The 55,138-nt window shown below is 63.8% G+C and carries 54 protein-coding genes (1 of these 54 cut by a window edge); 31 read left to right on the forward strand and 23 right to left on the reverse strand.

What is annotated here, in order from left to right; genetic code table 11:
- Together ACCD03_RS17425 and ACCD03_RS17430 are read left to right on the forward strand one after the other, a co-directional pair.
- The coding region (locus ACCD03_RS17425) for an ABC-type transport auxiliary lipoprotein family protein (RefSeq protein ID WP_413412404.1) at positions 1 to 559 on the forward strand (559 nt) is incomplete at its 5' end.
- Positions 560 to 663: 104 nt separating this feature from the next.
- The gene (locus ACCD03_RS17430) at positions 664 to 1,866 is read left to right on the forward strand and encodes a VanZ family protein (protein ID WP_325648671.1); all 1,203 of its coding nucleotides are present in this window, start codon (positions 664 to 666) and stop codon (positions 1,864 to 1,866) included.
- On the opposite strand, the gene ACCD03_RS17435 is transcribed toward ACCD03_RS17430, so the two are convergent.
- Positions 1,854 to 3,098 (reverse strand): rhizoferrin export MFS transporter, encoded by a 1,245-nt coding sequence (locus ACCD03_RS17435; protein ID WP_413412405.1) that lies wholly within the window; start codon positions 3,096 to 3,098, stop codon positions 1,854 to 1,856. The genes ACCD03_RS17430 and ACCD03_RS17435 overlap by 13 nt on opposite strands.
- Positions 3,095 to 5,062, reverse strand: a complete 1,968-nt coding sequence (locus ACCD03_RS17440) for an NRPS-independent rhizoferrin synthetase (RefSeq protein ID WP_413412406.1) — start codon at positions 5,060 to 5,062, stop codon at positions 3,095 to 3,097. The genes ACCD03_RS17435 and ACCD03_RS17440 overlap by 4 nt, the downstream gene beginning before the upstream one ends.
- 681 nt (positions 5,063 to 5,743) lie before the next feature.
- Here ACCD03_RS17440 and ACCD03_RS17445 point away from each other — a divergent pair.
- Positions 5,744 to 7,846 carry a phosphocholine-specific phospholipase C gene (locus ACCD03_RS17445; RefSeq protein ID WP_413412407.1) on the forward strand — a complete coding sequence of 701 codons (2,103 nt, stop codon included), beginning with the start codon at positions 5,744 to 5,746 and terminating at the stop codon, positions 7,844 to 7,846.
- A gap of 178 nt (positions 7,847 to 8,024) precedes the next feature.
- Here the strand turns inward: ACCD03_RS17445 and ACCD03_RS17450 are convergent, their stop codons facing one another.
- The 3 genes from ACCD03_RS17450 to ACCD03_RS17460 all read right to left on the reverse strand — a co-directional run bounded on the left by ACCD03_RS17450 (position 8,025) and on the right by ACCD03_RS17460 (position 11,029).
- Positions 8,025 to 8,327, reverse strand: coding sequence for a hypothetical protein (locus tag ACCD03_RS17450; RefSeq protein WP_045202427.1), 303 nt, complete (start codon positions 8,325 to 8,327; stop codon positions 8,025 to 8,027).
- Complete coding sequence (locus tag ACCD03_RS17455; RefSeq protein ID WP_045202429.1) at positions 8,324 to 9,394, reverse strand: DMT family transporter; 1,071 nt, start codon at positions 9,392 to 9,394, stop codon at positions 8,324 to 8,326. The genes ACCD03_RS17450 and ACCD03_RS17455 overlap by 4 nt, the downstream gene beginning before the upstream one ends.
- A 189-nt stretch (positions 9,395 to 9,583) precedes the next feature.
- Positions 9,584 to 11,029, reverse strand: a complete 1,446-nt coding sequence (locus tag ACCD03_RS17460; protein WP_413412408.1) for a PAS domain-containing protein — start codon at positions 11,027 to 11,029, stop codon at positions 9,584 to 9,586.
- A gap of 267 nt (positions 11,030 to 11,296) precedes the next feature.
- Here ACCD03_RS17460 and ACCD03_RS17465 point away from each other — a divergent pair, with 267 nt between their 5' ends.
- The 5 genes from ACCD03_RS17465 to ACCD03_RS17485 all read left to right on the forward strand — a co-directional run bounded on the left by ACCD03_RS17465 (position 11,297) and on the right by ACCD03_RS17485 (position 16,435).
- The gene (locus ACCD03_RS17465; RefSeq protein WP_325648489.1) at positions 11,297 to 12,820 is read left to right on the forward strand and encodes an aldehyde dehydrogenase family protein; all 1,524 of its coding nucleotides are present in this window, start codon (positions 11,297 to 11,299) and stop codon (positions 12,818 to 12,820) included.
- Positions 12,821 to 12,837: 17 nt separating this feature from the next.
- On the forward strand, positions 12,838 to 14,559 hold the full coding sequence (gene betA / locus ACCD03_RS17470) for a choline dehydrogenase (RefSeq protein WP_325648491.1): 1,722 nt from the start codon (positions 12,838 to 12,840) through the stop codon (positions 14,557 to 14,559).
- Complete coding sequence (locus ACCD03_RS17475; protein ID WP_325648493.1) at positions 14,559 to 15,359, forward strand: TorF family putative porin; 801 nt, start codon at positions 14,559 to 14,561, stop codon at positions 15,357 to 15,359. Before betA ends, ACCD03_RS17475 begins: the two co-directional genes overlap by 1 nt.
- Positions 15,360 to 15,425: 66 nt before the next feature.
- Positions 15,426 to 15,728, forward strand: a complete 303-nt coding sequence (locus ACCD03_RS17480) for a CBU_0592 family membrane protein (RefSeq protein ID WP_045202433.1) — start codon at positions 15,426 to 15,428, stop codon at positions 15,726 to 15,728.
- Between the two features lie 245 nt (positions 15,729 to 15,973).
- Entirely contained in the window at positions 15,974 to 16,435 is a 462-nt protein-coding gene (locus ACCD03_RS17485) for a hypothetical protein (RefSeq protein ID WP_325648495.1), read from the forward strand.
- A gap of 78 nt (positions 16,436 to 16,513) precedes the next feature.
- On the opposite strand, the gene lipA is transcribed toward ACCD03_RS17485, so the two are convergent.
- The 3 genes from lipA to ACCD03_RS17500 form a co-directional block, all read right to left on the reverse strand.
- Positions 16,514 to 17,515, reverse strand: coding sequence for a lipoyl synthase (gene lipA, locus ACCD03_RS17490; RefSeq protein ID WP_004633801.1), 1,002 nt, complete (start codon positions 17,513 to 17,515; stop codon positions 16,514 to 16,516).
- 42 nt (positions 17,516 to 17,557) lie between these two features.
- Positions 17,558 to 18,247, reverse strand: a complete 690-nt coding sequence (gene lipB, locus ACCD03_RS17495; RefSeq protein WP_413412409.1) for a lipoyl(octanoyl) transferase LipB — start codon at positions 18,245 to 18,247, stop codon at positions 17,558 to 17,560.
- Between the two features lie 160 nt (positions 18,248 to 18,407).
- Complete coding sequence (locus tag ACCD03_RS17500) at positions 18,408 to 18,767, reverse strand: DUF2917 domain-containing protein (protein WP_045202436.1); 360 nt, start codon at positions 18,765 to 18,767, stop codon at positions 18,408 to 18,410.
- Positions 18,768 to 18,917: 150 nt separating this feature from the next.
- On the opposite strand from ACCD03_RS17500, the gene ACCD03_RS17505 reads away from it, so the two are divergent.
- On the forward strand, positions 18,918 to 19,880 hold the full coding sequence (locus ACCD03_RS17505; RefSeq protein ID WP_413412410.1) for a transcriptional regulator GcvA: 963 nt from the start codon (positions 18,918 to 18,920) through the stop codon (positions 19,878 to 19,880).
- Positions 19,881 to 19,969: 89 nt separating this feature from the next.
- On the opposite strand, the gene ACCD03_RS17510 is transcribed toward ACCD03_RS17505, so the two are convergent.
- The 4 genes from ACCD03_RS17510 to ACCD03_RS17525 form a co-directional block, all read right to left on the reverse strand.
- On the reverse strand, positions 19,970 to 20,269 hold the full coding sequence (locus tag ACCD03_RS17510; protein WP_004633811.1) for a YbeD family protein: 300 nt from the start codon (positions 20,267 to 20,269) through the stop codon (positions 19,970 to 19,972).
- Between the two features lie 20 nt (positions 20,270 to 20,289).
- A complete protein-coding gene (locus ACCD03_RS17515; protein WP_325648501.1) occupies positions 20,290 to 21,492 on the reverse strand; it encodes a D-alanyl-D-alanine carboxypeptidase family protein in 1,203 nt (400 codons plus the stop codon).
- A gap of 92 nt (positions 21,493 to 21,584) precedes the next feature.
- Positions 21,585 to 22,232, reverse strand: coding sequence for an alpha/beta hydrolase (locus tag ACCD03_RS17520; protein ID WP_045202441.1), 648 nt, complete (start codon positions 22,230 to 22,232; stop codon positions 21,585 to 21,587).
- Positions 22,233 to 22,266: 34 nt separating this feature from the next.
- Positions 22,267 to 22,596: a (2Fe-2S) ferredoxin domain-containing protein gene (locus ACCD03_RS17525; RefSeq protein WP_045202559.1), complete on the reverse strand. Its 330-nt coding sequence runs from the start codon at positions 22,594 to 22,596 to the stop codon at positions 22,267 to 22,269.
- Positions 22,597 to 23,048: 452 nt separating this feature from the next.
- Here ACCD03_RS17525 and ACCD03_RS17530 point away from each other — a divergent pair, with 452 nt between their 5' ends.
- The 3 genes from ACCD03_RS17530 to ACCD03_RS17540 all read left to right on the forward strand — a co-directional run bounded on the left by ACCD03_RS17530 (position 23,049) and on the right by ACCD03_RS17540 (position 27,800).
- On the forward strand, positions 23,049 to 24,338 hold the full coding sequence (locus ACCD03_RS17530; protein ID WP_045202443.1) for a dicarboxylate/amino acid:cation symporter: 1,290 nt from the start codon (positions 23,049 to 23,051) through the stop codon (positions 24,336 to 24,338).
- Between the two features lie 101 nt (positions 24,339 to 24,439).
- A complete protein-coding gene (locus tag ACCD03_RS17535) occupies positions 24,440 to 26,458 on the forward strand; it encodes a sensor histidine kinase (RefSeq protein ID WP_325648505.1) in 2,019 nt (672 codons plus the stop codon).
- Positions 26,459 to 26,483: 25 nt separating this feature from the next.
- Positions 26,484 to 27,800: a sigma-54-dependent transcriptional regulator gene (locus tag ACCD03_RS17540; protein WP_045202445.1), complete on the forward strand. Its 1,317-nt coding sequence runs from the start codon at positions 26,484 to 26,486 to the stop codon at positions 27,798 to 27,800.
- A 57-nt stretch (positions 27,801 to 27,857) separates the two neighbouring features.
- On the opposite strand, the gene ACCD03_RS17545 is transcribed toward ACCD03_RS17540, so the two are convergent.
- The 3 genes from ACCD03_RS17545 to ACCD03_RS17555 form a co-directional block, all read right to left on the reverse strand.
- On the reverse strand, positions 27,858 to 28,595 hold the full coding sequence (locus ACCD03_RS17545) for a DUF2278 family protein (RefSeq protein ID WP_413412411.1): 738 nt from the start codon (positions 28,593 to 28,595) through the stop codon (positions 27,858 to 27,860).
- Positions 28,596 to 28,738: 143 nt separating this feature from the next.
- On the reverse strand, positions 28,739 to 29,299 hold the full coding sequence (locus ACCD03_RS17550; protein ID WP_325648510.1) for a TlpA disulfide reductase family protein: 561 nt from the start codon (positions 29,297 to 29,299) through the stop codon (positions 28,739 to 28,741).
- A 102-nt stretch (positions 29,300 to 29,401) separates the two neighbouring features.
- Positions 29,402 to 29,917: an O-acetyl-ADP-ribose deacetylase gene (locus ACCD03_RS17555; protein ID WP_413412412.1), complete on the reverse strand. Its 516-nt coding sequence runs from the start codon at positions 29,915 to 29,917 to the stop codon at positions 29,402 to 29,404.
- Between the two features lie 86 nt (positions 29,918 to 30,003).
- Between ACCD03_RS17555 and ACCD03_RS17560 the strand changes: the two genes are divergently transcribed.
- The gene (locus ACCD03_RS17560; protein WP_413412413.1) at positions 30,004 to 30,573 is read left to right on the forward strand and encodes a hypothetical protein; all 570 of its coding nucleotides are present in this window, start codon (positions 30,004 to 30,006) and stop codon (positions 30,571 to 30,573) included.
- A 96-nt stretch (positions 30,574 to 30,669) separates the two neighbouring features.
- A complete protein-coding gene (locus tag ACCD03_RS17565; RefSeq protein WP_325648515.1) occupies positions 30,670 to 31,311 on the forward strand; it encodes a LysE family transporter in 642 nt (213 codons plus the stop codon).
- 64 nt (positions 31,312 to 31,375) lie between these two features.
- On the opposite strand, the gene ACCD03_RS17570 is transcribed toward ACCD03_RS17565, so the two are convergent.
- From ACCD03_RS17570 to ACCD03_RS17580, 3 genes are all read right to left on the reverse strand, one after another.
- Positions 31,376 to 32,908: a YifB family Mg chelatase-like AAA ATPase gene (locus ACCD03_RS17570; protein WP_413412414.1), complete on the reverse strand. Its 1,533-nt coding sequence runs from the start codon at positions 32,906 to 32,908 to the stop codon at positions 31,376 to 31,378.
- Between the two features lie 215 nt (positions 32,909 to 33,123).
- Complete coding sequence (locus ACCD03_RS17575) at positions 33,124 to 33,636, reverse strand: hypothetical protein (RefSeq protein ID WP_045202452.1); 513 nt, start codon at positions 33,634 to 33,636, stop codon at positions 33,124 to 33,126.
- A 165-nt stretch (positions 33,637 to 33,801) separates the two neighbouring features.
- Positions 33,802 to 34,059, reverse strand: coding sequence for an accessory factor UbiK family protein (locus tag ACCD03_RS17580; protein ID WP_024976770.1), 258 nt, complete (start codon positions 34,057 to 34,059; stop codon positions 33,802 to 33,804).
- Between the two features lie 534 nt (positions 34,060 to 34,593).
- Here ACCD03_RS17580 and ACCD03_RS17585 point away from each other — a divergent pair.
- The 10 genes from ACCD03_RS17585 (at position 34,594) to bfr (ending at position 43,780) form a co-directional block, all read left to right on the forward strand.
- A complete protein-coding gene (locus tag ACCD03_RS17585) occupies positions 34,594 to 35,409 on the forward strand; it encodes a TorF family putative porin (RefSeq protein ID WP_325648537.1) in 816 nt (271 codons plus the stop codon).
- Positions 35,410 to 35,455: 46 nt separating this feature from the next.
- Entirely contained in the window at positions 35,456 to 35,794 is a 339-nt protein-coding gene (locus tag ACCD03_RS17590) for a P-II family nitrogen regulator (protein ID WP_027678364.1), read from the forward strand.
- Between the two features lie 30 nt (positions 35,795 to 35,824).
- Positions 35,825 to 37,366, forward strand: coding sequence for an ammonium transporter (locus tag ACCD03_RS17595; protein WP_325648540.1), 1,542 nt, complete (start codon positions 35,825 to 35,827; stop codon positions 37,364 to 37,366).
- A 369-nt stretch (positions 37,367 to 37,735) separates the two neighbouring features.
- Positions 37,736 to 39,031, forward strand: a complete 1,296-nt coding sequence (gene gshA / locus ACCD03_RS17600) for a glutamate--cysteine ligase (protein WP_045202456.1) — start codon at positions 37,736 to 37,738, stop codon at positions 39,029 to 39,031.
- A gap of 31 nt (positions 39,032 to 39,062) precedes the next feature.
- On the forward strand, positions 39,063 to 40,034 hold the full coding sequence (gene gshB / locus ACCD03_RS17605; RefSeq protein WP_024976766.1) for a glutathione synthase: 972 nt from the start codon (positions 39,063 to 39,065) through the stop codon (positions 40,032 to 40,034).
- A gap of 119 nt (positions 40,035 to 40,153) precedes the next feature.
- The gene (locus ACCD03_RS17610) at positions 40,154 to 40,609 is read left to right on the forward strand and encodes a PTS sugar transporter subunit IIA (RefSeq protein ID WP_325648543.1); all 456 of its coding nucleotides are present in this window, start codon (positions 40,154 to 40,156) and stop codon (positions 40,607 to 40,609) included.
- Entirely contained in the window at positions 40,578 to 40,847 is a 270-nt protein-coding gene (locus ACCD03_RS17615) for an HPr family phosphocarrier protein (RefSeq protein WP_004637085.1), read from the forward strand. The genes ACCD03_RS17610 and ACCD03_RS17615 overlap by 32 nt, the downstream gene beginning before the upstream one ends.
- Positions 40,848 to 40,891: 44 nt before the next feature.
- The gene (gene ptsP / locus ACCD03_RS17620) at positions 40,892 to 42,643 is read left to right on the forward strand and encodes a phosphoenolpyruvate--protein phosphotransferase (protein WP_045202460.1); all 1,752 of its coding nucleotides are present in this window, start codon (positions 40,892 to 40,894) and stop codon (positions 42,641 to 42,643) included.
- A 232-nt stretch (positions 42,644 to 42,875) separates the two neighbouring features.
- A complete protein-coding gene (locus tag ACCD03_RS17625) occupies positions 42,876 to 43,151 on the forward strand; it encodes a bacterioferritin-associated ferredoxin (RefSeq protein WP_024976763.1) in 276 nt (91 codons plus the stop codon).
- Positions 43,152 to 43,300: 149 nt separating this feature from the next.
- Entirely contained in the window at positions 43,301 to 43,780 is a 480-nt protein-coding gene (gene bfr / locus ACCD03_RS17630; protein ID WP_253536173.1) for a bacterioferritin, read from the forward strand.
- Positions 43,781 to 43,846: 66 nt separating this feature from the next.
- Here the strand turns inward: bfr and ACCD03_RS17635 are convergent, their stop codons facing one another.
- The 3 genes from ACCD03_RS17635 to gpmA form a co-directional block, all read right to left on the reverse strand.
- Positions 43,847 to 44,596, reverse strand: a complete 750-nt coding sequence (locus ACCD03_RS17635; RefSeq protein WP_413412415.1) for a HesA/MoeB/ThiF family protein — start codon at positions 44,594 to 44,596, stop codon at positions 43,847 to 43,849.
- 69 nt (positions 44,597 to 44,665) lie between these two features.
- Entirely contained in the window at positions 44,666 to 46,279 is a 1,614-nt protein-coding gene (locus tag ACCD03_RS17640; RefSeq protein WP_045202461.1) for a S41 family peptidase, read from the reverse strand.
- Positions 46,280 to 46,397: 118 nt separating this feature from the next.
- Positions 46,398 to 47,144 (reverse strand): 2,3-diphosphoglycerate-dependent phosphoglycerate mutase, encoded by a 747-nt coding sequence (gene gpmA / locus ACCD03_RS17645; protein ID WP_024976760.1) that lies wholly within the window; start codon positions 47,142 to 47,144, stop codon positions 46,398 to 46,400.
- 179 nt (positions 47,145 to 47,323) lie between these two features.
- On the opposite strand from gpmA, the gene ACCD03_RS17650 reads away from it, so the two are divergent.
- The 4 genes from ACCD03_RS17650 (at position 47,324) to ACCD03_RS17665 (ending at position 49,838) form a co-directional block, all read left to right on the forward strand.
- Positions 47,324 to 47,746, forward strand: coding sequence for a rhodanese-like domain-containing protein (locus ACCD03_RS17650; RefSeq protein ID WP_045202462.1), 423 nt, complete (start codon positions 47,324 to 47,326; stop codon positions 47,744 to 47,746).
- 18 nt (positions 47,747 to 47,764) lie between these two features.
- Positions 47,765 to 48,022, forward strand: a complete 258-nt coding sequence (gene grxC, locus ACCD03_RS17655) for a glutaredoxin 3 (protein WP_004633497.1) — start codon at positions 47,765 to 47,767, stop codon at positions 48,020 to 48,022.
- Positions 48,023 to 48,195: 173 nt separating this feature from the next.
- Positions 48,196 to 48,714, forward strand: coding sequence for a protein-export chaperone SecB (gene secB, locus ACCD03_RS17660; RefSeq protein WP_027678352.1), 519 nt, complete (start codon positions 48,196 to 48,198; stop codon positions 48,712 to 48,714).
- Positions 48,715 to 48,821: 107 nt separating this feature from the next.
- Positions 48,822 to 49,838 carry an NAD(P)H-dependent glycerol-3-phosphate dehydrogenase gene (locus tag ACCD03_RS17665; RefSeq protein ID WP_325648556.1) on the forward strand — a complete coding sequence of 339 codons (1,017 nt, stop codon included), beginning with the start codon at positions 48,822 to 48,824 and terminating at the stop codon, positions 49,836 to 49,838.
- 32 nt (positions 49,839 to 49,870) lie between these two features.
- Here ACCD03_RS17665 and trmL read toward each other — a convergent pair whose 3' ends face one another.
- Positions 49,871 to 50,341 (reverse strand): tRNA (uridine(34)/cytosine(34)/5-carboxymethylaminomethyluridine(34)-2'-O)-methyltransferase TrmL, encoded by a 471-nt coding sequence (gene trmL, locus ACCD03_RS17670; protein WP_027678350.1) that lies wholly within the window; start codon positions 50,339 to 50,341, stop codon positions 49,871 to 49,873.
- A 111-nt stretch (positions 50,342 to 50,452) separates the two neighbouring features.
- Positions 50,453 to 51,175, reverse strand: coding sequence for a ComF family protein (locus ACCD03_RS17675; RefSeq protein ID WP_253536180.1), 723 nt, complete (start codon positions 51,173 to 51,175; stop codon positions 50,453 to 50,455).
- Positions 51,176 to 51,283: 108 nt separating this feature from the next.
- On the opposite strand from ACCD03_RS17675, the gene ACCD03_RS17680 reads away from it, so the two are divergent.
- From ACCD03_RS17680 to ctaD, 3 genes are all read left to right on the forward strand, one after another.
- The gene (locus ACCD03_RS17680; protein ID WP_325648559.1) at positions 51,284 to 52,225 is read left to right on the forward strand and encodes a methyltransferase domain-containing protein; all 942 of its coding nucleotides are present in this window, start codon (positions 51,284 to 51,286) and stop codon (positions 52,223 to 52,225) included.
- Between the two features lie 625 nt (positions 52,226 to 52,850).
- Entirely contained in the window at positions 52,851 to 54,107 is a 1,257-nt protein-coding gene (coxB, locus tag ACCD03_RS17685) for a cytochrome c oxidase subunit II (protein ID WP_260803987.1), read from the forward strand.
- Positions 54,108 to 54,148: 41 nt separating this feature from the next.
- Positions 54,149 to 55,138 carry the 5' portion of a cytochrome c oxidase subunit I gene (gene ctaD / locus ACCD03_RS17690; protein ID WP_253536186.1) on the forward strand. Its footprint extends 615 nt past the window's final position, so 990 of the gene's 1,605 nt are visible here — the first part of the coding sequence; it begins with the start codon at positions 54,149 to 54,151; the stop codon falls past the right edge of the window.

Below are 55,138 nucleotides of genomic sequence, written 5' to 3' on the forward strand. Positions count from 1 at the left end.
GTATGACTTTGGGCTCGCGCCGGCCGCCAGCGCGGGCGCACGCCTGCCCACCGCCTTGCGCGTGGCCGACGTGGCCGGCCCCGGCTGGATGGACGGCAATGCCATCTACTACCGCCTCGCCTATGCGCAAAGCCAGCGCACCGACGCGTACGCCAACAGCCGCTGGGTGGAATCGCCCGTGAGCCTGTTCGACGCGCGTTTGCGCAATGCGGCGGCCGCGCGCGGCCATGTGGTGGGCTATCCCACGCCCGATGTGCCGAGCCTGCGTATCGAGCTGGTCGACTTTTCACAGGTGTTCGACAGGCCCGAAACCAGCCGGGGCGTGGTGCGCCTGCGGGCAACGGTGTCGCTGGCGCGGGGGGTGATCGACCAGCGCGTGGTGCAGGCCGATGCGCCTGCGCCCAGCCCTGACGCTGCGGGTGGGGTGACGGCGCTCACGCAGGCGTCCGACAAGGCCATCGGCGAGGTGCTCGACTGGGTGGCGGGTTTGCCGCTGGCGGCGTCAACCTCTGCCGTGCCTGCAACGCCCGGCGCTGCATTTGGCACGCGCCGGCGCTGATACCTCAGCCTCTCCACCGGATGGAGGAACCATCCGTGATGAGCGGCATCGGACGCTATCATGGGCGGTTTCTTCCGGGCATGTCCGCTCCTCCTTCTAGATAGCTGCTTCTTCCGGTGACGGACTTCCACTCGCAACCCGCCGTACCCACTCCGCATCGCCACTCGCCGCTTGCACGCGCCGGGCTGGGGTGGTTCGTGCTGTTGGTCGTCTACGCAAGCCTGTATCCGTTTGCCGGCTGGACAGACGCCGGCGTCTCGCCGTTTGCCTTCCTGAGCGCACCGCTGCCGCGCTACAACACCGGCTTCGACTTGCTCACCAACGTGTGGGGCTACATGCCGCTGGGCATGCTGACGGTGCTGGCGCTGCATCCGCGCATCACGGGCTGGCGTGCGGTGTTGCTGGCGTTGATGGCGGGGTTGCTGCTCTCGGGCGCCATGGAAGCGATCCAGACTTACCTGCCCACGCGCGTGTCCTCCAACGTCGATCTGGCGACGAATACGCTGGGCGCGCTCCTGGGCGGCATCGTCATGCTGCCGTTTGCGGCGCGGCTGATCGACCGCGGCGGGCTGCGCCGCCTGCGCCGCCGCTGGTTCGAGCCGCATGCGACCTTTGCGATCCTGCTGATGCTGGCGTGGCCGTTTGCACAGATTTTTCCGCAGGAATTCCTCTTCAGCATGGGCGGGGTGATCCGCAGCATCCTGCTCGATCCATCGCCGGATGCGTTTGTCGTCAATTTCCTCAACGGGTGGTTTCCGGAACTGTTCGACTGGCAGGACAAGCTGACGGCGCACCCGGAAGCGCTGCAGCGCCAGGAACTGCTGGAAGCGCTCATCACCGCTTGCAGCTGGATCGGCACGGGGCTGCTGGCCAGCGTGGCCATGCGCCGCGGGGCGCCAATGCTGCGCCTGCTGGCTGCGTTGCTGGCCGGCGCGCTGCTGGTGAAGGCGGGGGCGACAGTGCTGCAGTTTCCGTTGGGCGGCGCGTGGGATTGGCTCTCATCCGGCGCGCGTTTCGGGCTGGTCGTCGGCTCGCTGGTGCTGGTGTTGCTGGTGCGTCTTCCGCGCTGGCTGCGCGGTGCGCTGGCCATGGCCCTGCTGATCGCGCTGATCATCCTGTCCAACGTGCTGCCGCCGAGCCCCTATTCCTGGGTGTCGGCGCAAAGCTGGCGGCTGGGGCGGTTCGTCCATTTCAACAGCCTGTCGCAATGGATCGGCTGGCTGTGGCCGTTTCTCGGCCTTGGCTACCTCGCCTGGCGCGCCGAGCAGACGCAGCTGCAGCGGCGCGCCGGACGTCAGGCGCGTTGAGCACGCGCTGTCGCCGATGCCGCCTCTGGTGACGCCACGCGTCGCACCGCAATCAGCGCCGCCAGTGCCGCAAGGTATACCGCGGCCATGGCGACAAAGCCTGCACGCCACCCAAACAGACCCGTCGACAACCCCGCCACGCCCAGGCCGATGAGCGCGCCGCCCTTGGCTGCGCTGCTGCACAACCCCAAGGCAAAACCTTGACGATCTTCCGGGCTGGTTTCTGCCACCAGGCTGTTGAGGACCGGCAGCAGCCCGCCAAGGCACAGACCCCACGCCAGGCGCGCAGCGATGAACGCGGCTTCCCCTTGCGCAACGCCCTGCCACAGCGCAGTGAGGCCGCAGACGGCGGTCAACGCGCAGACGCGCCCCAGCGTGACATGCACGGGCAAGCCCGCAAAACGCTTTGCCCACCAGCGCGCAGACAACGCCAGTGTCGCGGCCGTAGCGCTGTAGGCCAGACCGGCCAGCATCACCGACCCATGCAGCGTCTCGGTGATATACGGCGCGAGGAAGCTTTGCGGCATGACGCGCGCGGCCTGCACTGCCACCATGCCAAGCAGCAGGCCGATCACCAAACCGCCCAGCGGAGCGCGACGTGCCTGGCGAGCATCGGCGTTCCGCTCGGTCTCGGATCTCGGAGCGGGCTTGATAGGGGGCAGGCAGAACATCGCCAGCGGAATGCACGCCAGGATGACCACCGCGCCCGCCGTGTTGGCCATGCGAAAGCCCATCCACCCCACGAGCCACGCGCCGACCGGCGGCGCCATAAAGCTGCCGCACGCCGTGACGGTCTGCAGATCGGCGAAGACGCGTCGGCGCATGTCGGCCGGCGCCACGCGCATGGCGTAGATTTGCGCGGCTGCCAGAAAGCCCGCCAGCCCGCCTTGCACCGTGCGCGCCAGCAGCACGCTGGCCGCCGAGTCTGCATAGACCGACCACAGCTGTGATGCCGCCAGCGCGACCAGCGCCCGCAGGATCATCGGCTTGGGCCCGACGCGGTCGGCCAGGCGGCCCCACCATGGCGCAGTGACGAGCGTGGCGGCCATCGGCGCGAAGTACGCTGCGCTCGCCACCCACGCGAACGGCACATGCGGCACCGGCGACAGCTCGCGCAGGAACAGCGGCCAGAACGGCCCCGTCATTTCCATCGCGCCCATTGAAAGGGCCTGGATGACGAGGAGCCACCGGATGGCCCCCCGCCACGGGTCCACAGTCGTTGCCGGGTTCATGCGCGAGCGGCTGCGGCCAGCGGATTGGGCAGCGCGGCATGCATGTCGTCAGACTGGTCGCGCAGACGCATGCGGACGAACGTCTTGAACGTCCATGGCGCTTCGAGCAGCGCGTGGCGCTCGCGCGTCCAGGTGTCGGCATCCAGCGCTGGGCGGTTGGCTTCGAACACGGCGTGCATGGCGTCATGCCACTGGCGTAGCCCGACGACGCTACCGTGCTCGGGAAACAGCGCCAGCGCCAGTTCACCGATATGGCACAGCAGGAAGGCGTGGATCAGCTTCTTGCGCGGGATGTCCCGATCGGGATACGTGGTGTGGCCGGCACGGAACGGCTCGATCGAGAAGCCTTGTGACTGCAGCGTCGGCAGCGCGATCTTCACGTCGCCAAAGTCGCGCACAACCAGCCGCACCGGCATGCCGGCCGCGTCGATGACGACGAAGGTGTTCTGCTGATGCGCCTCCAGAGCAATGCCGTAACGCAGATAGAGGCCGACGATGGCCGGAATGGCGACGCGCAGGTACGCGTCGAAGAAACGCGCGGCCCGCTCGGCGCGCGTGCCGTCGGCTTGGCGCGCCAACACGGTGTCGAGCAGCATGGGTGCGTCTGCGTGCGTCATGTCGGCGGTGAAGTCCGGCGTGAAGAGGGCACCGACCGGCAGCAGCCGCGCGTTGCCGGCAATGCGCGTGGTGGGGTTGTCGCGCACGATCATCGACAGATGCCGGGCGCGATCGTCATCCGTGCCAGCCACGTGTATGCCGTGGCGTTCGGGCACGATCGACAGGACGCTCGCCAATCCTGCATCGGTCGCGAGAATGCGTTCCAGCAGAGCGCTCACGCGCGGCCCCATCACTGCCGATTTTGGCGATACGGTGCGCTCAACGCTGGTCAGCCGCATGCTGACCGGCAGCTTGAGCATCGGGCCGCCCGGCGCGTCGGTCGCGGCCACAGTGCGGAATGACATTGTCGGGCGGGCGGCAATGCCGATGTCCGGCAGGTTGATCAGTTCGCCTGCGGCAAATTCAGCGGCGAAGGTCTCGCCGAGCGTCGTGTCGCGCTGCCACGGATGTACGGGCAGGGGCAGCCACGCTTCGGGCGCGAGCTGGCGTGCCAGCAAGGCTTTGCGAAACGCCGCCATGGCTTGGGGGAAGGTCGCCGCGAACCAGTTGGCGTACGGCTGCACACCGTCCATCGTGGTGACCTGCAGGCGATGCGCCGCGACGGCCACCAAACCGATGGGCACCTGAGCCTCGAACTCTGGTGAGAGCGCGATGACCTGTTCAGGAGCAAGCCCCAACCGTGTCTTGTAGGCCGGATGCCACGGATGCCCGCCGGTGCCCCACTGCTCGGTACGCGCCAGGGCGTGCGGCGTGCCATCGCCGCAGAGCAGGGCCAGCGCGTCCTGCGACGCCGCAACGCGATGCTCGGCGGCTAGACGCTCGCCCCAGACCAGTCGATAGGCCTGGCACAGCGTGTCGTTGTCCTGGCTGTTGTCCAGTTCCGTCGCGAGCCGGGCGATGGCGGCCAGGCGGTGGGCGTCGGTGGCATCGCCAATGTCCAGCATTGGCGCGAGCCAGTGGAGCAGGGCGGATGGACGTTCAATGGGCGTCGGCGGGCGGTCGTGCGCCAGCACAGCGACGTCGCCCGTCAATGTCCAGCTGCCGAGCGCGCCCGGCCGCAAGCCGGTGAAACGCAACAGCACGCGCTGCTGCCAGATCGGCAGCAACGTCACATCGGCGCGGGTATCGGCGATGAGCTGGTCTGCGTTGAGCAGCGCTTCACGAAACAGCGCCTGGAGCAGGCGCGACAGCACTCGCCGCCGTGCCAGTTGTTGTGCCGCTGACCAATGCTCGGCCTGCACGCCAACTTCGAGCAGCGCGGGAATGGATTCAAGACGGAAGTTGCCGGCCGCGGCGGCAGCGGATGCGGTTTGGGTCTTGGCGGCGGTATCGGATCGACGTTGCACGAGGGCTCCTACGGGACATGAGCGTGTGCAGGCGAGCGGGGCTCGGCCCTGCAACACAGGGGGTCCAGATGTAGGGGCCGCTTCAGAGACAGGCGGGAGTGCAACGCCCTCCCTGAGGGGCTGCAAGGGAGGCTCGTTCTTCTAGGTATGTGCGCAACGCAAACAGCCTGGTCGGCTGCGCGGTGGCGCCATTTGGTGCGCTGCAGTGTAGATGAGAATGATTCGCACTTGCAACACTATTCCATCAATGTGCGAGATCGGGTGACGGAGCCGACGCGTGCCGTCTTCACGTAACCGACATGAATCCTTTCTACCTTAGCGCGTGGTGAGTAGACGGCGCGCGCAGCACAGTCGGACTCGCCGATGTCATCTGGAGGTCATCTGTGTCTGCCAACCGAAATGCCAGCGCTTCACGCCGCGTGCCTGCGTTTGTGGCGGTGCTGCCGCGCTGTTCGCGCTCGTGTTGAACGGTTGCGATGCTTCTGACCCACATGTGCCTGCCGTGGTGCGCGCGCCGGCTTCCGCGCCGCCCGCCTCGCCGCCGCACGCGGTTGCCTCGCAAAACGGCTTGGCACCGCCTGTGATTCATACCGTCGACTGACTTTGTTCGTTGCGTTCAGTCAGTCGCTGCCCCGTGTTGTTCCCCCCACCCCCCAAATACACAGACATCAGGACGAGAACATGACCTCCAACAGTCGCCGTGGTTTTCTCCGTTCCGCCGCCCAGTTGGCTGCCGCATCCGCAGCCATGGGCGCGGTGCCCGAAGGCATTCGCAAGGCGCTGGCGATTCCCGCTCATAACGCGCACCGCAATATCGAAGACGTGCAGCACATCGTGATCCTCATGCAGGAAAACCGCTCGTTCGACCATTACTTCGGCACGCTCAAGGGCGTGCGTGGGTACGGCGATACGCGCACCGTCACGCTGCCGACGGGCAAGAGCGTGTGGCACCAGCCGCTGGCCGGAGGCGTGGGCGAAGTGCTGCCGTTCCGCCCGAGCGCGCCGGATCTGGGCTTGCAGTTCCTGCAAGACCTGCCGCACGGCTGGAACGACACGCACCTTGCCGTCAACGGCGGGCGTTACGACGGCTGGGTCCCGCACAAGGGCACCACGACGATGGCATACCTGACGCGCCAGGACATTCCGTTCCACTACGCGCTGGCCGACGCCTTCACCATCTGCGACGCCTATCACTGCGCCACGCCCACGTCGACCGATCCGAACCGTTACTACATGTGGACGGGCTACGTCGGCAACGACAACGTCGGCGGCGGTCCCGTGATCGACAACGCAGAAGCCGGCTACGGCTGGTCGACGTATCCGGAAGTGCTGGAGGCTGCCGGCATCTCGTGGAAGATCTATCAGGACATCGGCACCGGGCTGGACGCCGCCGGCTCCTGGGGCTGGACGAGCGACGCCTACATCGGTAACTACGGCGACAACTCGCTGCTGTACTTCAAGCAATACCAGGGCGCGCAGCCGGGCAACCCGCTGTACGACAAGGCGCGCACCGGCACCAACGCCTCGGCGGGCGACGGCTACTTCGACATCCTCAAGCGTGATGTGCAGAACGGCACGTTGCCGCAGGTGTCATGGATTGCCGCGCCCGAGGCTTTCTCGGAGCACCCGAACTGGCCGGCCAACTACGGCGCCTGGTATATCGATCAGGTCTTGCAGGTCCTGACTTCCAACCCCGAGGTGTGGAGCAAGACCGCGGTGTTCATCACCTACGACGAGAACGACGGTTTCTTCGACCACGTCGTCCCGCCGTTTGCATCGTCGGGCAGCAATGGGCTGTCGACAGTCGACACCACGGGCGAATACTTCCCGGGCAACAGTACATACGCAGCCGGCAGCTACGGCCTGGGCCAGCGCGTGCCGATGCTTGTGGTATCGCCGTGGTCAAAGGGCGGCTACGTGTGCTCGGAAACGTTCGACCACACGTCGATCATCCGTTTCATCGAGCAACGCTTCAAGCGCACGCACCGCGTGAAGTCGCCGAACATCTCGAAGTGGCGTCGCGCCGTGTGCGGTGATCTGACATCCGCGTTCAACTTCGCCACGCCCAACGAGGTGGTGCCTGCATTGCCGAGCACCGCCGCCTACGTGCCGAAGGACAAGCTGCGCCACGCCAGCTACGTGCCGCTGCCGCCGCTGGTGCAGGCCGTACCGAAGCAGGAAGCCGGTGTGCGCCCGTCGCGCGCCCTGCCGTACGAACTGTTCGTGCGCGGCCGCCAGGATGAAGCCGCCGGCAAGTTCCAACTGGAATTCGTGAACACCGGCGACGTGGGTGCAGCTTTCCTCGTCTACACCGCCGGCAGCTCCGACGCGCCGCGCACCTACACGGTAGAAGGGGGCAAGCGCTTGTCGGACAAGCTGGCCGTGAGCGCGGGCGGCGCCTACGACTTCACGGTGCACGGCCCGAACGGCTTCCTGCGCCGCTTTGCCGGCAAGCTCGCGCTGTCGGGCCTGCTGCGTCCGCATGGCCATGCGTTGGAAGTGAAGGAAGGCTATGACGTGGCCAACGGCAACCTGCAACTGCGCCTCATCAACCACGGCCGTGCGCCCACCGTCTTCACAATCAAAAGCGCTTACACGGGCGAGAGCGTGCAGCGCGAAGTGCGCGGCGGTGACGATGCGTCGGTGTACCTGGACCTGCGCAGCCAGCACGCCTGGTACGACTTGACCGTCACGGCCAGCACCGATGCCGGCTTCGAGCGTCGCCTTGCCGGTCACGTTGAGACAGGCCGCGTCAGCGCGTCTGATCCGGCGCTGAGCGCATAAGCGGTACCCACGCAAAAACGGCCCGCCGGCGTGGTCTGCCGGCGGGCCGCTTTTTTTCCGACGCTTCTGCGTCAGAGCTGCTTCGTGTACGTGCGTGCTTGATACAGCGCCAGCGCGCTCAGCCCGACGATCACCACGATCGCCAGCACATCGGCAAACGGATAGCCCCAATATTGCGTCATTGCGTTGTCTCCTTCGGTTCGATGTCGAGCAGGCCGGTATCGGCCATGCGTTGACGGCCAAACTCGGTGATGGCGTAGCGGAAGTGCACCTTGCCGGTGGCTTCGTCCAGCGTGTCTTCAGCCGTTTGCACCAGGCCGCCGGAGTAGAGATCCGCGAGGATGGCGCGAATGCTGCCCGTCCAGTATTCGTCTTCGGGTTTGCTGTATTCAATGCAGGTGCGATGGGCGATTTCGCTGTCCCACAGCGTGTCGTTGCTCGCGAGCAGTTGCAGAATGTAGCCCTTCATGTGCAGCTTCATGCGTGCGTCTCCGTGGTTGCAGGTGCCACGCCGCCGCGGATCACTTCCAGGTTTTCGGAGCTTTCCGACACCATCACGAAGCCGCCGAAGATCACCAGCGCCAGCCCAATCAGGAAGTACCACTCCGGAAACTGCAGCGTGAAGATGGCGGTGAAGAAGGTGGCGAACATCGCGTAGAACGCGCCCAGCGCCTGACCGCGCCCCACGCCGATCAGCGGGAATGACTTGTACCAGGCCACCGCGCAGAACGAGAAGGTGACGCCGCCCACGACCAGCCACAGCAGCGCCTTGCTGTGGACAATACCCGAGGCAATCTCCGTAACCGGCACAGGCACATGCGCAAACAGCGCGATGGCCGGCAGGATGAAGACGACCCAATAGATGGCCTCGGCGGTGTAACGGATGGAGACCCCGCAGTCAGGGTCGGTCACGTCCATGGCGCGGCCCACGATCGCGCCTTCCAGGCCCCAGCCGATCGCCGCCATGGCGCCGCCCAGGTAGCCGATCCACTGATTGCCGCCGCTGTGCGATTCGGCCATCAGTGCCGGCGCGTAGATCGCCACGCCGCCCAGGATGATGATGGCGATGCCCACCGCCGCCCGCGCGCTGATGCGCTCGTTGTACCAAAGCTTGGCGACCGTCGCGCCCACCACCGGATATAGCAGCCCGGCCACTGCCGCGAACACGGCGCCGACATAGCCCATCGCCAGATAGGAGCCGAAGTTGGCCATCAGTCCGCCGACGACTGCCGCAATGAAGTACCAGCGCGAGATCTTACGGAACTGGCCGATGGTGCGGAAGTAATCGCCCAGCTTGCCGAGGGAGCCGAGCCACACCCACTGGAAGAGCGTCACCATGACGCTATGGAACGCCGTGATGACGGCCGCGCAGACAAGGAAGACGCGCGGATCGGAAAGGTCCATCGTGGCAAACGGAGATTCATGCCAGACGGCCGTGCCCGGCACATACCAGGCGCCCCAGAGGATGGCCGCCCATAGCGCCCAGCGGTAGCCCCATTGCAGCGTGCGTCGATGATGTGCCGCGCGGGCGGCGGAGGAAGAGGCCAAAACGATCTCCTTGTTCTGTAGGCGTCAGGTGCAGAGAAAACACGTGTGACGCCTTAGTTACTGGAGGTTAAGAAATTAACTATTAGTTCTTTGGAGTCTATGCCGGCCCTCCAGGCGTGCCGGAAAAAGTCGCAATGATTGACGGGATTGTCAGAAGTTGACGTCTGGGACGTCAGGCAAGACCCAGGGCTACGACGTGCACATCTCCGGCACCGTATCCACCACAGTAATCAGGTGCAGCGGTGCGTCGGTGGCCGGGTCGCGCGCCAAGGACGTGGTCATGCGCACTGGCACTGCCGAGCCATCGCCGCGTACCAACTGCAGCGAGAGCGCATACGTGGGCACCGTACCGGCCAGCAACTCGCCGTATTGACGCAGATGACTAGCGAGGTCGTTGCGGTGGGTAAGGTCCAGCAGCGTGCGTTGCTGCAGCGCCGTTTCAGGCTGGCCCAGCAGCGTGCACAGCCACGGGTTGGCGCGCAGGCAGCGGCCTTCCAGGCTGACCTGGGCGATACCGACCGGCGCCTGCTCGAACAACGTCCGCAGCTTCGCCTCGCTGTCGCGGAAGGCCGCTTGTGCTTCCACTTCAGCGGTAATGTCCTGCGCCGCGCCGATCATCGTAGGCTTGGCTGCGGAAGGGTCCTGCGCTTCGCCTTCCTCACGAAGATGGCGACGCGAGCCGTCGGGCAGGGTGATGGTGTATTCGACGCGATACGGCTGCCGTGAGGCGACGGCCCGGTCCAGCACGGCCTGCACACGGGCACGATCCGCGGGAACGATGGCGTCCAGATAGCGCGCCATCGTCACCGGCGTGGATTGCGGCGCCCAGCCGAAGATGCGGTAGGCCTCATCCGTCCAGCGGCAGGCGTCGCTGCCAGGTTCCCAGATCCAACTGCCGAGGTGTGCGATCTGTTGCGCCTTGGCCAGCAGCGCCTCCGAATCGCGCAACGCGGCTTCGGCCGTGTGGCGCTCAGTGGTGTCCAGGCTCAGGCCGATCATCTTGAGCGGGCGGTCCTGCGCGTCGCGCACGAGCGTCGCACGCGAGACGATCCAACGCACCACGTCCGGCGCGGGGGCAATGCGGAATTCATGCTCGTAGACGCCCCCCGCACTCAGGTTCTGCGAGACCGCGGCCTGCACACCCGGCACGTCTTCGGCGAGGACGCACTGCCAAAAATCTTCCAGCGTGCGGATCGGCCGGCCAAACAGGCGCGCGACATTCGGCGAATAGGCGACCGCGTCCGTCAGCAGGTTCCACTCCCACGTGACCACGCCGGAAATCTCCTGCGCGAAGGTCATGCGTGCCTCGCTTTCCATGATTGCGGCGATGTGCTTTTGGCGGCCTTCGCGGGCGCGGGCGTCGGTCGTCAGGCTCGCTTCCAGGTCGGCCAGGGCGCGGTCGCCGTAGCGCAGCCAAAGCCAGTTCACGTTCAGGAAGCGGGCCAGCGCCAACAGATTGGCGTATTCGATCTCGCCGCCGCGCGTCCATTTGTGGACAGCGGAGGGTGACACCCCCAGCGCTGCCGCCACTTGCTTGAGCTGGATGCGGCCACGCGTCAGCACCCCTTTGAGGCGGCCGGCAAAGCTGTCGTCATCGAGCGGGCCGTCTGGCGGCGGAAGTGCTGCGGCGGTCATGGAGTGGATTTACTGGGAGTGATTCGCGACAGTATAGCGTGCTGAATATAGCAAAAATCTATCAGAATTTGATGTTGTTAAGCCATAACGATTGGCCTGAAGCAACTAATTTTTCCTAGACTAGTCGAAAATTCTCCAAAGGTAAATAAAAACACTATCAGTGAATTTCAGGGTCGCCGCACCGGATTGGCGTCTGACAACGCCACCGTGCCGGCATTTCGGGCGCCGACTTCTTTGCGCGCCCCATCATCCATAGGGGTACTGGATATGACGCAAGCTTCTCTTTCCACCGATTTCCGTGCCGCCACGCTGGCACCTCGTCTTGATCTCTACATCGACGGTCAGTGGGTGCAGCCCGAAGGCGGCGTGTACCGCGACATCGTTGATCCCGCCACCGAAAACGTCCTGACGCAGGCCGCCGATGCCTCTGTGGCAGATACGCAGCGCGCCATTGCCGCCGCCCGCCGCGCATTCGACGAAGGCCCGTGGCGCCAGACCGGCACGCGTGAGCGTGCGCGCCTGCTCAATCGCATTGCCGACGCCATCGACGCCGACGCCGAGAACCTGGCGACGCTCGAATCGCTCAACACCGGCAAGACCATCATCGAAAGCCGCTGGGACATGGATGGCATTGCCGCGACGTTCCGCTACTTCGCGGGCTTGGTCGCCACGGAATCCGGCCTGATCAACGAGGCACCGGACACCGTCATCAGCCGCACGCTGCGCGAGCCGGTGGGCGTGTGCGGCCTCATCACGCCGTGGAACTACCCGCTGCTGCAAGCCGCCTGGAAGATCGCGCCGGCGCTGGGCGCGGGCAACACCGTCATCGTCAAGCCGAGCAACCTGACGCCGCTGACCACGCATCGCTTTACCGAGCTGCTGATTGAAGCTGGCGTGCCGGCGGGCGTGTTCAACCTCGTCACGGGCGCAGGTGAAGCTGGTGCCGAGCTGTCGCGCAACCTCGATGTGGATCTCGTGTCGTTCACGGGCGGCGCTGTTGCAGGCGCGGCAGTCATGAGCGCCGCTATCGGCAACTTCAAGAAGATCGGCCTGGAGTTGGGCGGCAAGAACCCGAACATCATTTTTGACGATGCGGATTTCGATACCGCCGTCGATTACGCAGTCAACGCGGCGTTCTTCCATGCGGGCCAAGTGTGCTCGGCCGGATCGCGCCTGATGCTGCAGGATGGTATCCACGACCGCTTTGTCGATGCGCTGGTCGAGCGCGTCAAACGCATCCGCGTGGGCAATGGCTTCGCTGAAGGCACGGAGATGGGCCCAGTGCAATCCGCCTTCCAGCGCCAGAAGATCATCAACATGATTCAGGCCGGCGTGCAGGAAGGCGCGGTGCTGCGCTGTGGCGGCAAGGCACCGGAAGGCGAGGCATTCCAACGAGGCTTCTGGCTGGAGCCGACCGTGCTGACCAACGTGCGTGACGACATGAAGATCGCCACCGAAGAAATCTTTGGCCCGGCGCTGACCGTTGAGCGCTTTTCCACGGAAGAAGAAGCAGTGCGCCGCGCCAACGCCACGCCGTTCGGTTTGGCCGGCGCGGTGTGGACGGCTGATCTCAATCGGGCCAACCGCGTGACCCGCGCGTTGCGTTTCGGCACCGTGTGGGCCAACGACTATCACCCGTACTTTCCCGAGGCACCGTGGGGCGGCTACAAGGCCAGCGGCATTGGCCGTGAGCTGGGCCGCGGCGGTCTGGACGAATACACCGAACTCAAGCACAGCTACATCAACCTCGCTCCGCAGCCGATGGGCTGGTTCGGTGCGGACGCTGAGTAAGAACGGGAGGGCATGTTTTGACCACGAATACCGCACAGGAATACGACTACATCATTGTGGGCGCGGGCTCGGCTGGCTGCGTGCTGGCTGCGCGCCTGACCGAAGACCCGGACGTGACCGTGTTGCTGCTTGAAGCAGGCGGTCCCGACCACCGCTGGGATTTCCGCACGCAGATGCCGGCGGCGCTGGCGTATCCGCTGCAGGGCACCACGTATAACTGGGCCTACGAAACCGAGCCCGAGCCGCACATGAACAACCGCCGCATGTCGCAAGGCCGCGGCAAGGGGCTGGGCGGCTCATCGCTTATCAACGGCATGTGTTTCATTCGCGGCAACGCGATGGACTACGAGCGCTGGGCGAGCGATTTTCAGTTGGACGATTGGACCTATGCCGACTGCCTGCCGTACTTCCGCAAATCGGAAACGTATGACAAGGGCGCCAACGACTGGCATGGCGATTCCGGCCCCCTGCAGGTGACCACGCCCAAGCACGACAACAGCCTGCTGTTCCACGCCTTTATCGAAGCCGGCGAGCAAGCCGGTATCCCGGCCACCGACGATCTGAACGGCTATCGCCAGGAAGGTCTGGGCCCGATGGACCGCACCGTGACCGCCAAGGGCCGCCGCGCCAGCACATCGCTGTGCTATCTCGACAACGCACGCAAGCGACCCACGCTGACCGTGCTGCCGCGCGTGCTGGCCGATCGCGTGATCTTCGATGGCCCGCGTGCCGTGGGCGTCGAGGCGCTGATGGATGGCAACCGCGAAACATGGCGTGCGCGCCGCGAAGTGATCGTCACCAGTGGCGCCATCGCTTCGCCGCAGTTGCTGCAGCGCTCAGGCGTGGGCAATGCCGATGACCTGCGTGAGATGGGCATCCACTCGGTCGCGCACCTGCCGGGCGTGGGCGAGAACCTGCAGGACCACCTGGAGATGTACATCCAGTACGAGTGCCTGCGTCCGGTGTCGATCTACGAAAACACGCTCTGGTATAACAAGCCGAAGGTCGGGCTGGAGTGGTACATGCACGGCACCGGCCCTGGCGCCAGCAACCACTTCGAGGCGGGTGGCTTCATTCGCAGCGATGACAGCTTCGAGTGGCCAAACATTCAGTACCACTTCCTGCCGCTGGCCGTGAACTACGACGGCAGCAACCCGGTGAAGATGCATGGGTTCCAATGCCACGTGGGTTCGATGCGCTCGCCATCCACGGGCCACGTGAAGCTCGCTTCGCGTGATCCGCGTGACAAGCCGCGCATCCTCTTCAACTACATGGCGCACGATGTGGATTGGCGCGAGTTTCGCGCCGGCGTGCGGATCACGCGCGACATCATCGCGCAGCGTGCCTTCGATCAATATCGCGGTCGCGAAATCAGCCCCGGCCCGAGCGTGCAGACCGACGCCGAGATCGACGCCTTCGTGCGCCATCACGCCGAGACCGCCCTGCATCCGTCTTGCACCTGCAAGATGGGTTCAGCAGACGATCCGATGGCAGTGGTTGACAACGAAGGCCGCGTGCACGGCTTGGAGGGCCTGCGCGTGGTCGACGCGGCGATCATGCCGCGCATCGTTACCGGCAACCTGAATGCGCCGACGATCATGATGGCGGAGAAGATCGCCGACCGGATTCGCGGTGTGGCGCCGCTCGCGCGCTCCGACGCGGCGTTCTATGTGCATGGCAAATCGCCGCTGCAGGCGCCGGCCAAACCGCTGGTCGCCAGTGAACTGGTGGTGGCCTGATGCGCTGGCACAAGGTCGCGACGATGCTGGGCGGGGCGGCGGCCTGCGCTGCTGCGCTGGCGGATGACGTGCCGGCCAGCGAGGACAAGCGCTGGTCGGCCAATGCATCGGTTGTTTCGCAATATGTGTCGCGCGGCCTGCGCCAGACATGGGGAAAACCTGCCCTGCAAGCCGGCGTTGATTACACCGCGCCAAGCGGTTTCTATGCCGGTGTGTGGGGCTCCCAAGTCAGTGATCACGTCATCGCAGGTGCGCATGCCGAGATCGATACCTACCTCGGCTATGCCGCGACCGTTGCGCATGGCGTGGAGTTGACCACCGGGCTCTACCGCTACTGGTACCCCGGTACACGCTACGACAAGGCTGTCGGCGGCGGCCCCGCCACCGGCTACGACTACACGGAATGGATGGTCGGCGCCGGCTGGCGCGGCGTGTCGGTCAAGCTATGGACCACGCTGTCGAACTACTTCGGCTTCGATGGCAATTCGCTGGCTGACGGCATCGATCGCGGCAGCCGCGGTTCCACCTACGCCGAAGCCAACTGGGCCGTGCCCTTGCCCAACGACTTCACACTCGGCCTGCACGTCGGCCACGAGCACGTGCGCAACCACAGCGCATTCAGCTTCACGGATTACCGCATTGAACTCTCGCGGCCCATCAACAAGTTCCTGACGCTGTCTGCTGCTTTGACTGGTGCGGATGCATCTGCCTATGCGCATCAGCTCTCCGCGCGCAATGGAGCAGATCGCATGACGCTCGGCCGACGCACGGTCGCACTCAAGTTGACGGCCACGTATTGAGCGGCGGGCGACGGCTCTCTACCTGCAACCCCTTTCTCCACAACCTCTGCTTTCAAAGCACACACCATGGCCTCCCTGGGTTTTACCGACGTTGTCGGTCTGGTCGGCGTCGCCGCTTATGTTTCTGCGCACTTTGGTGTGCAGGTCCTGCATAAGCCGCCGACCGGCGCATTCGCCGTTCGCCTCAACCTGCTTGGACCGATTTGCATCCTGATTTCGCTGATGGGCTCGTTCAATCTCGCGTCGTTTCTTACCCAGTTCTTCTGGCTGGCGTTGACGCTGATGGGCTGGTGGCGCAATAAGCAGGCGGGGCGCCCGGTAGCGGAACCCGCTGGCGCGCCGCGCCCAGGGCATCCAGCGCAGCAGTAGGTTCGCCACTCACGGTCAAAACCGCGTCGACGTACGCGGTTTTCTTTGCATGACAGCTCGGAGATCGCAGTAGAAATGTGACTCATGATTCGCCAAATCAATGGCAGGCACTGAACAATTGTTGATTTATGAAGAACAGTCTTTTATTCGATCTGCCATTTATTCACCAATGGCAACGATCTATTCTGATCACAAGCGCAACGAACTGAGCGCAACCGAATATCCAGACACATCAGGAGCCCATCATGAACACCCGTCTCGCAACCGCTTTCTCCCGTAACGCTTTGCTGGCCCTAGTGGCCACGGTTTCGGCTTCCGCCGCTCTGCTGTCGGCCCAGCCGGCCGCCGCCGCCGTCCAAAGCAGTGCCGATCCGTACACGCAAGGCGCTGCCGCCAAGGCTGATCCGTACACCCAGGGCGCGGCTGCTAAGTACGACGTCTATACCCAGGGCGCGGACCGCCAGGCTGATACCTACGGCTATCTGTCGTGGAAGAACGACCGCTTCGATCCGTACACTCAAGGTGCCGTCGGCAAGGCTGACCCATACACCGATGGCGCAATCGCCAAGGCCGATCCGTACACCGACGGCGCTGCCGCCAAGTACGACGTCTACACGCAGGGTGCTGATCGTCAGGCCGACACCTACGGTTATCTGTCGTGGAACGGCGATGCCTCGTATCCGAAGGATGCCGCTTCGCGCGTCTGATCGAACCGCATCAAAGCAAAAGGGCCTTGGGGTGCAACCCAAGGCCCTTTTTGTTTGTGCAGTGGCGCTGCTTCGTGATCAGACCACGCCGGCTTCGTGCGCTTGTTGATCCGCGTGGTACGAGCTGCGCACCATGGCGCCCACGGCTGCGTGCGTGAAGCCCATCTCGTACGCCTTCTCTTCGAACATCTTGAAGGTGTCCGGATGCACGTAGCGCAGCACCGGCAGGTGGTGGCCCGACGGCGCCAGATACTGGCCGATCGTGAGCATGTCGATGTCGTGCTCGCGCATGTCGCGCATGACTTCGAGAATTTCCTCATCGGTCTCGCCCAGGCCGACCATCAGGCCGGACTTGGTCGGCACGTTCGGGTTGCGGGCCTTGAAGTCCTTCAGCAGCTTGAGCGAATGCGCGTAGTCGGCGCCGGGGCGGGCCTGCTTGTACAGGCGGGGCACCGTTTCGAGGTTGTGATTCATCACGTCGGGCGGGCATTCCTGCAGGATGTCCAGCGCCTTTTCCAGGCGGCCGCGGAAGTCCGGCACCAGCACTTCAATGCGCGTGGCCGGCGACAGGGCGCGCGTACGCGAAATGCAATCGACGTAATGCTGAGCGCCGCCGTCACGCAGGTCGTCGCGGTCGACGCTCGTGATGACGACGTAGTTGAGCTTGAGTTCGGCGATCGTCTTGGCCAGATTTTCCGGCTCGTTCACGTCGAGCGGGTCTGGGCGGCCGTGCCCGACGTCGCAGAACGGGCAGCGGCGCGTGCACTTGTCGCCCATGATCATGAACGTGGCCGTGCCCTTGCCGAAGCACTCGCCGATGTTCGGGCAGCTTGCCTCTTCGCACACCGTCACGAGGTTGTTGGCGCGCAGGATGTCCTTGATTTCGTAGAAGCGCGAGTTGCCGGTGGCGGCACGCACGCGAATCCAATCCGGCTTTTTGAGCTTCTCGGCCGGCACGATCTTGATGGGAATGCGTGCGGTCTTGTCGAGCGACTTCTGCTTGGCCGTCGCGTCATACGGCTTGTTCGACGGGGTGGCAGGGGTGGCGACTTCAGTGGCGCCGGCGGCGGAATCGGTCATCGTGTTCTCCGCACGGGCTCGCGGCTCGTGCATTTCCGGGCGCTATGCGGTAGCGGCCTCGGCGGGGTGCGCTTGCGCGCGTTGCTGCAATTGGGCGACCAGCGCATTGGCCAAGTCGCGGGAAACGGGTTGCCAGTCGTTCGCATCGACGGCGCGTCCGGACGTATCACGGGCGCCGGCGGTCACCATATCGACGGTTTCCAGGCCGGCATAGCCACACGGGTTGATCTGCGTGAAGGGCGACAGGTCCATCGCCAGGTTCAGGCTCACGCCGTGGTAGCTGCAGCCGTTGCGGATCTTCAGGCCCAGCGCGGCTATCTTGGCGCCCGCATGCGGCCCGCTCGACAGGTAGATGCCGGGGGCGCCAGCCTTGCGTTCGGAGGCGACATTATACGTGGCGAGCGTCTCGATGACGGCCGCCTCGATCGCGTCGACCAGGGCCTTCACGAATAGCCCGCGTCGGCGCAAATCCAGCAAAAGGTAAGCGACGACTTGGCCGGGGCCGTGGTAAGTGATTTGGCCGCCACGATCAACTTTCACCAGCGGGATGTTGCCGGGAGCCAACAGATGCGCCGGATCTCCGGCCAGGCCGAGCGTGAACACCGGCGGGTGTTCGACCAGCCAGATCGTGTCGGGCGTATCGGGGCCCCGCTGCGCGGTGAATGTCTGCATTTCGTCGAAGCAGGCGGCGTAGTCCCGCAAGCCGCGCTCAACGATGTCAATCGGAATCATGCCCGCGAGTGTAGCGCAGGGCCGCTAACGGCGCCCTGCGCCTTTGCCCGCTTCGGTCGCAGGGTCGGGCAAAAAAAATGCCGGCGCGATGGGAGGCATCGGCGCCGGCGTCGGCTTTTGCGGCAGCTGCCGCAAAGGAGGCTAGGAACAGGTTTCGGGCTCAGGCGGCCACGACCGGTGTGTCGGCGTGCTCGTTCCAGCCGAGTGCGGCGAGTGTGTGGCGCCATCCGTTCGTGACGTGCCACGGCTGGCGCGGCATGTGGCCGTCGGTGGCTTCCACGGCCAACGCGACTGGGCCGAGGGCTTTCGGGTCGACCGAGACGACGATTTCTTCACCGCGTTTCACGGCAACGCTGCCGCCCGCGTGCAGCCATTCGTCGCCGGCTTTGTTCTCGTGTGTGATCCATACGTCGTGCCCGCAGGCTTCTTCGACGCGCAGATTCTGGTTGGCCGGCATGCGCAATGCCACCACTTCGCCGGGCTGCAGAGTGAATACAATTTTTGTTAGTACAGCTTTCATGATCGGCTCCTTCACGGCAGTGGGATGGGGCCTTGCCGTTGAAGGAATTCTAGGTGCTTGGTTGCCTTGTACCAAACGATATATATTGCGTTTCTTGATAGTGCAGCTCACATAAAAATCACGCTGCGCTACGAAAATCCGGAGGGAAAGATGACCGAAATCCGCGAGCCGATGCGCTTGCCGTCACTTGGCGCGCTGCGGGTCTTCGAGGCGGCGGCACGCTATGAGAGTTTTTCGCGTGCGGCGACGGAGTTGTTCGTTACGCACGGTGCCGTCAGCCATCAGATGCGCACCCTGGAGGACGAGCTGGGCGTGCCGCTGTTCGAGCGACGCGGCAAGCGCGTCATGCTCACCCACGCGGGCCGCGCCTATGCCGATCGCGTGCGCGAGGCGCTCGACCAGATCGCCCAGGCCACGCACCAGCTGCGCGCCGGCAACCGCGACAACCGCCTAGCCATCAGCACGATGCCGTCATTTGCCGCGCGCTGGCTGACGCCGCACATCGGCACCTTCATCGAGCGCCATCCCGAGTTGGAAGTGGAGCTGTTCTCCAGCCCCGCGCTGGTCGACTTCGCGCGTGAAGAGATGGACGTGGCGCTGCGCATGGGTTCGGGCAACTATCCGGGCCTGTACGTGGAAAAGCTGCTCGACGATGTGTTCTTCCCGATCTGCAGCCCCGCGTTCAACGGCGGACGGTTGCCACGCACGCTGGCCGAGATGGCGAGCATGACCCTGCTGCGCAGCGAAGGCGAGGCATGGAAGCCGTGGTTCGATGCGGCCGGCCTTGAGGGGTTTGTCGAGCCACGCGGCGGGCTTATGTTCCAGGATTCGTCGTTGCTATTGCAGGCCGCGGCAGCGGGGCAGGGTATTGCGCTGATCCGCCCGACGTTGGCCTTCAATGACCTGCTGACCGGTCGCGTGGTGCGCCTGTTCGAGACGACGATCCCATGCCCATGGAACTATTACTTCGTGTGTCCGCACAGCGCGCTGCAGACGCCGAAGATGCAGGCGTTCCGCACGTGGCTGCTGCCGGAGATTGCGGCGTTCAAGCTCAAGCTGGCGGGGCTGATGAACGACAACGCGGTGTGCCTGGGGCACGTCTCGAAGGGCTGAGCCCGGCCATCGAAAAAAACGCGCTGACAAAGCAAACGCCCCGGCATGACCGGGGCGTTTTGCTTTCTGCTTGGTGGCGCAGAGGTGCGTTACAGCACGATCTTCACCATCGGGTGGCTTGTCAGCGCCTGGTACAGCGCGTCGAGCTGTTCGCGGCTCGTCGCACGCACGATCACCGTCAGGCCCAGGTAGTTGCCGCTCGAAGACGGGCGCTTTTCCAGGCGCCCTTCGTGGAACTCCGGGTCGTGCAGACGGACCACCTCGACAATGGTCGCGGCAAAATCGTCATGCATCGGCCCCATCACCTTGATGGGGAAATCGCTCGGGTATTCGATGAGCGACTGTTCGGGCGGAATGTGGCCCGGCGGGGGAGTGTGAGAGGAGGTCATGCCGAAGTAAGTGGGGACGATTACTTCTTTTTAAACCACAGCTTGACCGCGTCGATCGTGCGGCCGACGAAGCCGGCTTCCGGCACCGCTTCGAGCGCCACCACCGGGAACTCCGACACTACGGTCGAGCCGTCCATCACCTTGACCGTGCCCAGTTGCTGGCCTTGCGCGATCGGCGCGATCAGCGGGTCCTTGCGCTCCAGCACCGGCTTCAGGCGCGCACCTGCGCCCTTGGGCACCGTGATCCACTTGTCTTCCGACACGCCCAGTTTCACGTTTTTGGCCTGGCCCTTGTACACGTCGGGCGTCTGCAGCGCGTCCTTGGCCTTGTACAGGCGCACCGTATCGAAGAACTGATAGCCGTAGTTCAGGACTTTCAGGCTCTCCTGTGTGCGGATAGCGTCGCTCTTGGTGCCGATGATGACCGACAGCAGGCGACGGTTGGCGCCCGGCACATCCGGCAGCGGACGGTTGGCCGAGGTGACGAGGCAGTAGCCAGCCGACTTGGTGTGGCCCGTTTTGCCGCCGTCGACGGTCGGGTCGAGCCACAGCAGGCGGTTCCGGTTGGACTGCTTGATGTTGTTATAGGTGAAATCCTTCTGCGAGTAGAACTTGTAGTCCTGCGGGAAATCCTTGATCAGCGCCGCGGTCAGGATCGAAAGATCACGTGCGGTCGAGTAGTGATTCGGATCGGGCAGGCCCGCGGCGTTCGCGAAATGTGTGCTCTTCATGCCCAGACGCTCGGCTTCGCGGTTCATCAGCATCACGAAGTTGGTCTCGGTGCCGCCTACCGCCTCGGCCAGCACGAGGGCTGCATCGTTGCCCGACTGGATGATCAGGCCTTGCGTCATCTCGCGCACCGATGCCGGCTTGCCGGCTTGCAGGAACATGCGAGATTCGTCGGTCTTGACCGAGCGCACGGTCTCGGTGGGCGTGATCATCTGGTCGTACTTGAGCTTGCCGTCGCGCACGGCTTCGAAGACCAGATAGGCCGTCATCAGCTTGGTGAGCGAGGCGGGCTCGATGCGTTCGTCCATGTTCGCGCCGCCGAGCACTTGGCCGCTGGTCACGTCGGTCAGCATCCACGAGCGGGCCGCGACCTGCGGGGCAGGTACCGGTTGCGCCATGGCGGGCAGCGCGGTGACCAGCACGGCGGCTGCTACAGCGGTTGCGGCGGCGGAATGGAAGGCGAGGGGCGTGAAATGGGCGAAGCGGGTCTGCATGTCGGGTCCTGCGGTCTGCTTGGAGTTCAATGGCGCCGCCTGCCAGAAAAAAGGGGGGAGGCGCGGCGTCCGGAAAATCAACGGGTTTGGTGTTACGGCTGCGGCGCCCAGGCGCCGGTAATGAGCTGCCGGATCAGATGCAGCTTGCGGTGGAAGAAGTGATCGGCGCCCGGGATGACGATCACGGGCAGCTCCTGAGGGCGCGCCCAATTGAGCACGTCGATCAGCGGCACGGTGTCATCCTGTTCGCCGTGGATGATGATGGTGTCGGCCGGCACTGGCGCGACATCCCAGCGGGAGGTGGCGGTGCCGACCAGCGCCAGACGCTCGGCAGGCGTGCCGGCTTCGGCCAGGCGACGTGCCACCTGAGACACGACAAAGCTGCCGAATGAGAAACCGCCCAGTGCCACAGGCAGCGTGGCCACGTCGGCGGACCATTCGGTCTGCGTGCGCATCCAGTCGAGCACGGCCAGCATGTCGTCCTGCTCGCCGATGCCGTTGTCGTGCGTGCCTTCGGTCTTGCCCACACCGCGAAAATTCAGGCGCACCGTCACATAGCCCAGGCCGACGAAGGTGCGTGCCAGCGTCTGCGCGACCTTGTTGTCCTTGGTGCCGCCGAACAGCGGATGCGGATGGCCGATCAGCGCCAGGCCGCGCGGCGCGGTGTCCGGCTGGTCGATCGACAGGTCGATCTGCCCGACGGGGCCAGGAATCAGGCGTTCTTCGGTATGAACGTTCATGGAAAAGGGAAAAGCAGATGCAGTAAAGCCGGGCTCACGCGTTGGCAGGGCGGTCGACCATCAGCCGTTCGACCGGTTTGCCTTCAACCAGATGGCTCTGGATGATTTCGTCGATGTCTTCCTTGTCGACAAAGGTGTACCAGACGGCCTCGGGGTAGACCACCATGACCGGACCGAGTTCGCAGCGGTCCAGGCAGCCGGCCTTGTTGATGCGCACGCGGCCTTCGCCGTTGATGCCGAGTTCCTTGCAGCGCTTCTTGGCGTATTCCTGCATGGCCTTCGCGCCGAAATCGGCGCAGCAGCGCGAGCCGTCCTCGCGTTCGTTCAGGCAGAAGAAAACGTGGTGCTTGTAATGGCTGCTCATGGGCGGACCGAGAAGGCTGGGAGGGCTGCGTGACGGCACGCGCGGCAAGATGCAAATGGCTTCCTGGCGTCGCGCACCCATGTGGATTTGCGTAACGAGCCGGCATTATACGGCCCCGATGTCCCCATTCCTTCTTGGATACGAGTGCGACGCGACGGCGCGATGCTGCATCGCAACACGTTTTCCGGATGTCTGGACACCTTCTGTGCGCGGATTCCGGGATTGACGACGGCTGAGGCGGGTGCCATCGTAGTCACACCAAGGTGGGACAAGGGTTGGCGGGCCGCCAGTGCTTGAGTTTGACGTTGGCATAGCCCTTGCAATAAAGAGCGACCTGCTGCGGGAGGCGCCGGACACATCGGCGTATCGAGGCAGGAGAGAGACCACACCAGGGCGGGTCGGACCGGGCGAGCAGTTGAGCGCACGGCCGGTCTGTGACACTCGAGGAAGACATGAAAAAACCGTTCTATAAAATCCTGTACGTACAGGTGCTGGCGGCCATCGTCATCGGCGTTCTGCTGGGCCATTTTTCGCCCGCACTTGCCGTCAAGATGAAGCCGCTGGGCGATGGCTTCATCCAACTGATCAAGATGGTGATTGGGCCGATCATCTTCTGTACCGTCGTCTCCGGCGTTGCCGGCATGCGCGACATGAAGAAGGTGGGCCGCGTGGGCGGTAAGGCGCTGCTCTACTTTGAGATCGTCTCGACCTTCGCGCTGGTGATTGGCTTGGCCGCGGGCCACATCTTCAACCCGGGCTCGGGCTTCAACGTTGATGTGAACACCATCGACGCCAAGGCCGTTGCCCAGTACGCCGCCAAGGCGCATTCGGCCAGCACGGTCGACTTCTTGCTCAACATCATCCCGAGCACGGTTGTCGACGCCTTTGCCAAGGGCGACATCCTGCAGATTCTGCTGATCGCGTTGCTGTTTGGCGGTGCGCTTTCGGCCATCGGTGATCGTGCACAGATCGTCACGGACTTCATCGACCAAGTCGCGCACGTGTTCTTCCGCATCGTGCACATCATCACGCGCGTGGCCCCGATCGGTGCCTTTGGCGCCATGGCATTCACCATCGGCAAGTACGGCGTGATCTCGCTGGTGCCGCTGCTCAAGCTGGTCGGTACGTTCTACCTGACTGCCATCATCTTCGTGGTGGTGGTGCTGGGCATCATCGCGCGGCTGGTCGGCTTCAACATCTTCCGCTTTGTGTCGTACATCAAGGAAGAACTGCTGATCGTGCTGGGCACGAGCTCGTCGGAATCTGCGCTGCCGCACCTGATGGAAAAGATGGAAAAGCTGGGCTGCTCGAAGTCGGTGGTGGGCCTGGTGGTTCCGACCGGTTATTCGTTCAACCTGGACGGCACCAACATCTACATGACGATGGCGGTGATCTTCATCTCGCAGGCGCTGAACATCGAGCTGACCTGGACGCAGCAGCTGACCATCCTGGCCGTTGCCATGCTGACGTCGAAGGGCGCATCGGGCATCACCGGTGCGGGCTTCATCACGCTGGCCGCAACGCTGGCCGTGGTGCCGGATATTCCGGTGGCGGGCATGGTGCTGATTCTCGGTATCGACCGCTTCATGAGCGAATGCCGTGCCCTGACCAACATCACCGGCAACGGCGTGGCCTGCGTGGTGATCTCGGCCTGGGAACGTGAACTGGATCGCGCCAAGCTGGCTCGCGTGCTGTCGGGCGACCGTAGCGATGAGCGCGTGCCGGCCACCCCGGCAGTTTGATCGATCCAATCTGGCTGGCGCCTGCGGGCGCCGGCGCTTGAAAGCGCAAAGCGTATGATTGCGGGGCCTGTCCTTCCAGACGGCCCCGCTTCTTTTTTGGCATGCACCTCCTGAAGCATCTCGGCGACATGCCGACTTCGGGCACGGCTTTGGAAGGCACGGCAACACTCTCTGCCGCCGACCTCCAGCCGATGTCCGATCCCGATTTCTCCCTGACCAGCGCCTCCGGCTCGCGACGCGGCTTCTGGTGGCTGGTGGCGCTCGGGCTCGTGGTGGTGATGGCCATGGTGTGCGCAACCACGTTTGTGGTGGCGTGGAACCGGGGGCTCACGCAGGCCCAGCAGGCCGCGGGCGGGCGGGTCGATCGCTATGCCGCCAACCTCAAGAGCACGCTCGACCGCTACGAATACCTGCCCGCGCTGGTGGCGCTGCATCCGTTCATCCACGATCTGCTCGCCAATCCGACGCCTGCCAACGTCGACCGCGCGAACCGCTATCTGCGCGAAGTCAACGATCGGGCGCACGCCACTGCGACCTACGTGATCTCTCCAAGCGGCAAGGCGCTGGCCGCATCCAACTACAACCAGCCTGACAGCTTCGTCGGTGCTGAATATCTGTTCCGGCCGTATTTCCAGCAGGCAGCGGAAGGCCACGTCGGGCGCTTTTACGGCATTGGCATCACGCGCGAAGAGCCCGGCTATTACATCTCGCAGCCGGTCATGCAGGACGGTCGCGTGATCGGCGTGACGGTCGTCAAGCTCAACCTCGAATGGTTCGGCCGTGCCAGCCACGACGCGTCGGAACCCGTGATGGTGGCGGACGAGAACGGTGTGATTTTCCTGTCGTCCGTGCCCGCGTGGCAGTACCGCACGGTGGAGCCTCTCACGCCCAAGCTGCAGGCGCAGTTGGAAGCGACGCGCCAGTATTACCGCAAGCAGATCACGCCACTGCCGTTGCAGCCTGAGGCACCTGCCTTCCTGCGATTGACCGGACGGTTGCCGGAAGGTGCAGAACTGATTCGCGTTGGCGAGCGCACGAACGCCACGCGCTATCTGCAGGTTTCGCGTGACCTCGTCGAGCCGGACTGGACACTGATGTACCTCACGCCGGTGGACCCGGTGATGAGCGCTGCCCGCAGCGCCACCGTGGCGGCGGCGTTTGCCTTTGCGTTTGCGTGCCTGCTGCTTTTCTACTGGCGCCAGCGCCGCCTGCGCATGATGGAGATGCTGCGCAGCCGCCGCCTGCTCGAAGCCGCGTATGACCAGCTCGAACGCCGCGTCGAAGACCGCACGGCCGACCTGATGGCCACCAACGAACAACTGCAACACGAGATCGTCGACCGCACGCGCGCCGAGGCAGAGTTGCGCGCCACGCAGGACGAACTCGTGCAGGCCAGCAAGCTCGCGGCCTTGGGCCAGATGGCCGCCGGCATCACACACGAACTCAACCAGCCGCTGGCCGCGCTGCGCACGTTCTCAGACAACACGCGCATCCTGCTTGAACGCGGCCAGCACGGCGCCGCCACTGACAACCTGCAGGCGATTGCCGACCTGACCGAGCGCATGGGCAAGATCACCGCGCAGCTCAAGCTGTTCGCGGGCCGCTCCCGGCGCAAGGTGGTGGATGTGCAGGTGCGCGTGGCGCTCGATCACACGCTCGCGCTACTGCGTCCGCGCCTGGGCGACGTGGCACTCGAACTGCACTGGCATATCCCCGAGGCGGATGCCGTTGTTCGCGCGGATGAACTGAAGCTGGAGCAAGTGCTGATCAATCTGATTGGCAACGCGCTCGATGCGATCAACGCCAATGAACCCGCCCGCGCCGGACGCATCGACATCAGCATCGGTCCCGCCGAGGGCGCGCCGTCGCAGTCGAACCAACTGACCATCGCCGTGCGCGACAACGGCCCTGGCATTCCACCAGACGCCATGCCGCACCTGTTCGAGCCGTTCTTCACCACCAAGGAGATCGGCCAGGGGCTCGGCCTTGGGCTGGCGATCTCCACCAGCATCGCGCGCGATTTTGGCGGCTCGCTGTCGGCTGCCAACATGCCGGGTGGCGGTGCCCAATTTACGCTGACGTTGGTACGCGCCGACGTCACCTCCGCGGCGTCCACCTGATCCGTTTTCTACACAGACACGAACCATGTCCGAAGGCTTGAACGTTCTCTTCATCGAAGACGACCCGCCTGTGCGCCAGGCCACCGCGCAGAGCCTGGAACTTGCCGGCTTCAACGTGCAGGCGTTCGGCAGCGCCGAAGAAGCCGTGGGCAAGATCGACGCAAACTTCCCCGGTGTGGTCGTCAGCGACCTGCGCTTGCCGGGCGCAAGCGGCCTGGACGTGCTCGCGCACTGCCAGTCGTTTGGCACGGGGATTCCCGTGGTGCTCGTCACAGGCCACGGCGACATCACGATGGCCGTGCAGGCGATGCGCGAAGGGGCGTTCGATTTCATCGAGAAACCGTTTCCCGCCGAACGCCTGACCGAAACCGTGCGCCGTGCCGTCGAGCGTCGCGCGCTGGAGCTGGAAAACCGCGCACTGCGCCGTGAACTGGCCGGCCCGGCGGCAGGCACGCGCATCATCGGGCGCTCGCCTGCGATGGGCGCTGTGCGCGCGCTGATCGAGAATGTTGCGACCACCGATGCGCCGGTGCTCATCAACGGCGAGACCGGCACGGGCAAGGAGCTGGTCGCGCGCAGTCTTCACACGCTTTCGCCGCGTCACGACAAGCCGTTCATTGCGTTGAACTGCGGCGCCGTGCCCGAACAGATTTTCGAGAGCGAGATGTTCGGCCACGAAGCTGGTGCTTTCACCGGCGCGGGCAAGCGGCGTATCGGCAAGCTCGAGCATGCCTCGGGCGGCACGCTGTTCCTCGACGAGATCGAGAGCATGCCGATCGCGTTGCAAGTCAAGCTGCTGCGTGTGCTGCAGGAGGGCGCGTTGGAGCGGCTTGGCTCGAATGCTTCGGTGCGCATCGACGTGCGCATCGTTGCGGCTGCCAAGGGCGATATGGAAGCGCTGATTGAGGCGGGTGGTTTCCGGCGCGATCTGTACTATCGCCTGAACGTTGTCGTCATCGATTTGCCCCCGCTGCGCGAACGCCGCGAAGACATCATCCCGCTGTTCGAGCATTTCCTGCTTGACGCCGCCGTGCGCTATCAACGCCCGCTGCCGATGCTGGCTGAGCGCCAGCGCCACGAGCTGATGCAATCGAACTGGCCCGGCAACGTGCGCGAACTGCGCAACGCGGCCGATCGTCTTGTGCTTGGCGTCGGCCGCACGCCGGTCGTGCCGGATGCATCGGAAGACGGCATGCCGCTCAAGGAGCGCGTCGAACGCTACGAACGCACGGTTATTGCGGAAACCTTGGCGCGCACGGGCGGCTCGGTGCACCAGGCGGCGGATATTCTGCAGGTTGGCCGTGCGACGCTGTATGACAAGATCAAGCGATACGGCCTTTGACTTGGTACGCCCGCATGCAACAACGCCCGGCATCGACCGGGCGTTTTCTTTTCGCGCTCAGCCAAGAATCGGATGGGCATCCGCCACCGGGTATCCACGATCGTCTGTCGGAATCCGCTGGGTTTGGAATGCGATCAGCAATGCCTGAAACTTGCCGTCGATTTCCACGATGACAGCGCCATCCTGCTGTGTGCCGTTCTCGCGCGAATGGTCCTTCACCCCCGGTGTATGCACGACCGGGTTGCCCTGGTTCATGTGGGTTTCGTGCAGGCCGTTGTGCTGCGGCTCGAACAGGAAGCCGAAGCCGTAGATCGTTACGTCGGTGCGCGGTGGCCAGCCTTTGCGGTCGTCGTCGCCGGAGCTGCCGTGGTAGACGTAATCGATCGGCGTGGCGGTGCGGTCCAGCATCAGCATGTCGTCGACGAGCGCGTTGATGTCGTTGTGCTCGGTCTCGGTATCCAGCGCGATCGGCCGCATGTTCGGAAAGTCGACCAGCCCGGCGTCGCGCACGTAGTCGAGGCGCGGGAAGCCGTCCTCGTGCAGCCCCGGGGCCAGCGCAGCTAGGTCGGCGGTGATCGGCAACTGCAGATCCGTCGTCCATTGATACAGCACGTGATAACCGGCAGCACCGGCTCCCGGCATGCTCGAGTCGGATTTCACGTTGGCGAGCACCACGAACTCCGAACTATCCGGCGCTTCCGCCACGATCGCGTAATGCGGATTGCCGTTGTAGCCCTCCAGATAGGGCACGCCGAATTTCAGCTTGCCCTTGAACATGCAGTAGTGATTGGCCATGCAAACTCCATCGAACCTAGGATTGACGGACCGCCATTGCAACAGGCCCGCGTGAACCTAGTGTGGAACGTGGCTCGCCCAGAAACAAAAACGCCCGGCGTTGACCGGGCGTTTCGTCTGAACTGCGGGGAGGCGCGGACCGCTCAGGCCTGCTTGCCCAGCGTCTGCTTGAGCAGCGCGTCGAACGACGACCATTCCGGTTCGCCCACGTAGCGCTTGAGGATGCGGCCATCGCGGTCGACCAGGAACGTGGTCGGGGTGAGCTGCACGTCGCCGAAGGCCTTGGCGGCCGAGCCGTCGGCATCCATTGCGACCTTGAAGGGCAACTGGCGCGTCTGGCTGAAGTTCATCACGTACATCGGCGCGTCGTAGTTCATCGCCACGGCCACGTATTCCAGACCTTCGCCCTTGTACTTGTTGTACGTCTGGATCATGTTGGGCATTTCCTTGATGCACGTGGCGCAGCTCGTGGCCCAGAAGTTGACGAGATAGACCTTGCCCTTCAGGTCCTGTGTCGAGAGCTTTTTGCCATCCAGCAGCGTGAAGGTGGCGGCGGGCACCTGCTGCGACGGCGAGAACGCACGCCAGCCGAACCAGCCGGCCACAGCCAGCACCAGCACGATCACGGGGAGCAGCCAACGGCGGCCGCCGGACGTGGCGGTAGCTGGCGCTGGGGTTGCGGAGGAAGTCAGGGTCGAGGCCATGGCGCCAACGGGTCCGGAAGGAAAATCAAGCGTCTATTGTAGGCCCGTCGTGCCAGCGCCGCATGTCAACCGCGACAATCCGTCCATAGGGCGATTTGCGCGTCACTTCCCATTAGCTAGGGCCGCTTCGTACAAGGCCAGGTCAGCGGAAGAAAAGCAGCAAAAGGTGATCACGTCCAGATCGGTGCCGTGTTCTCGCGCGGCGCGTACGGCGATCGGTGCCGCCAATTGTGGCGGGAAGCCGTACACGCCGGTGCTGATGCATGGGAATGCGATGCTGCGAACGTCGTGCTTGCGCGCCAGTTCCAGGCTGTTGCGGTAGCACGCGGCCAGCAATTCAGCCTCGTCTTGCCGGCCGCCGCGCCAGATCGGCCCGACGGTGTGAATGACGTAGCGGGCCGGCAATCGAAAACCGGGGGTGAGCTTGGCCTCACCGGGGCGGCAGCCGTGGAGCGCGCGGCATGCCTCCAGCAGTTCCGGGCCGGCCGCGCGATGGATCGCGCCGTCCACGCCGCCTCCGCCGAGCAGCGAGCTGTTCGCCGCATTGACGATGGCATCGCAGTCCAACGTGGTGATGTCGGCGCGCAGGGCACGGAAGGTGACGGACGGGATTGGCATGGCGCGGTCCTTGGCGGGCGGAGGGGGGGCGTCTCTGTCCGATAATAGGCGCCTTGGAAACGGACAGAAAACCCACAGGAGGCGACGTGGCAGTCACAGCAACGGCAGGGTGGCGGATCGGGTTGGGCGCGGCGGCGTGTGCGCTGTTGATGGCCTGCTCCCCCAGATACGACTGGCGCACGGTCCATTCCAACGAGGGCGCCTACGCCGTGGATTACCCTGCCAAGCCCACCGCAGAAGCCAGGCCCATCGCCATCAACGGCCAACGCATGCCGATGACCATGCAGGCGGCCAACATCGACGGCACGCTGTTCGCCATCGGCGTGGTGGAACTGCCCGCGGATGATCCAGTCTGGCGCCAGCGCGCGGTGGAGGCGCTGCGCAATGGCTTGTCCGCCAACTTGAAGGGCCGCGTGACCGAGCACGACATCGCCGTGCAGACCGCTGCACAGCCGCCTTTGTCATTGCCGGCGGTGGAATTGATCGCCCAGGGGGCAGGCGGGGACGATCCCGCGCCGCGCCGGCTGACCGCGCGTGTGGTGGCCACCGGCAAGCGCGCATATCAAGCTGTCGTGCTGGAATCGGGCGATGCCGCACGCGATGCGCGCCAGCAGGAGCAGGTCGACCAGTTTCTCTCCAGCTTCCATCCGTACTAGAACCTGAGCACGCTGGAGCGAACTCGCCGCAGCCGGTGCACAATCGTCGTCTTCCGCTTTACCGCAACACAACTAACCACATCACGGGGAACCATCATGACGTTGCAAGTCTGGCTGGCCTTCTTTCTGGCCGCCTGGGTGATCGCCATCTCGCCGGGGTCGGGCGCCATCCTGTGCATGAGCCATGGCCTGACGCATGGCGTGCGCCGCACGTCGGTCACGATTGCGGGGCTGGAACTGGGCATTGTCGTGATCCTGTTCATTGCGGGCGCCGGGCTGGGCGCGCTGCTGATTGCGTCGGAGCACGCCTTTACGGCCATCAAGATCATCGGTGCGATGTACTTGATCTACCTCGGCATCGTGCAATGGCGCACGCCCATTCAAATCGCCAAGCCGGCGGAGGGCGAGCCCGTGAAGGTGTCTGGCAGTGGCGCGCGCCGCCGCTTCCTGGTGGGGTTGCTGACCAATCTGACGAACCCGAAGGGCATTTTGTTCATGGTGGCCGTGCTGCCGCAGTTCATCGATCCGGCCAAGCCGCTGCTCTGGCAGCTCGGCATCCTGGCGGCGACGATGGTGTTCGTCGACTTGATCGTCATGCACGGTTATGCGCTGCTGGCCTCGCGGGCGCAGCGGCTGTTCCGCAATCCGCGTGCGCTGCGTTGGCAGAGCCGCTTCTTCGGCGGCATGCTGATGAGCATTGGCGCAGCGCTGTTTTTCGTGAAGCGGCAGACTGCCTGAGTTTCAAGCGCCGCCCCCAGGGCAACTCGCCAACTGGGTTGAAGGCGCAGCGCGTGGATGAAGGCTAATCCGCCTTCACCCCGCGTCGATACTGAATTGCCTCGCCCACATGCGCTGCATCGATCCGCTCATCGCCTGACAGGTCGGCAATCGTGCGGGCGAGCTTGAGCACGCGCGCATAGGCGCGGGCGGACCACGAAAAGCGCGTCATCGCGTGGCGCAGCAAGCCATCGGCCGCATCGGTGCGGCTGCAATGCAGATCGATTTCGTGACCGCCCAGCAAGGCGTTGCGCTTGCCTTGCCGTGCAAGTTGTCGCGCGTGCGCAGCAGAAACCCGCTCGGCCACGTTGAGCGTCGGTTCGCCACGCGGCCCGTCGAGCAACTCTTCCTGCGAGGGTGTCGGCACTTCGATCTGCACATCGATGCGATCCAGCAGCGGCCCCGAAATGCGCGCCTGGTATCGCTCCACTTGATCCGGCGTGCAGCGGCACGCCCGCAACGGATGCCCGCGATAACCGCACGGGCACGGGTTCATTGCGGCAATCAGTTGGAAGCTGGCAGGGAAGTCTGTCTGATGCGCGGCGCGTGAGATGGTGATGTGGCCTGTCTCCAATGGCTCACGCAGGACTTCGAGCACGCGGCGCTCGAACTCTGGAAGTTCGTCAAGGAATAACACGCCCTGATGCGCTAGCGAGATTTCGCCCGGCCTTGGCGTATTGCCCCCGCCCACCATCGCCACCGCAGACGCCGTGTGGTGCGGCGAACGGAACGGCCGCACTTTCCAGCGCCGCGCGTCGAAGCCGCGCGTGGTCAGGCTCATCACGGCGGCAGCGGAAAGCGCTTCGTCGTCGCTCATGTCCGGCAGCAAACCGGGAAACCGTTGCGCGAGCATCGATTTTCCGGTGCCGGGCGGCCCGATCATCAGCATGGAATGACCGCCGGCGGCGGCCACTTCCAACGCGCGCCGCGCTTGCGGCTGCCCGCGCACGTCAGCCAAGTCGGGATAGCGGATGTCCGCGTCGACCGGCGCAGGCAACGCGGGGGCGAGCTTGCGGTCCGGTGCGCTCAGGTGGTCGCACACCTCGATGAGCGTGCGTGCAGGAAGGACTTTTGTGCCGCTTACGAGCGCGGCTTCGGCGGCGTTCTCGGTGGGCAGTACGAAGGCGCGGGCAAGCGGTGTGTCGCCGTCGGCGAGGACGGGGTTGCGCGATAGCGCATACGCCATCGCCAGCGCCCCGCGAATCGGCCGCAGATCTCCGGACAGCGACAGCTCGCCCGCAAACTCATGTGCGTCCAGATGCGTGTGCGGAATCTGGCGGCTCGCGGCGAGGATTCCCAGCGCGATCGCCAAGTCGAACCGGCCCGATTCTTTCGGGAGATCCGCGGGCGCCAGGTTAACGGTGATGCGCCGTGCCGGAAATTCAAAGCGGCTGTTCTGGATCGCCGCCCGTACGCGATCCTTGCTCTCCTTCACCTCGGTGTCGGGCAGGCCGACGATGGTGAACGATGGCAGGCCATTCGCCAGATGGACCTCCACCGAGACGGCCGGTGCATCGATCCCCGAGAGCGCGCGCGAACGCAGTACAGCAAGGCTCATCGCGGGATCCTCCGAGAGAACTCACGAGCAAGGCGGAGGGCGTGGTATCGGTGCATGGCGTGGCGGAGCGTGGCGGTTGCGGAACCCTCCACTGTGCCAGCCGCGTTGCGCCGCCATGTTCACCGGCATCCAAATTTGACGATCGTCGTTGGCATGAGAAACGAGCGAAAAAAAACCGGAGCACTGGGCTCCGGCTTCGTTGTCGGCAGATCAACTCACGGGAAGGCCGGCATGGCCGTGTCTTCGCCGCTGAAGTGGCCTTCGGGATGCGTCTTCTGCAGCAGCGCGCGTACCTCTTTCACGCGCGAGCGCGGCACATCGACCATCAGCAGGATCTGCCCATCCTCCACTGCCTGCTTGAACGGTTTCAGGCGGCTGTTGGGCACCGAGCTGCCGATCATGCTCGAGGCCCAGGCGCCAAACAGCGCACCAACGACGGTGGTAATGCCGACCATGCCCCACTGCGGCCCTTCGCCGATGATCGGAAAGATCGCTGCCACGATGCCCGCCAGCACGCCCGCACCCCCGCCGATCACCAGCCCATTCTGGGTGGCGTGGACGATGTCCGAAGTCTGGAGGATGTTGGCTTCGTGCAGGCCGGTCAGATCGACGCCGGGCTTGGAGACGAAGTGGATGTGGCGCTCGGTGATGCGCGCCAGCAGGAGGTCGTTCATCACGCGCCGGGCGCTGACGACGTCCGGCATCAGGAAGTAGAGACGATGTTGCATGATCTTCTCCTCAAGCGCGGTGCGCGCGCGCCTTAAGGACGTTCTAGATCAGTTCGTCAGCCGCAACAAGGCGGCGCATCGATCTTTTCGCTGTGCGCCGCAGCAAGGGTGCGGCGGCCGGCACCGCAGCCTTGCAGATGCGCGCCAGGCGCAACATCCGGCGGATTACTGATCAGCCGGGGTAGCTGACTTGAGTTGCGCTTCCAGCGCGGCCACGCGCGTTTCGAGTTCTTCCAGACGTGCACGCGTACGCGCCAGCACTTGCGATTGCACGTCGAATTCCTCACGCGTGACCAGATCGAGCTTGGAAAAGCCCTGCGTCATCATTGCGCGGACATTCTTTTCGATGTCGGCCGCCGGCGAGTTACGCAGCGCTTCGCTCACGCGGTTTTGGAAGTCGGAAAAGAGATCGGTGGGTTTCATGTTGTTTGCTCCGTGGGTCGTGCTGTCTGCGCCAAGCCGGTGCATGCACCGCAACTGTGCGAGGAAATTGCTGTGCCGTGGTGCGAAGGTCTGCGCTTGGCGCGTGGTTTCGGTGCTGCCGGCCGCGATGGTACCGGCTGAGCGCTTCGAACGGCACACCTTGCGTCAAATCTCGCTGCGATGCGGCATTGGCGGCGCCACACAAACGGGGACAGAACGACGGGTCGCAGTTTCCGCACCCGGCCGTGTAGGCCACTGCATAAGGCTGAAATCACTCTATCACATGGTTTTCATCGCGCCATGACGGGGTAAGCCACCATGACGGAAAGCCGCGTCTAGCAACCTTTGGCGGGCAGCGATTGCCGCCACGTGCGACCCGTCCCCAATTTCTTCCGCTTTCCGCTGCCGCGGCAGCGTGACGCTGTAACCGAAGACGCCCTCCAATCCGACGACATCGACATGGCATGACAGTTGCAGAACTGGAGCGAATTTTTTTCCATCGCCGTTGCGACTTTCTAAAGGGGGAGAGCCGTTATGAAGAAGTTTGCGTACGCAGCCAGCCTTGTACTCCTGACCGGTGCCGTTGCCGGTGTGAGCCAATCCGCCATCGCGCAGTCTGCACCTGCGTCTGACGCACCGGCCGCCGCGCCCGCGCCGGCGCCTGCTGCGCTCACGGCCAACGTCACGCTGGCCAGCCAATACCGCTATCGCGGCATCATGCAGACCAACAACAAGCCGGCCATTCAGGGCGGTTTTGACTACGCCATTCCGGGCGGTGTGTTGCCCGAGGGCTTCTACATCGGCAACTGGAACTCGTCGATCAGCTGGTTGAGCGATTCGAACTCGAACGTCTCCGCGCCGATCGAGATGGACTTTTACGGCGGCTACAAGACCGAGATCGTCAAGGACGTGCCGATCGACGTGGGCGTGCTCCAGTACTACTACCCGGGCAGCTATCCCGACGGTTTCACGCGTCCGCACACGACCGAAGGCTATGCGCAGATCGGCTACGGCCCGGTCACGTTCAAGTATTCGCACGCGTTCTCGAACCTGTTCGGCACGCCTGATTCGCATCACAGCCAGTACTTCGATTTGTCGGGCAACTTCGACACCGGCTTCTGGGGCCTGACGCTCAACCTGCACGCCGGCTACCAGCAAGTGCCGCATCAGACCGTGCGCGCCTCGTATGCTGACTGGAAGGTCGGTGTGACGAAAGACTTCGGCAACGGCTGGGCGGCTTCGCTGGCCTACATCGATACGAACGCTTCGCGCGCGTTCTATACGAACACGCGTGGCAACTACATGGGCAAGGCCACGGCCCTGCTGTCGATCACCAAGACTTTCCAATAACGATGCGCGGCGGTGCTCCGGTGCCGCCGACCGAGGAGGAACCAGCATGAAACTCATCATGGCCATCATCAAGCCGTTCAAGCTCGACGAGGTCCGCGAGGCGTTGTCCGAAGTGGGTGTGTCAGGCATTACCGTCACGGAAGTCAAAGGCTTCGGACGCCAGAAGGGTCATACCGAGCTTTACCGCGGCGCGGAGTACATCGTCGACTTCCTGCCTAAAGTAAAGATCGAGGTGGCCGTGCCCGACGACGTGGTCGAGCGCGCCGTCGAGGCCATCGAAAAATCTGCGCGCACCGGCAAGATCGGCGACGGCAAGATCTTCGTGGCCGAGGTCGAACAAGTCATCCGCATCCGCACCGGTGAGACCGGCGGCGACGCCCTATAAGCCCCAATCCGCCAAGGAAGAGGTCAAAACATGAAAACCTGGTTCACACGATTCCTGACGGCTGGGGCCGTCGTTGCCGTGCTCGCGGGCGCTGTGATGTCAGCGCCGGCCGTTGCACAGGACAAGCCGGCGGCTGAAGCATCGGCGCCGGTTGCAGCCGCCGCTGCTTCCGAGCCCGCCGCTGCTGCACCGGCTGCAGCCCCCGCTGCTGCTCCGGCCGCCGCAGCTGCTGCGCCTGCTGCACCGGCTGCCGCTACACCTGTTCCCAACAAGGGCGACACGGCGTGGCTGCTGATCTCCACCGCGTTCGTCATCCTGATGACGCTGCCCGGTCTGGCGCTGTTCTACGGCGGTCTGGTGCGCAAGAAGAACATGCTGTCCGTGCTGATGCAGTGCATGGGCATCTTCTCGCTCATCATCATCCTGTGGGCCGTCTATGGCTACAGCTTTGCGTTCACCGAGGGCAACGCGTTCTTCGGCGGGCTGGATCGTCTGTTCCTGAAGGGCCTGACGCCGGATTCTGTGGCCGCCACCTTCAGCAAGGGCGTGGTGGTACCGGAATACGCGTACTTCGCCTTCCAGGGCGCATTTGCGGCGATTACCTGCGCGCTGATCATCGGCGCCTTCGCCGAACGTGCGAAGTTCTCGGCTGTCCTGCTGTTCGTGGTGTTGTGGTTCACCTTCAGCTACCTGCCGATCGCCCACATGGTCTGGTTCTGGCCGGGTCCGGACGGCTTTACCGACGCCAAGGCGGCCGAGGTGATGACGGCCAAGTCGGGCTGGCTGTTCCAGAAGGGTGCGCTGGACTTTGCCGGCGGTACCGTGGTGCACATCAACGCTGCTGTGGCGGGTCTGGTGGGTGCCTTCCTGTTCGGCAAGCGCATCGGCTTTGGCCGTGAGGCGCTCAAGCCGCACAGCCTGACGCTGACGATGGTTGGTGCTTCGCTGCTGTGGTTCGGCTGGTTCGGCTTCAACGCCGGTTCGGCCCTGGAAGCCAACGGCAGCGCCGCGCTGGCCTTCGTCAACACGCTGCTGGCAACCGCCGCAGCCGTGCTGTCGTGGAGCTTCGGCGAGTGGTTCGGCAAGAGCAAGCCGTCGATGCTGGGTGCTGCATCCGGCGCTGTGGCTGGCCTTGTGGCCATCACGCCGGCTGCCGGCTTTGTCGGCCCGATGGGTTCGATCGCGCTCGGCATCATCGCCGGCCTGCTGTGCCTGTGGGGTGTGAATGGCCTCAAGCGCATGCTGGGCATGGACGACACGCTGGACGTGTTCGGTGTGCACGGCGTGGGCGGTATCCTCGGCGCGCTGCTGACCGGCGTGTTCGCGGCACCGAGCCTCGGCGGCACCGGCATCTACGACTATGTCGCCAACAAGGTTGCCGACGATTACTCGATCGGCGGCCAACTGTGGATCCAGTTCCAGGGCGTGGCGACCACGGTCATCTGGTCCGCAGTGGTGGCGTTCATCTCGTACAAGATCGTCGATGCCATTGTCGGCCTGCGCGTGCCGGAAGAAGAGGAGCGCGAGGGTCTGGACATCACGTCGCACGGCGAAACCGCCTACGAAGACTGATCATCCGTCTCATCCTGCAAAAGACCCGGCTGCGCGCCGGGTTTTTTGTTACGCCGCCCCCCCGAGCCGGACGTCCTTAAGTCCGATGTAAAAAACCTTCAATTGCCTCTCGTTATGCGGGCGCTTACATTGCAGACGTGGTTTCCTCCACCTGCAGAACGCTCCCCGTATCTGTCAGGCTATTCCCCAAGCGCGGCAGCCCCGCGCTTTTTTTTGTCCGTCTTTTTTGTGTGGCTTGCTGCACTGCCGCACTGCGCCTCTTGCGAATCCCCGCTCCTGACCGCATATCGATAGCCCGCTGTCGTCTGCAAGCTATTGCCTGTTCCTCTACAATCGGAGTGGGCGATAAATAACATCAATAGGAAGGGTATGGTTCCGCACTTGATCACCGCGCTGAACGGGCCGCTGCTCGAGCTCGAGCAGAAGATTCTTGACGCCACGCCCGCCATCGAACGCTGGTTCCGCCTGGAATGGCAGGAACACACGCCGCCGTTCTACTGTTCCGTCGATTTGCGCAACGCCGGCTTCAAGCTGGCGCCGGTCGACACGAACCTGTTCCCGGGCGGCTTCAACAACCTCGCGCCCGAGATGCTGCCGCTGGCCGTGCAGGCCGCCATGGCTGCCATCGAGAAGATCTGTCCGGACGCCAAGAACCTTCTGCTGATCCCCGAGCGCCACACGCGCAACATGTTCTATCTGCAGAACGTGGCGCGTCTGTCGCAAATCATGCGCCAAGCCGGACTGAATGTGCGCCTTGGATCGCTTTCGGAGGACATCACCGAGCCGACGCCGATCGACTTGCCTGATGGGCAACGCCTGGTGGTCGAGCCGCTCAAGCGCATCGGTACCAAGGGCCGCCGCTTGGGCATGGAAGATTTCGATCCATGCTCGATCCTGCTGAACAACGATCTGTCAGCCGGCGTGCCGCCCATCCTCGAAAACATCAACGAACAATATCTGCTGCCGCCGCTTCATGCCGGCTGGTCGCAGCGTCGCAAGACCAACCACTTTGCCGCCTACGACGAAGTGGCGAAGAAGTTCGCCAAGCTGATCGACATCGACCCGTGGATGGTCAACCCGTACTTCACCAAATGCAGCGGGCTGGACTTCCATGAGCGTGCCGGCGAGGAAGAGCTGGCTCACGCCGTGGAGACGGTGCTCAAGAAAACCGCCAAGAAGTACAAGGAATACGGCGTGACCGAGACCCCATACGTGGTGGTCAAGGCCGACGCCGGCACCTATGGCATGGGCGTGATGACCGTGCGCGATCCTTCCGAGGTCAAGGGCCTCAACCGGAAGGAGCGCAACAAGATGAGCGTGGTCAAGGAGGGCCTAGAGGTTTCCGAGGTGATCGTGCAGGAAGGCGTGCACACCTTCGAGAAGATCAACGAAGCTGTGGCCGAGCCCGTCGTCTACATGATCGACCGCTATGTGGTGGGTGGTTTCTACCGGGTTCACACGGGCCGTGGCGTGGACGAGAATCTCAACGCGCCGGGCATGCATTTCGTGCCGTTGCCGTTTGCGTCGAATTCGCTGCCGGACAGCCATGCCAAGCCGGGCGCCGGCGAGCCGAACCGCTTCTATATGTACGGTGTGGTGGCGCGCTTGGCGCTGCTGGCTGCCTCGCTCGAACTTGAGAAGACCGACCCTAACCCGCTGATCTGATCGGCTGTACCCCGCTGCAGAAGGAACCGCCATGCGCATCCTGTTCATCGTCGATCCGCTGTCGACGTTCAAGACTTACAAGGATTCCACCTTTGCGATGATGCGCGAGGCGGCGGCGCGCGGCTATGCCATCTACACGTGCCTGCAGTCACAGCTCACGCTGGCGAACAACGTGGTCGAAACCGTTGCGACGCCTATTGCCCTTACCGGCGACGAGCACGACTGGTATCGCGCCGGTGATGCGCGCCTGCTGCCGCTCACTGGCTTTGACGCGGTGCTGATGCGCAAGGACCCGCCGTTCGACATGGAGTACGTCACCAGCACGTGGCTGCTGGAGATTGCCGAACGTCAGGGCGCTCGCGTGTTCAATAAGCCGCAGGCGATTCGTGATCATTCGGAGAAGCTCGCCATCGCGCAGTTCCGCGAGTTCACCGTGCCGACCGTCGTGTCGCGCGATGCCAAGCGCCTGCGCGAATTCCACGCCGAGCAAGGCGACGTCATCTTCAAGCCGCTCGATGGCATGGGCGGCGCGGGCATCTTCCGCGTGGGGCCGGATGGCATGAACCTCGGGGCGGTCATCGAATCGCTCACCGACAACGGCGCGCGCACGATCATGGCTCAGCAGTACATTCCTGCGATCCGTGAGGGCGACAAACGCATTCTCCTGATCGGCGGTTCGCCGGTGCCGCATTCGTTGGCGCGCGTGCCGATGGCCGGTGAGGTCCGCGGCAACCTGGCGGCTGGCGGGACGGGCAAGGCGCAGCCGCTGTCCGAGCGTGATCAGGTGATTGCACATGCACTTGCGCCCGTGCTCTGGCAACGCGGCCTGCTGCTCGTCGGCCTGGACGTCATTGGGGATTACCTCACCGAGGTCAACGTCACCAGCCCGACGTGCTTCCAGGAAATCACTCAGCAGACGGGCTTCAATGTGGCCGGAATGTTCATCGATGCACTGGAGCGCGCCGCAGGCAAGAGCAGCGGATTGGCGCGCAAGCCCGCCTGATATGGCGGCATGGCCCCTCCGCCGAGGGTCCTCCACAAGGGGGAGGTCCGGTACACGGCCGCTCAATTGCGCCAAATGGCCCTGATACAATCAGCGTTATACCGATTCGCTTTTCGATCATGGCAGGGATTCTGATCATCGCTCATGCGCCGCTGGCCAGCGCACTGCGCGATTGCGCTGCACACGTCTATTGCGGTCCGCCCGAAGGGCTGATCGCAATCGATGTCCTGCCCGATGCCGAGCCGGCTGCCGTGCTGGCTCAGGCGCGCGACAAGCTCGCCGAACTCGTTGAGGCCAACGGCGCACTGGTGCTGACCGACATCTTCGGGGCCACGCCCGCCAATATCGCTTCGCGCCTAGCCGATCCGGGCCGCGTGCGCGTGCTGGCTGGCGTGAATCTACCGATGCTCGTGCGCGCCATCTGCTATCGCTCCGAAAAACTCGAACAACTTGCCGCCAAGGCTCTGGCCGGCGGCGCGCAAGGCGTACTGCAGGTCGGCTCGACAGCCGTTCAGAACCAGGTTGCCAATCATCCAGACAAATATGCTGCAGAGGGATATCACCATCATCAATAAGCTCGGGCTGCATGCCCGCGCCTCCGCCAAACTCACGCAGCTCGCCAGCAAGTTCGACAGCCAGATCAAAATGTCGCGCAACGGCCGCCAGGTCGACGCCAAGAGCATCATGGGCGTGATGATGCTGGCTGCGGGCATCGGTTCCACCGTCACGCTGGAGATCGACGGCCCCGACGAGCACGACGCCATGGATGGTCTCGTCGCGCTCATCAACGATCGCTTCGGCGAAGGCGAATAACCCGCCCGCCGCATTCCACTTCAACGCCGCTCCGGCCAGCGTCTATGCCTTTTACCCTGCACGGTATTCCGGTCTCGCGCGGCATCTCCATTGGCCGCGCCCACATGCTGGCGCGTGCGGCGCTTGATGTGTCGCACTACCTCGTCGACGAAGACAAGGTCGACGCCGAGGTCGAGCGCTTGCGCAGTGCCCGCGCCACCGTGCGCACCGAATTGGCAGCACTCAAGCGCGATCTGCCCACCGATGTGCCCGAAGAGATGGGCGCCTTCCTCGACGTGCACGCGATGATTCTGGATGACGCGTTGCTCTCGCAGGTGCCAGAGACGTTGATTCGCCAGCGACGCTACAACGCAGAGTGGGCGCTCACAACGCAACTTGAAGAGCTGATCCGCCAGTTCGGCGAAATCGAAGACGAATACCTGCGCGAGCGCAAAGCCGACATCGAGCAGGTGGTCGAACGTATTCTGAAGGTGCTGGCGGGCGCGCCCGCGTTGGCGCCCGCGCCGGTGGCGGTTGGCTGCGATCCGGACGCTGGCATGATCGTCGTGGCGCACGATATTGCGCCGGCCGACATGCTGCAGTTCCGTGGCCAGACCTTCGCTGGCTTCGTGACCGACCTGGGCGGTCGCACTTCGCACACCGCCATCGTGGCGCGCAGCCTCGACATTCCGGCGGCCGTGGGAGTGCATAACGCGAGCACGCTGATTCGCCAGGACGACATCGTCGTCATTGACGGCGACAACGGCATCGTCATCGTCGATCCGAGCGCGTCGATCCTCGAGGAATACCGCCACCGCCGCAGCGAAGGCGAATTGCAGAAGAAGCGTCTCGAACGCCTGCGCCATACGCCCACCGTCACGCTCGACGGTACGCAAATCGATCTGCACGCGAACATCGAAATGCCGGAAGATGCGGCCGCGGCCGTCAAAGCCGGTGCCGTGGGCGTGGGCCTTTTCCGCTCCGAGTTCCTCTTCATGAACCGTCGCGGCGCGCTGCCCGACGAGGAAGAGCAGTTTCGCGCGTACCGCACCGCCGTGGAATCGATGATGGGCTTGCCCGTCACGATTCGTACCATCGACATTGGTGCCGACAAGCCGCTGGATATCCGCGACGACGTGTTCGAGACTGCGCCCAATCCGGCGCTGGGTTTGCGCGCGATCCGCTGGTCGCTCTCGGAGCCGGCAATGTTCCTGACGCAGTTGCGCGCGCTGTTGCGGGCGTCTGCGTTTGGGCCCATCAAGATTCTTGTGCCGATGCTCGCGCACGCCCGCGAAATCGACCAGACGCTCGAATTGCTGGCACGCGCCAAGGCTTCGCTCGATGCCGATGGCGTAGCCTATGACCCGGCCATCAAGGTCGGCGCCATGATTGAGATTCCGGCCGCCGTGCTGATCCTGCCGGTGTTCCTGCGTCGCATGGATTTCCTCTCGATCGGCACGAACGACCTGATCCAGTACACGCTCGCCATTGACCGTGCCGACAACGCGGTCGCCCATCTGTACGACCCGCTGCATCCGGCGGTACTGCAATTGATCGCGCGCACCATTCGCGAAGCGCATCAGGCGGGCAAGCCGGTTTCGGTGTGCGGTGAGATGGCGGGGGACGCCACCATGACACGCCTGCTGCTGGGCATGGGCCTGACCGAATTTTCGATGCATCCGTCGCAGTTGCTGAGCGTCAAGCAACAGATCCTGCGCTCGGACCGCCCCCGCCTGATGCGCGAAGCGGAGCGCCTGCTGCACGCCTGCGAACCGGCCGAAATCGAAGAGGCGCTGAGCGCGCTGGCGCGGGCTTGATTCAAGCGTTCGTAAAGCGCCGGCTGCACCGAGTGTCGTGCCGGCGCATCGTCTTTTTCGAGCGAAATTTCTCTGTAAGTGATTGAAATGACACGTTTTTCTCAGGAAAGACGGGTCGCCTGCACCTGCATGCCCCTCCGCTCAGAATGGGGTCGAACAAGAATTGTTCTCATTTCGATTCTCTGCTATTCTGGTTTCACAGCGCGCGTTCTGAGCGCTGCGGAGGAACCCCGTGTACGTCTGTATCTGTAACCAAGTGACCGACCGCGAAATCCATGGCGCCGCCCGTCTGGGTGTGTCAACGATGGACGAACTCGCTGAAACGCTCGGCGTGGGGACGTGCTGCGGACAATGCCGGGACTGCGCCAAGCAGGTGCTCGCCGAAGCGGTGAGCTGTGTCCCTGTCGATCAGATTTTGGGCCGTGCAAGCACGCATGCCATAATCGAACGTCGCGACGAGCCCGTCGCCAATGATCAGGCCCTCGTGCCCGGTGCATTGGCTGCCTGATTTCCCGTCTTTTTTCTATCGCCGCGAATTGCCGCCCTGGCGTTGAGCCTCGGTGGCATTTGTTGCTTTCTAGCTAGGCACAGGGCTCGCTTTGAACGGACGCGTGCGTGCGTCCATCACCGCAGTTGCACTTTGCTGGAGCCCCAAGAATGAAAGGCGATAAGAAGGTCATCCAATATCTGAACGCCCAGCTCAAGAACGAGCTGACCGCCATCAACCAGTATTTTCTCCACGCGCGCATGTACGGCCACTGGGGGCTCAAGCGCATTGCGGACCATGAGTACAAAGAGTCGATTGGCGAGATGAAGCATGCCGATCGCCTGATCGAGCGCATCCTGATGCTCGACGGCCTGCCCAACCTGCAGGACCTCGGCAAGATCTTCATTGGCCAAGACACGAAAGAGATCATCGAGTGTGACCTGAAGCTGGAGCGTGCCGCACACGGCACCGTGGTCGAGGGCATCGCTTACTGCGAGTCGGTGAAGGATTACGTCAGCCGCGAAATCCTGGTCGACATTCTGGATGACACTGAAGAGCACATCGACTGGCTGGAAACACAGCTCGAGCTGATCGACAAGGTTGGCATTCAGAACTACCTGCAATCGCAGATGGAGCCCGAGGGCGAGTAAGTCTCGTCAGGCGGCAAAAAAGAAGGAGGCCTTGGCCTCCTTTTTTGTTGCGTGCTTTCGGTCGCTTCAGTGTGTGCCACCGCAGACGGGGCATGACGGCTGGCGCGCGATCCGCATCGTCGTCCACTCCATCGATAGACCGTCGAGCATCAGCAGACGACCGGCAAGCGAACGGCCGATGCCGGCAATCAGCTTGAGTGCCTCCGCGGCCTGTACCGTACCAACCATGCCCACCAGCGGTGAGAACACGCCCATCGTTGCACACGCCACTTCGGGTGCAGGCTCGTCGGGCGGGAACAGGCAGGCGTAGCAGGGGCCGCCAGCAAGGCTGTCGAACACGCTGATCTGTCCGTCAAAGCGGATGGCGGCGCCCGATACCAGCGGCACCCTAGCCTGCACGCAGGCAAGGTTGGTGGCTTGGCGCGTGCCGAAGTTATCGGAGCAGTCCAGTACCACGCTCACGCCATCAAGGAGCGCAACGATCGCATCCGCATCAAGCCGGCGCTGCACGGCATTCACGCGAACGTCCGGGTTCAGTCGGGCGATGGCCGCCTGCGCGGATGCCACCTTCGGTTGCCCGACCGATTCCGTTGAGTGGATGATCTGGCGCTGCAGATTGGTCAAGTCCACCGTATCGTCGTCGACGATGGTGAGCGTGCCCACGCCCGCTGCCGCCAGATAGGGCAGGGCCGCAGCGCCCAGCCCGCCCGCACCGATGACAAGCGCGTGGCCCTCAAGCAGGCGCGTCTGTCCCTCGATGCCGATTTCGTCGAGCAGGATATGGCGCGAGTAGCGCAGCAGTTGATCGTCGTTCATGGTGGTGCAATGAAAAAGGCCGTGCATTGCACGGCCTCGTAAGTTTGCCAGTGTTTGCCGGCAGGTGTCTTAACGGGCGCCGGTGGGCTCCGGTGCGGGCTGCACGCCGCTAGCGGGAACATTCGGCTTCGGTGCAGCCGGCTCGGAAGCCGGAGCCGCCTTGCCCTTGGGCAGCTTGGCCGGGGCGCTCGATTCCTTGGCCGCCGGCGATTTCACTGCCTTGTCCGGCACCGCCGCCGCCGCTTCCAGCACCGACTTCGAGCGCTTGACCGGCTGACCCTTCAGGTCGGCAACCGCCTGTTGCAGCATGAAGTCTTCCGCCGAACCGAACTCGATCGGCTTCTTGTTGCGCTCCTTCTCGCGCTGCTCGGGCGTCTTCTTGGCGTTTTCTTCTTCCAGGCGACGCAGTTCTTCGATGCGGCGCTTTTCGCGCTCGGTCATCTCGGCTTCTTCCGACTCCTGCTTGTTGTGCAGGTGGCGTTCGGTGTCGATTTCGCGCGTGATCAGCGCATCGTCCGGGTCGCCGTCCGGGTTCTGGTCAACCGGAATATCCGGGCGGATGCCCTTGGCCTGGATCGACTTGCCCGACGGCGTGTAGTAGTACGCGATGGTCAGCTTGATGCCGGTGTCGTTCGACAGCGGACGCACCGTCTGCACCGAGCCCTTGCCGAACGTCGTCTTGCCCATCGTCTTGGCACGGTGATGGTCCTGCAGCGCGCCGGCCACGATTTCGGAGGCCGAAGCCGTGTAGGCGTTGGTCAGCACGATGATCGGCACGGTCTTGAACTCTGGGTCCAGACCGACCAGCGGATCGGAATCGAAGTTGCTCAGGCGGTAGTTGGCGAAGGTCGCCTTGTACGTACGCTTGGCATCCGGCACCTGGCCGTTGGTCGAAACCACCGTCGCGTCCGGCGGCAGGAACGCGGCCGACACGCCAACTGCAGCTTGCAGCACGCCGCCGCCGTTGTTGCGCAGGTCCAGGATCAGGCCCTTCAGGTGGGCGTCTTGTTTGGCCAAGTCGTTGAGCTTCTTGGCCAGGTCCGGCACGGTGCGTTCCTGGAAGCTGGTAATGCGCACCCACGCGATGCCGTTGTCCAGCATCTTGGCCTTGACCGATTGCACCTGGATCTCGGCGCGGGTGATGGTCAGCGGGAACGTGCGCTCTTCCTTCTTGCGATAGATCGTGAGCGTGACCTTGGTGCCCGGCGCGCCGCGCATGCGCTTGACGGCTTGCTCCAGCGGCATGCCGCGCACGGGTTTGTCGTCGATGCGGGTAATCAGGTCGCCCGGCTGCACGCCGGCGCGGAAGGCCGGGGTGTCTTCAATCGGGTTGATGACCTTGACCAGGCCTTCTTCCTGCGAGATCTCGATGCCCAGACCGGCGAAGCGGCCCTGAGTCCCTTCCTGCAGCTCCTGGAAGTCCTTCTTGTCCAGGTAGGCCGAATGGGGGTCGAGGCTGGCGACCATGCCCTTGATCGCTTCGGTCAGCAGCTTGTCGTCGTCCACGGGCTCTACATATTCACGCTTGATCTGGCCAAAGATGTCTGCCATGAGCCTGAGTTTCTCCAGCGGAAGCGGACCGACCGTCGCGTTTTGCGCAGTGGCGGAAAGCTGGAGCGTCGCCAGAACCCCGGTGACGAGGCCGATGGCGATCAGGCTGATGTTCTTGAGCGAAGTTCGCATGTGTCGAGCGTGGACGTGGGAACAGTAGATAAACATGGCCCGAGACGGCTCGCGCACATCCCGGGCTACAGGCTTCGACAGTATAAAGGCGTTGGAGTGCCGTAGCGTCCGTTACGGATTATTTCGACTTGCCTTGGCTGGCCACCGCTGCCAGCGACGCGGCAATCGCTTCCTGGTCGCCCAGGTAGTAATGGCGGATCGGCTTGAGGTTGGCGTCCAGCTCATACACAAGCGGCGTGCCGTTGGGGATATTCAGGCCGACGATGTCTGCGTCGGAAATGCCGTCCAGGTACTTCACCAGCGCGCGGATGCTGTTGCCGTGCGCGGCGATCACCACGCGCTTGCCGCTCTTGATGGCCGGTGCAATCGATTCATCCCACAGCGGCATCACGCGGGCGACGGTGTCCTTCAGGCATTCGGTCAGCGGTACCTGCTCGCGCGTAAGACCTGCGTAACGGGGATTGCCGAAGGCGTCGTTGTCGGCGCCGGGCTCGAGCGCGGGGGGCGGCGTGTCGTAGCTGCGGCGCCATACCAGGACTTGCTCGTCGCCATATTGCGCGGCGGTTTCGGCCTTGTTCAGGCCCGACAGCGCACCGTAGTGACGCTCGTTCAGGCGCCACTCATTACGGGTCGGGATCCACATCAGATCCATTTCATCCTGCACATGCCACAGCGTGCGGATCGCGCGCTTGAGCACTGAGGTATAGGCCAGATCGAACGTGAAGCCGGCTTCACGTAGCAGTTTGCCGCCTTGGCGGGCCTGGGCGACGCCGGTGTCGGTCAGGTCGACGTCGACCCAGCCGGTGAAGCGGTTCTCCAGATTCCACGTCGATTCGCCGTGGCGGATGAGGACGAGCTTGTGCATGACTGCCATGATGAGAAGTGAGAAAACCTGCGTGCGGCTAGCTGCGGCGACGTGTCGTACGTCATCGTGCAGCCGCTGAAACCGACTATTTTATAATGCCGCGGGCATTGGGCCCCCGAATCGTTCGGCTGATGTTCGCCCACTAGACTTGCCCCGACCCATCCCAGGAAACCGATACCGTGAAGTTCTTCGCCGATTACAACAACCTCGCACTGCTTGCCGTCGCCATCGTTTCTGGTCTGCTGCTGCTCTGGGCGCCCATCCAGCGCCGCATCGCGGGCGGTGGCGGCGCCAAGGTGAGTGCTCCGGTGGCCACCCAGCTCATCAATCGCCGTAATGCCGTGGTGGTGGATGTGCGCGAAAGCGGTGAGTACGCAGCCGGTCATTTGCCGCAAGCCAAGCACGCGCCGCTCGGGGAACTTGCCGGCAAGGCTTCCGGGCTTGCAAAGAACAAAGAGACCCCCATCATCCTCGTATGCCAGACCGGCCAGCGCGCTGGGCGGGCGCAAGCAGTCCTGAAGCAAGCCGGTTACAGTGAGGTGTATTCGCTCGAGGGCGGATTGGCCGCCTGGCAACAAGCGGGCCTTCCGGTTGTGAAATAAAGATACGAGGTTGAAGTTATGGCGCACGTGGTCATGTACAGCACCACCGTCTGCCCCTATTGCGTGGCAGCGGAACGACTCCTGAAGCAACGCGGTGTCGAGCAGATCGAGAAAATCCTGATCGATCGCGAACCCGGCAAGCGCGAAGAGATGATGACGCGCACGAACCGCCGCACGGTTCCGCAGATTTATATCGACGAGCGCCACATCGGCGGCTTCGATGATCTGTCTGCGCTGGACCGCGAAGGTGGCTTGGTTCCGTTGCTGGCTGCCTGATTCGGCGGCCCGGTTTGGCGACCTGCGCACCATACAAAAACGCCCGGCTTTGACCGGGCGTTGTACTTTTGGGCCGGCTCTCATAGCAGGCCCCATTTGGTCATGTACCATACGCGTTTTGCGCGGCGGACGCTTCCGCCAAGCACTGACCACATTCCATTTGAAGGCGAGTCATGAGCGACCAGCAACAGCAGCAACCGGGCCAGGATGGCCAGCCGTTCTTCAACATCCAGCGCGTCTATCTGAAGGACCTGTCGCTGGAGCAACCGAACTCGCCGCACATCTTCCTCGAGCAGGAACAGCCGTCTGTGGAAGTGCAGGTAGACGTCGCCGCTTCGCAACTGGCTGAAGGCGTGTTTGAAGTGACCGTCATCGGTACGGTGACGACCAAGGTGCAAGAGAAGGTCGCGTTCCTGGTGGAAGCCAAGCAAGCGGGCATCTTCGATATCCGCAACGTGCCGGCCGAACAGATGGACCCGCTGCTGGGCATTGCTTGCCCGACCATCGTGTACCCGTACCTGCGCTCGAACATTGCCGACACCATCGGTCGCGCCGGCTTCCAGCCGATCCACCTGGCCGAGATCAACTTCCAGGCGCTGTACGAACAACGCCTGGCCGCTGCGATGGAGCAGCAAGGTCAAGCCGGCGGCGCTGGTCTGGTGATGCCGGACGGCTCGCAGGCCACGCACTAATCAGTAGGCGCACTGCGCCAGAAGCCCGCGCCAGCCGCACGCTTGCGCGGGCTTTTTTTTGCCCGACCTGTTGCTCGATCTTTGCCTGACCGATGTTGAACACGCGCATGCGAATTTCCGTTTTGGGTGCCGGTGCCTGGGGCACTGCCCTGGCCAGCCACGCCGCACAATCGCACGATGTCGTGCTGTGGGGGCGTGACGCGAACCTCGTCGCGCAAATGGCCGCCACGCACATCAACGCGCCGTATTTGCCGGGCATCACGCTGCAGGCGTCGTTGCATTTTTCCGCTGATTTGCAGGCCGCGCTCGACCATGCGGCGGGCGACGACGGACTTGCCGTCATTGCCTCACCCGTCGCCGGGCTGGCTGACCTGGCGCGCACGATTGCCGCGCACGGCGGCGTGCGCAACTTGATCTGGCTATGCAAGGGTTTCGACCCCGAGACCAGCGCACTACCGCACGCCATCGTCGCCGATGTGTTGAAGGCGTCGGGCCGTACCGACCTCGCTGTCGGTGTGTTGTCTGGGCCGAGTTTCGCCAAGGAAGTCGCGCAGGGTTTGCCGTGCGCCATGACCGTCGCCTCGACTAGCGAGGCGCTGTGCAAGCTCACGCAGCGCGGCTTTCACCATCACGCGATGCGCGTGTACGCGAGCGATGACCTCGTCGGCGTGGAAGTGGGCGGTGCCGTCAAGAACGTGCTCGCCATTGCGACAGGCGCTGCGGATGGCCTGGGCCTGGGATTGAACGCACGCGCCGCACTGGTCACGCGCGGGCTGGCCGAGATGACGCGCCTGGGGTTGGCGCTTGGCGGTCGGCCGGAAACATTCATGGGGCTGACCGGCATGGGCGATCTGCTGCTGACCGCCACCGGCGATCTTTCACGCAACCGCACGGTCGGGATGCAGCTCGCGCAGGGCCGCTCGCTTGACGACATCCTCCACAGCCTCGGTCACGTCGCCGAAGGCGTGCGCTGTGCGCGTGCCGTGGCCGCTCTGGCACGCGCCAAGGGCGTGGACATGCCGATCACCTTTACCGTCTGTGAAGTCCTGTTCGAAGGGCTCTCCGCTGCTAAAGCTGTCGAGCGCCTGCTCCAGCGTGACGCCAAATCCGAATCGGCGCGCTAATCACACTTCAATAAAGGTGGAGGGCGTCCGGCTCAGGCGCCGCCCGCGAACCCGTTTTGCCGCCACGCTTCGAACACCACCACCGCCACGGTGTTCGATAGATTCAGGCTGCGGTTGTCCGGTCGCATCGGCAGGCGAATCCGCTGGGAAGCGGGAAACCACTCGCGCCGCTCTTCCGACAATCCGCGCGTTTCCGACCCGAAGACAAACCAGTCGCCTGGCTGGAATGCCATGCTGGCAAACGGCGTCGAGCCGCGCGTGGTGAGCGCGAACATGCGCGCGGGATCGGGCTGCGCATCGCGCAGGAAGGCATCCCAATCAGCGTGCACGCGCATCGTCGCGTACTCGTGATAGTCGAGCCCCGCGCGGCGCATGCGGGCATCTTCGAGCGGAAAACCCAACGGTTCAATCAGATGCAGCTGCGCGCCCGTGTTGGCGCACAGGCGGATCACATTGCCCGTATTGGGCGGGATTTCGGGCTCGACAAGGACGACGTTGAACATGATCGGGCGGCAGGAGGCATTTCGGCGGCGAGCTTATCCACATTGGGAAGGGTTGTCACCTCGCCACAGCTTGGCGCAGGTGGCGCGACACAATGTCGCATAAGCACGGAATCAGGGCGTGCGCAAGGCAACAACGTTGGTGACGCGGGTGGCGCCGGCGCGTTTGAGTTGCGTGGCAATCTCGCCCAGGGTCGTGCCGGTGGTCATCACATCGTCAACGACGCCGACATGGCGCCCTGCGATGCGCGCAGGCTCGGCGACAACGAATGCACCGTGCAGGTTTGTCAGCCGCTCGGCACGGTCCAGCGTGGCCTGCGCGGGGTTGTCGCGCACACGGTGCAGGGCGTTGGCATGGGCGGGAATGTCCAACTGGCGCGCCAGCTGGCGGGCAATCTCCCACGCCTGGTTGTAGCCGCGCGAGCGCAGGCGTGCAGGCGAGAGCGGCACCGGCAGCAGCACGTCTGGCAAGTCGCCCGGCGCAGCGGCGAGCGCGTTGCCCAATTGGCCGGCCAACCATGCCGCCAACGGCAATTGCGCCCGAAATTTCAACCCGGTGACAAGGTGGTCAAGCGGCCAGTCGTAGTCGGCAATAACGATGGTCGCGTCAAAGTCGGGCGTGCCGGCTAAACAGGCGCGGCAATGTCGGGCGGCGTGCCGCGCCTCTAGCGCAATGGCGCATTGGATGCAGCGCCGCCTATGCAACTGCGGGGCCAGATCGCCCATGCAGCCCTTGCACACCAAGCCGCCCTGCACCGCGCCGCAAAGCGCGCAGGCGCACGGCAACAGATGGCGCAAGCCAGCGCGAAACCATGCCGATAACGCGTGTTTGTGCATACAAAAAGCCACTATCCAAGCCGATTTGCGGCCACTGCGCTATCGGACGGCGCCTCAAACTGCGGGCCGGTATACTTGGCAACCGCAGTATTCCGCCCCGTCTTGTCGATGTCTGATCCCGCTCTTGTTCGTCCTGCCGCCTTGCGGCGCGCCTTCGATCGCCGCGCCGCGCGTTTCGCCGACGTGGATTTTCTGCTGCGCGAAGTCGGCAGTCGCATGCAGGATCGGCTGTCCTATATCAAGGCCACGCCCACGCGTGCGCTGGATTTGGGCTGCGGCCTGGGACAAGGCTTGGCGGTACTGCGCGCGCAATATCCGGACGCACAGATCTGCGGGATCGACTGGTCGTCCGCCATGCTGGCGCAGGCGCAGAAACTCGACCCACAGCGCACCGACGCGGGGTGGCTCGGCCGGCTGCTGAAGAAGCGGCCCGTCTTTGATTTTGCCCAGGCGGACTTCCGCGCGCTGCCGTTTGCCGGAGCTTCATTCGATCTGCTGTGGTCGAATCTGGCGCTGCACTGGGACCCGGAACCGCACGCGATCTTTCCGGAATGGCACCGCATCACCACGGAGGGCGGGCTGCTGATGTTCAGCCTGTTCGGCCCCGACACCTTGCGCGAGCTGCGCAGCGCCCTGGCTGGCATCGACGCGGGCGTCCACACGCTGCGCTTTGTCGATATGCACGATATTGGAGACATGCTGGTGCATAGCCGCTGGTCCACGCCCGTCATGGACATGGAGCAGCTCACGATTACCTACGAAACGCCGCAGGCGCTGCTCGCCGATGTGCACTTGCTTGGCGGCATGGCTGGTTTGACGGATGAGGCGGGCCGCAGCCTCGCCGGCGCCGGTCTGCACACGCCGCGCTGGCGCCAGCGGCTATTCGACGCACTCGATGCGCAACGCAATCCTGACGGGCTGATTCCGCTCACCTTCGAAATCGTTTACGGCCACGCCTGGAAGCTTGCGCCGACCCAGCGGCAGGCGCTGGACGAGGAGGGAAGGGCGATGATTCCAATCGATCAGATTGGCCGCAAACCGCGCACCTGAAACGTTTTAATGCGGGAACGGCATTGGCTGCACCTTGTCAAGCCGGGACTTGCATAAAGGCGCTTTACCTTGTTTGGGGTCAATCGCGGCCATATAATGCGCCAGTTTGTCGCAGCAGTCCCCCCAAAGGCCTATCCCGTTTTTTGCCACGGGCGAACCGTTCGGGTATGCATCCGAGGCAGGAGTGGTTCAATGCACGACATTGAAACCGCGCTCCACCCAGCATGCGGCGCGTCCACCATCTCGGAATCGCCGCGCAAGAACTGGCTCATGAAGCGAAACTGCTCGCTTTCAACCCGCCAGACTGGCTGGTCCACCCCCTTGGTCGTCATTCCCCCGTTCGTAATCGCTTGGTTTTCTGTCCGGCAAAGCGCGTGACTGGTGTTGCCTGACGCGGGGCTGGAGGTCGCGATTCTCGGATGGGCATTGCTGTACTATGCCCGCCACGCCTCCGATTATGGGCAAGTCAAGCTGGAGATGGCCGGCCCGTGATCTAGCAGGTGAGCGTCAGGCGGCGCAAGCTTGCGGACGAGCTTTCCCGGTGTTTGGGACACGGGCAACCAACCCAGGTCTCATGAGCCGCGCACCGGGGCAGAGTGGAATCTGTCAATTGGGTAGATAAAAAATGAAAATGTTGAATAAGACATTGGCAAGTTTGCTGGCGGCAGGCTCCCTCCTCGCCCTCAGTCAAACGGCCCTGGCACTGGAAGACATGCCGGGCGGCCCCGCAGTGCGGCAGCTCAATCTCGCGCCCCCGGTCACCAAGATCGCCGCCGAGATCCATTGGCTGCACTGGATGATGCTGATCATCTGTATCGTGATCTTCATCGGTGTATTCGGGGTGATGTTCTACTCCATTTTCAAGCACCGTAAGTCGGTCGGCCACAAACCGGCGACGTTCCACGAAAGCACCACGGTTGAAATCATCTGGACCATCGTGCCGTTCCTGATCGTGATCGGGATGGCGCTGCCGGCCACCAAGGCCGTGGTCGCAATGAAGGACACTACCAATTCCGACCTCACCATCAAGGCCACCGGTTACCAGTGGAAGTGGGGTTACGACTACCTGAAGGGCGAAGGCGAGGGCATTTCGTTCCTCTCCACGCTCACCACGCCGCGTGACCAGATCAACAACCAGGCGCCCAAGTCGAACACATACCTGATCGAGGTCGACAACGAACTGGTCGTGCCGGTCAATCGCAAGGTGCGCATCGTCACCACCGCCAACGACGTGATCCACTCGTGGATGATCCCGGCGTTTGGCGTCAAGCAGGACGCGATCCCGGGCTTCGTGCGCGACACATGGTTCAAGGCTGAGAAGGTCGGCGTGTATCGCGGCCAGTGCGCCGAACTGTGCGGCAAGGAACATGCCTTCATGCCGATCGTGGTGCGCGTGCTTTCGCAGGACGACTACACCAAGTGGGTCGACGGCAAGAAGAAGGAAATGGCCGCCAAGGCCGATGACCCGACCAAGACCTACACGCTGGAAGAGCTGAAGTCGCGCGGCGAGAAGGTCTACACCGCCAACTGCGCGGTCTGCCACCAGCCCAACGGCAAGGGCGGCGGTCCGTTCCCGGCGCTCGATGGTTCGAAGATCGCGAATGGTCCGCTGGCTGACCACGTGAATATCGTCCTGCATGGCAAGAATGCGATGCCGCCCTGGGCTTCGGCACTCAATGATGTGGAAATCGCCTCGGTCATCACGTACGAGCGCAACAACTGGGGCAACCACACGGGTGACCTGCTGCAGCCGACGCAAGTGAAGGACGCGCGCGGCGGCAAGATGCCCGAAGGCGGTGGCGCCAAGACCGCCGCAACTGAATCCGCCGGCAAGGTGGCGTCCCAACAAGCGAACGCGGCCGAAGACCGCAACGCTGGCTGATTGATCGTCTGCGTGACGAACCGAACCCTAGGAGTTCCTCGATGAGCACCGCTGTTACGCACCCGCAAGATCACGCGCACGGTCATGGAGACGACCATGCGCACGACCATCCGCATGGCTGGCGCCGTTGGCTGTTTGCGACCAACCACAAGGACATCGGTACGTTGTACCTGCTGTTCTCTTTCACGATGCTGCTCTCGGGCGGCACGCTGGCCTTGCTGATCCGCCTTGAGCTGTTCCAGCCCGGCCTGCAGTTCTTCCATCCGGAGCTGTTCAACCAGTTCACCACGCTGCACGGCCTGATCATGGTGTTCGGCGCGATCATGCCGGCCTTCGTGGGCTTTGCGAACTGGATGATCCCGCTGCAGGTTGGCGCGTCAGACATGGCGTTTGCGCGGATGAACAACTTCAGCTTCTGGCTGCTGCCGCCTGCGGCACTGCTGCTTGTGGGCTCGTTCTTCGCACCGGGTGGCGCCACGGCTGCCGGCTGGACGCTCTATGCACCGTTGTCTGTGCAGATGGGCCCGGGTATGGACATGGCGATCTTCGCGATCCACATCATGGGCGCATCGTCGATCATGGGTGCGATCAACATCATCGTGACCATCCTGAACATGCGCGCGCCCGGCATGACGCTGATGAAGATGCCGATGTTCTGCTGGACTTGGCTGATCACGGCGTACCTGCTGATTGCTGTGATGCCGGTGCTGGCGGGTGCAATCACCATGGTGCTGACCGACCGCCACTTCGGTACGAGCTTCTTCTCGGCTGCAGGCGGTGGTGACCCGGTGATGTACCAGCACATCTTCTGGTTCTTCGGGCACCCCGAGGTGTACATCATGATCTTGCCGGCGTTCGGCATCATCAGCCAGATCGTGCCGGCCTTCGCACGCAAGCCGCTGTTTGGCTACAGCTCAATGGTGTATGCCACGGCTTCCATCGCCATCCTGTCGTTCATCGTGTGGGCCCACCACATGTTCACGACCGGCATGCCCGTGACCGGCCAGCTGTTCTTCATGTACGCGACGATG

The organism is Ralstonia sp. Ralssp135 (assembly GCF_047304345.1).
GTDB classification, from domain to species: domain Bacteria; phylum Pseudomonadota; class Gammaproteobacteria; order Burkholderiales; family Burkholderiaceae; genus Ralstonia; species Ralstonia chuxiongensis.

Excerpts from the sequence above, each read along its gene's own strand:
- ACCD03_RS17435 (WP_413412405.1), bottom strand. The coding sequence starts at position 3,098 with ATGAACCCGGCAACGACTGTGGACCCGTGGCGGGGGGCCATCCGGTGG.
- ACCD03_RS17445 (WP_413412407.1), top strand. The coding sequence starts at position 5,744 with ATGACCTCCAACAGTCGCCGTGGTTTTCTCCGTTCCGCCGCCCAGTTG.
- ACCD03_RS17450 (WP_045202427.1), bottom strand. The coding sequence starts at position 8,327 with ATGAAGCTGCACATGAAGGGCTACATTCTGCAACTGCTCGCGAGCAAC.
- ACCD03_RS17460 (WP_413412408.1), bottom strand. The coding sequence starts at position 11,029 with ATGACCGCCGCAGCACTTCCGCCGCCAGACGGCCCGCTCGATGACGAC.
- ACCD03_RS17465 (WP_325648489.1), top strand. The coding sequence starts at position 11,297 with ATGACGCAAGCTTCTCTTTCCACCGATTTCCGTGCCGCCACGCTGGCA.
- ACCD03_RS17475 (WP_325648493.1), top strand. The coding sequence starts at position 14,559 with ATGCGCTGGCACAAGGTCGCGACGATGCTGGGCGGGGCGGCGGCCTGC.
- ACCD03_RS17480 (WP_045202433.1), top strand. The coding sequence starts at position 15,426 with ATGGCCTCCCTGGGTTTTACCGACGTTGTCGGTCTGGTCGGCGTCGCC.
- ACCD03_RS17485 (WP_325648495.1), top strand. The coding sequence starts at position 15,974 with ATGAACACCCGTCTCGCAACCGCTTTCTCCCGTAACGCTTTGCTGGCC.
- lipA (WP_004633801.1), bottom strand. The coding sequence starts at position 17,515 with ATGACCGATTCCGCCGCCGGCGCCACTGAAGTCGCCACCCCTGCCACC.
- lipB (WP_413412409.1), bottom strand. The coding sequence starts at position 18,247 with ATGATTCCGATTGACATCGTTGAGCGCGGCTTGCGGGACTACGCCGCC.
- ACCD03_RS17500 (WP_045202436.1), bottom strand. The coding sequence starts at position 18,767 with ATGAAAGCTGTACTAACAAAAATTGTATTCACTCTGCAGCCCGGCGAA.
- ACCD03_RS17505 (WP_413412410.1), top strand. The coding sequence starts at position 18,918 with ATGACCGAAATCCGCGAGCCGATGCGCTTGCCGTCACTTGGCGCGCTG.
- ACCD03_RS17510 (WP_004633811.1), bottom strand. The coding sequence starts at position 20,269 with ATGACCTCCTCTCACACTCCCCCGCCGGGCCACATTCCGCCCGAACAG.
- ACCD03_RS17515 (WP_325648501.1), bottom strand. The coding sequence starts at position 21,492 with ATGCAGACCCGCTTCGCCCATTTCACGCCCCTCGCCTTCCATTCCGCC.
- ACCD03_RS17520 (WP_045202441.1), bottom strand. The coding sequence starts at position 22,232 with ATGAACGTTCATACCGAAGAACGCCTGATTCCTGGCCCCGTCGGGCAG.
- ACCD03_RS17525 (WP_045202559.1), bottom strand. The coding sequence starts at position 22,596 with ATGAGCAGCCATTACAAGCACCACGTTTTCTTCTGCCTGAACGAACGC.
- ACCD03_RS17530 (WP_045202443.1), top strand. The coding sequence starts at position 23,049 with ATGAAAAAACCGTTCTATAAAATCCTGTACGTACAGGTGCTGGCGGCC.
- ACCD03_RS17535 (WP_325648505.1), top strand. The coding sequence starts at position 24,440 with ATGCACCTCCTGAAGCATCTCGGCGACATGCCGACTTCGGGCACGGCT.
- ACCD03_RS17540 (WP_045202445.1), top strand. The coding sequence starts at position 26,484 with ATGTCCGAAGGCTTGAACGTTCTCTTCATCGAAGACGACCCGCCTGTG.
- ACCD03_RS17545 (WP_413412411.1), bottom strand. The coding sequence starts at position 28,595 with ATGGCCAATCACTACTGCATGTTCAAGGGCAAGCTGAAATTCGGCGTG.
- ACCD03_RS17550 (WP_325648510.1), bottom strand. The coding sequence starts at position 29,299 with ATGGCCTCGACCCTGACTTCCTCCGCAACCCCAGCGCCAGCTACCGCC.
- ACCD03_RS17555 (WP_413412412.1), bottom strand. The coding sequence starts at position 29,917 with ATGCCAATCCCGTCCGTCACCTTCCGTGCCCTGCGCGCCGACATCACC.
- ACCD03_RS17565 (WP_325648515.1), top strand. The coding sequence starts at position 30,670 with ATGACGTTGCAAGTCTGGCTGGCCTTCTTTCTGGCCGCCTGGGTGATC.
- ACCD03_RS17570 (WP_413412414.1), bottom strand. The coding sequence starts at position 32,908 with ATGAGCCTTGCTGTACTGCGTTCGCGCGCGCTCTCGGGGATCGATGCA.
- ACCD03_RS17575 (WP_045202452.1), bottom strand. The coding sequence starts at position 33,636 with ATGCAACATCGTCTCTACTTCCTGATGCCGGACGTCGTCAGCGCCCGG.
- ACCD03_RS17580 (WP_024976770.1), bottom strand. The coding sequence starts at position 34,059 with ATGAAACCCACCGATCTCTTTTCCGACTTCCAAAACCGCGTGAGCGAA.
- ACCD03_RS17585 (WP_325648537.1), top strand. The coding sequence starts at position 34,594 with ATGAAGAAGTTTGCGTACGCAGCCAGCCTTGTACTCCTGACCGGTGCC.
- ACCD03_RS17590 (WP_027678364.1), top strand. The coding sequence starts at position 35,456 with ATGAAACTCATCATGGCCATCATCAAGCCGTTCAAGCTCGACGAGGTC.
- ACCD03_RS17595 (WP_325648540.1), top strand. The coding sequence starts at position 35,825 with ATGAAAACCTGGTTCACACGATTCCTGACGGCTGGGGCCGTCGTTGCC.
- gshA (WP_045202456.1), top strand. The coding sequence starts at position 37,736 with ATGGTTCCGCACTTGATCACCGCGCTGAACGGGCCGCTGCTCGAGCTC.
- gshB (WP_024976766.1), top strand. The coding sequence starts at position 39,063 with ATGCGCATCCTGTTCATCGTCGATCCGCTGTCGACGTTCAAGACTTAC.
- ACCD03_RS17610 (WP_325648543.1), top strand. The coding sequence starts at position 40,154 with ATGGCAGGGATTCTGATCATCGCTCATGCGCCGCTGGCCAGCGCACTG.
- ACCD03_RS17615 (WP_004637085.1), top strand. The coding sequence starts at position 40,578 with ATGCTGCAGAGGGATATCACCATCATCAATAAGCTCGGGCTGCATGCC.
- ptsP (WP_045202460.1), top strand. The coding sequence starts at position 40,892 with ATGCCTTTTACCCTGCACGGTATTCCGGTCTCGCGCGGCATCTCCATT.
- bfr (WP_253536173.1), top strand. The coding sequence starts at position 43,301 with ATGAAAGGCGATAAGAAGGTCATCCAATATCTGAACGCCCAGCTCAAG.
- ACCD03_RS17635 (WP_413412415.1), bottom strand. The coding sequence starts at position 44,596 with ATGAACGACGATCAACTGCTGCGCTACTCGCGCCATATCCTGCTCGAC.
- ACCD03_RS17640 (WP_045202461.1), bottom strand. The coding sequence starts at position 46,279 with ATGCGAACTTCGCTCAAGAACATCAGCCTGATCGCCATCGGCCTCGTC.
- gpmA (WP_024976760.1), bottom strand. The coding sequence starts at position 47,144 with ATGCACAAGCTCGTCCTCATCCGCCACGGCGAATCGACGTGGAATCTG.
- grxC (WP_004633497.1), top strand. The coding sequence starts at position 47,765 with ATGGCGCACGTGGTCATGTACAGCACCACCGTCTGCCCCTATTGCGTG.
- secB (WP_027678352.1), top strand. The coding sequence starts at position 48,196 with ATGAGCGACCAGCAACAGCAGCAACCGGGCCAGGATGGCCAGCCGTTC.
- ACCD03_RS17665 (WP_325648556.1), top strand. The coding sequence starts at position 48,822 with ATGCGAATTTCCGTTTTGGGTGCCGGTGCCTGGGGCACTGCCCTGGCC.
- trmL (WP_027678350.1), bottom strand. The coding sequence starts at position 50,341 with ATGTTCAACGTCGTCCTTGTCGAGCCCGAAATCCCGCCCAATACGGGC.
- ACCD03_RS17675 (WP_253536180.1), bottom strand. The coding sequence starts at position 51,175 with ATGCACAAACACGCGTTATCGGCATGGTTTCGCGCTGGCTTGCGCCAT.
- ACCD03_RS17680 (WP_325648559.1), top strand. The coding sequence starts at position 51,284 with ATGTCTGATCCCGCTCTTGTTCGTCCTGCCGCCTTGCGGCGCGCCTTC.
- coxB (WP_260803987.1), top strand. The coding sequence starts at position 52,851 with ATGAAAATGTTGAATAAGACATTGGCAAGTTTGCTGGCGGCAGGCTCC.